Annotated in this window: 41 protein-coding genes (1 of these 41 cut by a window edge); 17 read left to right on the top strand and 24 right to left on the bottom strand. The window is 67.4% G+C overall.

What is annotated here, in order from left to right; genetic code table 11:
* Window positions 1–653: 653 nt before the first annotated feature.
* From EO174_RS01645 to ligA, 3 genes are all read right to left on the bottom strand, one after another.
* Window positions 654–1,340, bottom strand: a complete 687-nt coding sequence (locus EO174_RS01645; protein WP_104582813.1) for a DUF3011 domain-containing protein — start codon at window positions 1,338–1,340, stop codon at window positions 654–656.
* A 168-nt stretch (window positions 1,341–1,508) separates the two neighbouring features.
* On the bottom strand, window positions 1,509–2,471 hold the full coding sequence (gene epmA / locus EO174_RS01640; protein WP_126941800.1) for an EF-P lysine aminoacylase EpmA: 963 nt from the start codon (window positions 2,469–2,471) through the stop codon (window positions 1,509–1,511).
* The gene (ligA, locus tag EO174_RS01635; RefSeq protein WP_126941798.1) at window positions 2,468–4,969 is read right to left on the bottom strand and encodes an NAD-dependent DNA ligase LigA; all 2,502 of its coding nucleotides are present in this window, start codon (window positions 4,967–4,969) and stop codon (window positions 2,468–2,470) included. The genes epmA and ligA overlap by 4 nt, the downstream gene beginning before the upstream one ends.
* A 177-nt stretch (window positions 4,970–5,146) precedes the next feature.
* Between ligA and EO174_RS01630 the strand changes: the two genes are divergently transcribed.
* Entirely contained in the window at window positions 5,147–6,271 is a 1,125-nt protein-coding gene (locus tag EO174_RS01630) for a pyridoxal phosphate-dependent aminotransferase (RefSeq protein WP_126941796.1), read from the top strand.
* 181 nt (window positions 6,272–6,452) lie between these two features.
* Here EO174_RS01630 and zipA read toward each other — a convergent pair whose 3' ends face one another.
* The 6 genes from zipA to EO174_RS01595 all read right to left on the bottom strand — a co-directional run bounded on the left by zipA (window position 6,453) and on the right by EO174_RS01595 (window position 13,011).
* Window positions 6,453–7,184, bottom strand: coding sequence for a cell division protein ZipA (gene zipA, locus EO174_RS01625; protein WP_104648445.1), 732 nt, complete (start codon window positions 7,182–7,184; stop codon window positions 6,453–6,455).
* Between the two features lie 56 nt (window positions 7,185–7,240).
* Window positions 7,241–10,744, bottom strand: a complete 3,504-nt coding sequence (gene smc, locus EO174_RS01620; RefSeq protein ID WP_126941794.1) for a chromosome segregation protein SMC — start codon at window positions 10,742–10,744, stop codon at window positions 7,241–7,243.
* Between the two features lie 208 nt (window positions 10,745–10,952).
* Window positions 10,953–11,402: a 50S ribosomal protein L9 gene (gene rplI, locus EO174_RS01615; RefSeq protein WP_016904199.1), complete on the bottom strand. Its 450-nt coding sequence runs from the start codon at window positions 11,400–11,402 to the stop codon at window positions 10,953–10,955.
* Window positions 11,403–11,636: 234 nt separating this feature from the next.
* Entirely contained in the window at window positions 11,637–11,867 is a 231-nt protein-coding gene (rpsR, locus tag EO174_RS01610) for a 30S ribosomal protein S18 (protein ID WP_005991243.1), read from the bottom strand.
* 11 nt (window positions 11,868–11,878) lie between these two features.
* Window positions 11,879–12,313: a 30S ribosomal protein S6 gene (gene rpsF, locus EO174_RS01605; RefSeq protein ID WP_006451585.1), complete on the bottom strand. Its 435-nt coding sequence runs from the start codon at window positions 12,311–12,313 to the stop codon at window positions 11,879–11,881.
* A 359-nt stretch (window positions 12,314–12,672) separates the two neighbouring features.
* Window positions 12,673–13,011: an iron-sulfur cluster assembly accessory protein gene (locus EO174_RS01595; protein ID WP_126941792.1), complete on the bottom strand. Its 339-nt coding sequence runs from the start codon at window positions 13,009–13,011 to the stop codon at window positions 12,673–12,675.
* 218 nt (window positions 13,012–13,229) lie between these two features.
* Between EO174_RS01595 and asnS the strand changes: the two genes are divergently transcribed.
* The 12 genes from asnS (at window position 13,230) to EO174_RS01530 (ending at window position 25,636) form a co-directional block, all read left to right on the top strand.
* On the top strand, window positions 13,230–14,624 hold the full coding sequence (gene asnS / locus EO174_RS01590) for an asparagine--tRNA ligase (protein WP_126941790.1): 1,395 nt from the start codon (window positions 13,230–13,232) through the stop codon (window positions 14,622–14,624).
* 259 nt (window positions 14,625–14,883) lie between these two features.
* A complete protein-coding gene (locus tag EO174_RS01580; protein WP_104582804.1) occupies window positions 14,884–15,189 on the top strand; it encodes a hypothetical protein in 306 nt (101 codons plus the stop codon).
* Window positions 15,186–15,512: a hypothetical protein gene (locus EO174_RS01575; protein ID WP_104648442.1), complete on the top strand. Its 327-nt coding sequence runs from the start codon at window positions 15,186–15,188 to the stop codon at window positions 15,510–15,512. Before EO174_RS01580 ends, EO174_RS01575 begins: the two co-directional genes overlap by 4 nt.
* A 1-nt stretch (window position 15,513) precedes the next feature.
* The gene (locus EO174_RS01570) at window positions 15,514–16,152 is read left to right on the top strand and encodes an FMN-binding negative transcriptional regulator (protein ID WP_126941786.1); all 639 of its coding nucleotides are present in this window, start codon (window positions 15,514–15,516) and stop codon (window positions 16,150–16,152) included.
* A gap of 90 nt (window positions 16,153–16,242) precedes the next feature.
* The gene (gene can, locus EO174_RS01565) at window positions 16,243–16,905 is read left to right on the top strand and encodes a carbonate dehydratase (RefSeq protein ID WP_104648440.1); all 663 of its coding nucleotides are present in this window, start codon (window positions 16,243–16,245) and stop codon (window positions 16,903–16,905) included.
* Window positions 16,906–16,990: 85 nt separating this feature from the next.
* Entirely contained in the window at window positions 16,991–17,521 is a 531-nt protein-coding gene (locus tag EO174_RS01560) for a 3-hydroxyanthranilate 3,4-dioxygenase (protein WP_126941784.1), read from the top strand.
* 201 nt (window positions 17,522–17,722) lie between these two features.
* Window positions 17,723–19,864: an FUSC family protein gene (locus EO174_RS01555; protein ID WP_104648438.1), complete on the top strand. Its 2,142-nt coding sequence runs from the start codon at window positions 17,723–17,725 to the stop codon at window positions 19,862–19,864.
* Window positions 19,865–19,898: 34 nt separating this feature from the next.
* On the top strand, window positions 19,899–21,170 hold the full coding sequence (kynU, locus tag EO174_RS01550) for a kynureninase (RefSeq protein ID WP_126941782.1): 1,272 nt from the start codon (window positions 19,899–19,901) through the stop codon (window positions 21,168–21,170).
* 172 nt (window positions 21,171–21,342) lie between these two features.
* Window positions 21,343–22,710: an NAD(P)/FAD-dependent oxidoreductase gene (locus tag EO174_RS01545; RefSeq protein ID WP_126941780.1), complete on the top strand. Its 1,368-nt coding sequence runs from the start codon at window positions 21,343–21,345 to the stop codon at window positions 22,708–22,710.
* Between the two features lie 106 nt (window positions 22,711–22,816).
* Complete coding sequence (sbcB, locus tag EO174_RS01540; protein WP_126941778.1) at window positions 22,817–24,262, top strand: exodeoxyribonuclease I; 1,446 nt, start codon at window positions 22,817–22,819, stop codon at window positions 24,260–24,262.
* A complete protein-coding gene (locus EO174_RS01535) occupies window positions 24,259–24,945 on the top strand; it encodes a DUF2461 domain-containing protein (RefSeq protein WP_126941776.1) in 687 nt (228 codons plus the stop codon). Before sbcB ends, EO174_RS01535 begins: the two co-directional genes overlap by 4 nt.
* A 124-nt stretch (window positions 24,946–25,069) precedes the next feature.
* Window positions 25,070–25,636 (top strand): DUF2939 domain-containing protein, encoded by a 567-nt coding sequence (locus tag EO174_RS01530; RefSeq protein ID WP_126941774.1) that lies wholly within the window; start codon window positions 25,070–25,072, stop codon window positions 25,634–25,636.
* 63 nt (window positions 25,637–25,699) lie between these two features.
* On the opposite strand, the gene EO174_RS01525 is transcribed toward EO174_RS01530, so the two are convergent.
* The 9 genes from EO174_RS01525 to EO174_RS01485 all read right to left on the bottom strand — a co-directional run bounded on the left by EO174_RS01525 (window position 25,700) and on the right by EO174_RS01485 (window position 34,387).
* The gene (locus tag EO174_RS01525; protein WP_126941772.1) at window positions 25,700–26,443 is read right to left on the bottom strand and encodes a transferase; all 744 of its coding nucleotides are present in this window, start codon (window positions 26,441–26,443) and stop codon (window positions 25,700–25,702) included.
* A 4-nt stretch (window positions 26,444–26,447) separates the two neighbouring features.
* Window positions 26,448–27,413, bottom strand: a complete 966-nt coding sequence (locus EO174_RS01520) for a 5'-nucleotidase (RefSeq protein ID WP_104582793.1) — start codon at window positions 27,411–27,413, stop codon at window positions 26,448–26,450.
* A 175-nt stretch (window positions 27,414–27,588) separates the two neighbouring features.
* Window positions 27,589–28,365: an NAD kinase gene (locus EO174_RS01515; RefSeq protein WP_115676676.1), complete on the bottom strand. Its 777-nt coding sequence runs from the start codon at window positions 28,363–28,365 to the stop codon at window positions 27,589–27,591.
* A 197-nt stretch (window positions 28,366–28,562) separates the two neighbouring features.
* Window positions 28,563–30,698, bottom strand: coding sequence for a bifunctional 23S rRNA (guanine(2069)-N(7))-methyltransferase RlmK/23S rRNA (guanine(2445)-N(2))-methyltransferase RlmL (gene rlmKL / locus EO174_RS01510; protein ID WP_126941770.1), 2,136 nt, complete (start codon window positions 30,696–30,698; stop codon window positions 28,563–28,565).
* A complete protein-coding gene (locus EO174_RS01505; protein ID WP_104582790.1) occupies window positions 30,695–30,886 on the bottom strand; it encodes a hypothetical protein in 192 nt (63 codons plus the stop codon). Before EO174_RS01505 ends, rlmKL begins: the two co-directional genes overlap by 4 nt.
* Window positions 30,865–32,478, bottom strand: a complete 1,614-nt coding sequence (locus EO174_RS01500; protein ID WP_126941768.1) for an ABC-F family ATP-binding cassette domain-containing protein — start codon at window positions 32,476–32,478, stop codon at window positions 30,865–30,867. Before EO174_RS01500 ends, EO174_RS01505 begins: the two co-directional genes overlap by 22 nt.
* Window positions 32,479–32,830: 352 nt before the next feature.
* On the bottom strand, window positions 32,831–33,337 hold the full coding sequence (locus EO174_RS01495) for an N-acetyltransferase (protein WP_126941766.1): 507 nt from the start codon (window positions 33,335–33,337) through the stop codon (window positions 32,831–32,833).
* A 34-nt stretch (window positions 33,338–33,371) separates the two neighbouring features.
* The gene (locus EO174_RS01490; protein WP_104582788.1) at window positions 33,372–33,899 is read right to left on the bottom strand and encodes a YqiA/YcfP family alpha/beta fold hydrolase; all 528 of its coding nucleotides are present in this window, start codon (window positions 33,897–33,899) and stop codon (window positions 33,372–33,374) included.
* Window positions 33,896–34,387: an MOSC domain-containing protein gene (locus EO174_RS01485; RefSeq protein WP_126941764.1), complete on the bottom strand. Its 492-nt coding sequence runs from the start codon at window positions 34,385–34,387 to the stop codon at window positions 33,896–33,898. Before EO174_RS01485 ends, EO174_RS01490 begins: the two co-directional genes overlap by 4 nt.
* A gap of 23 nt (window positions 34,388–34,410) precedes the next feature.
* Between EO174_RS01485 and EO174_RS01480 the strand changes: the two genes are divergently transcribed.
* Window positions 34,411–34,986: an N-acetylmuramoyl-L-alanine amidase gene (locus tag EO174_RS01480; protein WP_104582786.1), complete on the top strand. Its 576-nt coding sequence runs from the start codon at window positions 34,411–34,413 to the stop codon at window positions 34,984–34,986.
* Between the two features lie 54 nt (window positions 34,987–35,040).
* Here EO174_RS01480 and EO174_RS01475 read toward each other — a convergent pair whose 3' ends face one another.
* The 4 genes from EO174_RS01475 to EO174_RS01460 all read right to left on the bottom strand — a co-directional run bounded on the left by EO174_RS01475 (window position 35,041) and on the right by EO174_RS01460 (window position 38,568).
* Window positions 35,041–35,994 carry a DUF1684 domain-containing protein gene (locus tag EO174_RS01475; protein ID WP_126941762.1) on the bottom strand — a complete coding sequence of 318 codons (954 nt, stop codon included), beginning with the start codon at window positions 35,992–35,994 and terminating at the stop codon, window positions 35,041–35,043.
* Window positions 35,995–36,082: 88 nt separating this feature from the next.
* Complete coding sequence (locus tag EO174_RS01470; protein ID WP_126941760.1) at window positions 36,083–36,955, bottom strand: sulfurtransferase; 873 nt, start codon at window positions 36,953–36,955, stop codon at window positions 36,083–36,085.
* On the bottom strand, window positions 36,952–37,749 hold the full coding sequence (locus tag EO174_RS01465; RefSeq protein WP_126941758.1) for a CoA pyrophosphatase: 798 nt from the start codon (window positions 37,747–37,749) through the stop codon (window positions 36,952–36,954). The genes EO174_RS01470 and EO174_RS01465 overlap by 4 nt, the downstream gene beginning before the upstream one ends.
* 120 nt (window positions 37,750–37,869) lie before the next feature.
* The gene (locus EO174_RS01460) at window positions 37,870–38,568 is read right to left on the bottom strand and encodes an FKBP-type peptidyl-prolyl cis-trans isomerase N-terminal domain-containing protein (protein WP_016902469.1); all 699 of its coding nucleotides are present in this window, start codon (window positions 38,566–38,568) and stop codon (window positions 37,870–37,872) included.
* A gap of 163 nt (window positions 38,569–38,731) precedes the next feature.
* Here EO174_RS01460 and EO174_RS01455 point away from each other — a divergent pair, with 163 nt between their 5' ends.
* From EO174_RS01455 to nth, 3 genes are read left to right on the top strand one after another with little or no spacing between them, the layout of a single operon-like run.
* On the top strand, window positions 38,732–39,514 hold the full coding sequence (locus EO174_RS01455) for an enoyl-CoA hydratase-related protein (protein WP_119129097.1): 783 nt from the start codon (window positions 38,732–38,734) through the stop codon (window positions 39,512–39,514).
* 10 nt (window positions 39,515–39,524) lie between these two features.
* Window positions 39,525–39,905: a hypothetical protein gene (locus tag EO174_RS01450; protein ID WP_104582781.1), complete on the top strand. Its 381-nt coding sequence runs from the start codon at window positions 39,525–39,527 to the stop codon at window positions 39,903–39,905.
* Entirely contained in the window at window positions 39,902–40,612 is a 711-nt protein-coding gene (nth, locus tag EO174_RS01445) for an endonuclease III (protein WP_119132251.1), read from the top strand. The genes EO174_RS01450 and nth overlap by 4 nt, the downstream gene beginning before the upstream one ends.
* 246 nt (window positions 40,613–40,858) lie before the next feature.
* Here nth and EO174_RS01440 read toward each other — a convergent pair whose 3' ends face one another.
* Entirely contained in the window at window positions 40,859–42,427 is a 1,569-nt protein-coding gene (locus tag EO174_RS01440) for a SulP family inorganic anion transporter (RefSeq protein WP_104582779.1), read from the bottom strand.
* A gap of 11 nt (window positions 42,428–42,438) precedes the next feature.
* On the bottom strand, window positions 42,439–42,690 hold the 3' portion of the coding sequence (locus EO174_RS01435) for a carbonic anhydrase (protein ID WP_016902474.1). The gene runs 429 nt beyond the window's last position; the window shows 252 of its 681 coding nt (coding positions 430–681); its start codon lies beyond the right edge, outside the window; it ends in the stop codon at window positions 42,439–42,441.

Below are 42,690 nucleotides of genomic sequence, written 5' to 3'. Positions count from 1 at the left end.
GTGGAACCGTTGCTCATGATCAAACGAGGCGCTTCCAGCACTGCTCTTCCCATGCACACCGACCATCTCGACTGGTCCTTGCCCGCTCACCGTCGCGGGACCCTTAGCGGCATGGATGCCGCGCCGGTGCCTACAAGGACGTACTTGCGGCGTGTCCCGCGAGGGTGGGCGGGCAAGGACCCTGCAGCAAACTGACAGCGTCGAGGGCGCGGTGCCCTCACCGCCTAAGGGACACGCCGTGAATCCATCCCTGGGGGGCTCGGTGGCGGCATTCATGCCGCCACACGGTCCCGCAACCGGCAAGGACACCGCGCCAGACAGGTGGTCGGCGCTCATCTGAAAAGCTGTCTGTCGTGCGGTCTGCATCAGACCTGGGGCCGATGCTTCATGATCAGACGAGGCGCATTCAGCACTGCTCTCCAATGCACACCGACCCTCTCGACCGGTCCTTTGCCCGCTCACCGTCGCGGGACCTTACGCGGCAGGGATGCCGCGTAAGAGCCTACAAGGACGTACTTGCGGCGTGTCCTGCGATGGTGGGCGGGCAAGAGTCCTGCGGCCAAGCCGCAGATCGTCCGCGCTACAGCCGGTAAATCCGCAACCCGCTCAATCCTCTCAAGACAACCGAGGGCTTGAGTTGTTGATCAATTCTCTCAGTCGACGATGAACTCGGCGCGGCAGCCATCGTTGACCCAGACGCCGTCGCGGCTCCAGCCCCAGGTCTGGCCTTCCACGCATTCCTTTTTGGAGAGCTGCCGGCCCACACGCACCCGGCGCTCCACCGAGACGCCGCAGGTGCGACGTGCGCCCTTTTTCGATTCGCAGGTCACCATGCGCGGCACTGCCACGAAGCCGGAACCGTCCTCGGCAGCGACTTCGAATTCGCCATCGCAGCCGCGCGAGACCCAGATTTCGTTACGGCGCGCGCCCCAGCTGCGGCCTTCCTTGCACGGCCAGACAGAGCGCTGGCGCAGCAAGCGCACTGGCGCACCACGCAGCACCACCGGGCAGACCACCTTGCCGCCGTTGGAATCGCAGCGCACCACGCGGCGCATCTGCGGGGCATGCGACGCGCGCGCGCTGGCAAACTCCGCACGGCAGCCCTGTTCGACCCACACGCCATCGCGTTCGACATCCCACTCGCTGCCGCGGATGCAACTGGTTTCGGACAGCTGGCGCACCAGTTGCACGCCATGTTCGGTATCCATCGCGCAATGCACGCGTGCCATGTCCTTGGACTCGCAGCGCACCACGCCGGAGACGCGATCGACCGCGCGCGCATCGGCGAGCATCAGCAGCGGCACGCACCACAAACCGCATAAGCTGATCAGCCACTTCATGCCGACAATCCTCACCCAAACACACTCTGCGCCGCGCCCCCCGTGGACGCCACGATGAGAGCATCATCGATGTGAAGATAGCAATACGGGGGACATGACAGCGGGATGGCAGCGGGGCGCACCGTGCGCGACGATGCCACGCAGTGGCCGGTGCGGGCCTTGCCGGGGTCAGGCGCGGGCGAACGCGAAGGCCAGCACATCGGCAATCTGCGTGGTGTCGCGCATGGCCATCAACAGCCGGTCCACGCCGACCGCCACCCCGGCGCAATCGGGCAGTTGCGACAGCACTGTCAGCAGCCGCTCATCCACCGGCAGCTGCGGCAATCCGCGCGCCGCACGCACCGCGTTGTCGCGCATGAAACGCGCACGCTGCTCGTGCGCATCGTTGAGCTCGTGGTACCCATTGGCCACCTCGTAAGCGCCCAGATACAGCTCGAAGCGTTCGGCCACCGGCGGGTCGTCGTGGCGGATGCGCGCCAATGCGCATTGGCTGGCCGGCCAGTCGTGCACCACGGTCAGCGTGTCGCTGGCAAAGCCCGGCTGGAGCCGATGGGTCATCAGCAGATCCAGCCAATCGTCGCGGGTCAGGCCCTCCGGATCGATCGCCACATCGTGCAGCGGTGCGCGCAGCGTTTCGATCGGGTCGCGCAACGGGTCGATGCCCAGTGCCTGCACGAACAGCGCGCGATAGCTCAGTACTTTCACCTGCGCCTGGCGCCCGACCAGCGCAAGCGCGCGGCGCACCAGCGCGATGGTTTCCTGCGCCAGCGCGCGATCGTCCCAGCCCACCCGGTACCACTCGAGCATGCTGAACTCGGGATTGTGGCGGCCGCCGGCCTCGCCATTACGAAACACCCGCCCCAGCTCGTAGCAATCGCCCACACCGGCGGCCAGCAGCCGCTTGAGCGGATATTCCGGCGAGGTGCGCAGCCAACGCACTGGCGCGCCGGCATCGACATGGCCGCTGAAGCGCGTGCTGAAACTGTCGATATTCGGCTCGGTGTTGCCTGCCTCCGACAGCACCGGCGTCTCCACTTCCAGCACGTCGCGCTCGGCGAAGAAATCGCGGATCAGCGCATTGAGCCGCGCGCGTAACCGCAACGCGGCCAGGTCGACCTGTGCTGCATTCATGGCTGCTGGCCGTGCTCGCCGAGGAAGGCCAGCAAGCGCGCCTCATCCCAGATCTCCACACCCAGCGACTGCGCCTTGTCGAGCTTGGACCCGGCCTCTTCGCCGGCCACCAGAAACGCGGTTTTCTTGGAGACGCTGCCGGCGACCTTGGCGCCCAGCGCCTCCAGCCGTTGCTTGGCCGCATCGCGGGTGAGCGCAGCCAGGGTGCCGGTGATCACCACGGTCTGGCCGTCGAGCGGGCCCGTTTGCAGCGCATCGGCTGCGGGCAGACGCGACAGCACCGTTTCCATCGCCTGTTGCGCGGCGCTGGCCAGGGCCGCATTTTCCGGCCGCTCCAGCCATTGCAGCAGCGACGCCACCACCGGCGCGGGAACGCCAGCCTGCAACAAGGCATCGGACCCGGCGCTGCGCAGCGCATCGAACGAGGCCACCGCGGCAGCCAGTTGCTGCGCACGCACCGGCGTCACCTTGGGGATATCCATGTCTTCCAGCACGCTGGCAAAGCTCAGCGCCTCGCGCAGCTTGGGCGATGGCGGATGCGCATCGCCGATGCGCACGCCACGCTGCAGCAGGTCGTCGATGGCCTGCTGATTGCCGGGCTGGTCGAGGAAGTGCCCGAGCGAACGCGCCACCTCGCCACCGATGTCCGGCACGCGCTTGAACAGCGGCCACGGCAGATGGCGGATCAGTTCCAGATCGCCGAACCACGCCGCCAAGGCCTTGGCGGTGCTTTCGCCGACATGCTCGATACCCAGCGCGAACAGGAAACGCTCCAACGTGGTATCGCGCGATTGCGCGATCGCCGCGATCAGGTTTTCCGCCCACTTGGTGGCGATCTTCTTGCGATTCCAGTCGAACGCCGGCAGGCCGGCGCGCAACAGGTCCGCCTGCCAGGTGTGCGGCACCTCGCGCTCACCGGCCAGGTCCACACCGATGCCGACCACGGTGGTTTCCAGCTGGCCATACGCACCGCTGGCCAGATGCTCGCGCGCCTCGCGCAGGAACGCATGCGGGCTCTCGGCGGTGCTGATCAGGCGCAGTTGCAGCAGCTGGTCCACGGTGAGCAGATACAGGTCGGCCACGCCCTGCACCACACCGCTATCGACCAGCACCTCGATGAATTTCTCGCCCAGGCCATCGACATCCATCGCGCGGCGCGAGACGAAATGCCGGAACGCTTCCTTGCGCTGCGCCGGGCAGGTCAGCTCGCCGGAGCAGCGCCACACCGCCTCGCCCTCCTCGCGCACGACCTCCGACCCGCACACCGGGCATTGCGTGGGCATCTGCCATGGCTGGGTGCCGGGTGGCCGTTGATCGGCGACCACGCCGGCCACCTCCGGAATCACATCGCCGGCACGCCGCACGATCACGGTATCGCCCACGCGCACATCCAGCCGCGCGATCTGGTCGGCGTTGTGCAAGGTGGCATTGGTGACGATCACCCCGGCCACGTGCACCGGCTTCAGCCGCGCCACCGGCGTGGCCGCACCGGTGCGGCCGATCTGGATCTCGATTGCCTCCACCGTGGTGGACTGCTCCTGCGCCGGGAACTTGTGTGCAATCGCCCAGCGTGGCGCGCGCGCGACAAAGCCCATCTCGCGCTGGCCGGCCAGATCGTCGAGCTTGTACACCACGCCATCGATGTCGAAGGGCAAGCCATCGCGCGCTTCACCGATGCGCTGGTAGTAGGCCAGCAGGCCCGCGCTGCCCTGCACCACCTCGACCAGGGCGCTGACCGGGAAACCCCACGTGCGCAACTGCGCCAGGATTGCCGAATGCGTCTGCGGCAACGCACCTTCGCTCACTTCGCCCACGCCGTAGGCAAAGAAACTCAGCGGGCGCTGCGCCGTGATGCGCGCGTCCAGCTGGCGCAGCGAACCGGCGGCGCCATTGCGCGGATTGGCCAGCACCTTGCCGCCGTGCAGGCGCATCTGCGCGTTGTAGGTTTCGAAGGCGGCGCGCGGCATGTACACCTCGCCGCGCACTTCCAGCACCTGCGGCCAGCCCGCGCCACGCAGGCGCAGCGGAATCGCCTTGACGGTGCGCAGATTGGCGCTGACATCCTCGCCGGTGGCGCCGTCGCCGCGCGTTGCGCCCTGCACGAACTCGCCGTTTTCGTAGCGCAGGCTGATCGCCAGGCCATCGAGCTTGGGCTCGGCCGAGAACAGCGGCTGCTTCACCTCCAGCCGCTCGCTGATGCGCCGCACGAACTCGGTCACTTCCTCGTCGCTGAAGGCATTGCCCAACGACAGCATCGGCAAGGCGTGCCGCACTTCGGCAAAGCGCGAGGCGGCCAGGTGGCCAACGCGCTGGGTCGGCGAATCGGCGCTGGCCAGCTCCGGATGCGCGGCCTCCAATGCCTCCAGTTCACGCATCAGGCGGTCGTAGTCGACGTCGGCCATCTGCGGCTCGTCGAGCACGTGATAGCGGTAGTTGGCGTCCTCGATACGATGACGCAGGGCGTCGATACGCTGCGCGGGGTCCGGGCTGACAGTCATGCGATCGCTGGGCTGGCTCTGGGCCGCCCATTCTAACGGGCCATGCCGGGGTGCAAGTGCGGCCCGGCAGCTGGCAAACCGTGCGACAGCGAGCCCTGCAGCGATTTTCCCGATAGGCAGACAGGCGCAAACCCGCTAGCGTGGCGCCCTCTTTGCCTGCTCGCCTGGAGCTTACCCGTGTCGTTGCCTGTCTCGCGCCGTTCGTTTCTCAGCCTCGCCAGCGTTGGCGTGGCAGTTTCCGCACTGGGGCTGCCCCCTGCGGCCGAGGCAGCCCGCAAACGCGCGGCTGCGCCGGCCAAGCCCGGCGTGGCGCCGGCAGCGGGCGCGGTGTTTCTCAACCTCAACGAGCATCCGCTTGGCCCCGCACCGGCCGCACTGGATGCCGCAACCCGCTTGCTGGCACGCGCGGGCCGCTATCAGGTCGAGATGGAGCAGGACCTGCGCAATCTGATGACCGGCGAGCTACAGCTGCCCGGCGACCATCTGGCGTTCTTTCCCGGGTCCAGGGACGCGCTGAATCGTGCCGGCAGCCTGTTCACCTCGGCGCGTGCCGGGCTGGTGGTGGCCGACCCGAGCTTCGATCCGATCGTCGACAGCGCGAATGCCCGCGGCGTGCCGGTACGCAAGGTGCCGTTACGGGCCGACGGCGCCCACGACGTCAAGGCAATGGCCAAGGCCGACCCGACTGCTGGCCTGATCTACCTGTGCAATCCCGGCAACGCCAGCGGCGCCATCACCCCGCGCGCCGATATCGAGTGGCTGCTGGCCAACAAGCCGGCCAGCGCCGTGCTGGTGGTCGACGAAGCGTATATCCACTACAGCAACGAGCCGTCTGTGGCCGACCTGGTGCGTCAGCGCCAGGACCTGATCGTGCTGCGCAGCTTCTCCAAGCTCTACGGCATGGCCGGCCTGCGCCTGGGCGCCGCGCTGGCGCCGCCGGGGCTGCAGACCAAGCTCGCCAGCCTGGGCAGCAACCCGCTCTCGGTCCCGGCAATGGCCGCCGGCATCGCCAGCCTGCGCGACCCGCAACTGGTGCAGACCCGTCGCGCGGAAAACGCCCGCGTGCGCGACGACACCATCGCCTGGCTCAAGACCAAGGGCTACACCTGCCTGCCCACGCAGGCCAACTGCTTCCTGCTCGACGTCAAGCGCGACGCCGGCGTGTTCGCCGATTCGATGCAGAAACAAGGCGTCATCGTCGGCCGCAGCTGGCCGATCTGGCCCAAGCGCGTGCGTGTGAGCGTCGGCACCGAGGCGGAGATGCTGCGGTTTCGCGAGGCCTTTGCCAAGGCGAAGCGCTGAGCGCACGGCGCTGGGTGGTCATCCCTTCTCCCCTCGGGAGAAGGTGCCCCGAAGGGGCGGATGAGGGTGCAAGCGAAGCCTTGTGCCGTCCAACTACCCCAGGGCTTCGCCCGGTGCCCTCACCCCAACTCCTCTCCCGCAGGAGAGTGGCTTTGATGCCCTCTCCTGCGGGAGAGGGAACTCACCAGCGCGGCGACTTGGTCAGCGGCGGGGCCTGGTGCTGGCGGTCGTAGGCGCGCAGCTCGTCGCGGATATGCGCCACCCGTTGACGGCCCAGCGCATTGCGGCTGTCGTCCAGCACCACGCCGTCGAGCAGTTCGGCCATGCGCTGCACGGTCGGCAGCATCTTTTCCCAGGCATCCAGCGCGGTCATCGGCGCCGGCAAGGTGAGGAAGAACGCAATCGCCGGGGTCTGCATCTCGCGGATGTTGGCCATGTCGAAACTGCCGGGCTTGAGGATGCTGGCCATGCTGAAGATCGGCCCGCGCTCCGGATGCCCTTCCACCAGGCGGTGGAACACATTCATGTGCCCGAATACCAGCCCGGTCTTCTCGGCAGCGACGACAATGTCTTCGCCGCGCAGGACCTGGCCGGCCTTGGCGGCCACGAACAGCGACACGATCTTGTCGAAATCCTGGTTCGGGCGCTTGCCGACATCGTTGCCGCCGGCCGCATCGGCATCGTCCAGGTTCAGTTCGCTTTGCTCGGCGCCTTCACTGCGCGCGAACGGGTCGCCCTCCACGCCGGGCTCGCCGGAAATGACCGGCTCGCGGCGCTCGCGCGGCTGCCCGTCGTCCTTGTCGACCCGGCGGCCTTGCGGCGATTTTTTCGGGCGACCAAACAGGAAGATGGCCGCGACCAGCAGCAGTCCAGCGATCAGGATCCCGATCCGGATCATGGCCATGTCGGACATTCAGCGTGCCTCCGCATAAGAGTGACAGGTGTCGATATTCCAACAAGCATGGCACGTCATGCCGCACCCGCCAAACGTGCGGCCTCTTCCAGGTCCACGCTGACCAGGCGGCTGACGCCCGGCTCGCGCATGGTCACGCCCGAGAGCTGACGCGCCGCCTCCATCGTTGCCTTGTTGTGACTGACGAACAGGAACTGCACCTTCTCGCTCATTTCCCGCACCATGTTGGCCAGGCGGCCGACATTGGCTTCGTCCAGCGGTGCGTCCACCTCGTCGAGCAGGCAGAACGGCGCCGGATTGAGCTGGAAGATCGCAAACACCAGCGCCACCGCGGTCATCGCCTTCTCGCCACCGGACAGCAGCGAAATGCTGGACACGCGCTTGCCCGGTGGGCGCGCCATGATGGTCACGCCGGTATCGAGCAGGTCTTCGCCGGTGAGCTCCAGATAGGCGTGCCCACCGCCGAACAGGCGCGGATACAGCGCCTGGACGCCGGAATTGACCCGATCGAAGGTGTCCTTGAAGCGGCCGCGGGTTTCGCGGTCGATCTTGCGGATCGCCTCTTCCAGCGTCTCCAGTGCAGTGTTGAGATCCAGGTTCTGTGCGTCCAGATATTCCGAACGCTGCGCAGCCTCGCCGTACTCCTGGATCGCGGCCAGGTTGACCGGCTCCAGCCGCCGCATGCGCCCGTCGATCTGGCCGACTGCCGCTTCCCACTCGGCCACGTTCGCTGCTTCCGGCAATCCATTGACCACGTCCTCGAGCACGAAGCCGGCTTTCACCACGGCGGCCTCCAATTGCTCTGCGCTGAGCACCAGCGCCTGCTGATCGAGCTTGCGCTGCGAGATGCGCTCGCGCTGGGCCAGCGCCTGTTCGTCGCGTTGCTGACGGGTCTGCTCGTAGCTGCGCAGTTCGCCATCGATGCTCTCCAGCATCGTGCGCGCCTCGCTCAGCACGCGCTCGGTACGCACACGCTCGCTCAAGGCGGCCTGATGCTCGTGTTCCAGCGTTTCCACCGGCGAGTCGCCGTCGCTGAGCTGGGCGACCAGATCCTCAAGGCGCGTATCGAGCTGGCCGCGCTGGCTGTCCATGCGCTCCAGCGTCTGGCTCAGCGAGGTGATCTGGGTGCGTTGCGATTCCAGCGTGAGCGCCAATGCGTGCATCGCATCGCGCACGCCACGTGCGGCATCGCGGGCCTGGTCGCGCGCATCGGTGAGCTGGCGGCGTTCGTTCTCCAGCGCCTCGCGGGTCCCTTGCAGATCGCCCATCAGGGTCACCGCGTCTTCGAGCTTGGCGCGTGCCTCGCGTGCCTGCTCGCGGCTGGTGTCCAGCGTTTCCAGCAGCTGCGACAATTCGTTTTCGATGCGTTCGATGCGCGTGCGCGCGGCATCGACCTTGCCCTGCTGACTCTGCAGCTGGCCGGCCAGTTCGGACACGCTGCGATGCGCCATGTACAACTGGCGCTGCGCATCTTCGCGCTGCTGTTCGGCCGCCAGCAGCTGCTCGCGGAAGCTGCCCAGCCGCTGTTCAAGCTCGGCTTCGCGCTCCTGCAGCGTTTCGATCTGCGCGCGCAGCTCCTGGATCTCGCGCTCGCGCAGCAAGGCGCCCTGCTTGGCGGCGCCGGAACGCGATACCCGTACCCAGCCCTCGCCCAGCCGCTCGCCGCTGCGGGTGATGACCGAATCGCCCTCGGGCAGGCTGCGCTGCAGCGTGCGTGCCGCGTCCAGATCCTCGGCCGCGTGCAGGCGCGCGAGCAGGCGACGGATCGCGATCGGCCCCTGCACCTTGGCCGCCAGCGAGGTCGGCGCAAATGTCGCGTTGTCGTCGGCACTGGACACCAGCGCGATGCGGCCATCACCCAATTCGCCCAGCGCATCGACCAGTTGTTCGGGCGCCTCCACCAGCACGCCTTCGATCAACTGCCCCAAGGCGCCTTCGACCGCGTTTTCCCAGCCGCTTTCGACCGTGATGCGCTCGCCCACACGCGCGGCAGAATCCAGCCCGCGCGAGGTCAGCCACGCCACCGCCGAACCCTGCTCCTGGCCGAGTGCGGCCTGCTGCAAGGTTTCCAGCGACGACAGCCGGCCACGCGCGGCCTGCGCCTGCTTGCGCACCTCGGCCAGCTCGCCCTGGCTGGCGCGCTGTTGTTCTTGCAGCCCGCCGAGCGCGTGCTTGCGCGCTTCGACCTGTTCGGTCAGCCCGTCCAGCGAGGTCTTCTGGGTTTCGTGGCGCAGCTCGATCTGCTCGAATGCCTCGGCCAGCGCGTCCAGATCCAGCCCGGCGCGCTCGTTGACCAGCGCTTCGCGGCGGCGCTCGGCCTCCAGCGACTGGCGATCGAGATAATCCACACGCGTGCGCTCCACCTCGCCGGCACGCGAGGCTTCGCCGGTGTCGCGGTTATGGGTTTCCCAACGCTGCTGCCAGTCGGCAAGGCGCGCCTCGGCCTCGCGTAGCGACTCCTGGCGGAATTCGTGGTCTTCGCGCAGCTGTTCCAGCTGCGGTTCGGCAGCGTCCACCGCCTCGCGCAACACCGCCAGCCTGGCCGAGTCGCCGCTGATGTGCTGGGTCAGTTCCTGCAGTTGGCTCTGCGCCTCGTCGCGCGCCTTGTGCAGGCGATGCGAGAGCTCGCGCTGGTGCTGGATCTGCTGCTCGATGCGCGCCAGCGCACCACCGACCTGATAGACATCGGCCTGCGCCTTGGCCACCGCTTCGGCGGCTTCCTCGCGACGCGCGCGCCCGGTTTCGATCCGCGCTTCGGCATCGCGCTGTTCGGCGATCAGCTGCTGCAGCCGGGTCTCTTCCTGGTTCAATTTCTCGCGCAGGCCCTGCAGCCGCCCATCCAGCCCGCGGTATTCCAGCGCCTTCCACTCGGCGTCCTTGATCCGGCGCTCTTCCTGCAAGGCCTGATACTGCTCGGCCTGGCGCGCCTGGCGCTGCAGATGCGCCAGCTGCTTGGTGATCTCTTCGCGCAGGTCGCCCAGGCGATCGAGATTCTCGCGGGTATGCCGGATGCGCGTTTCGGTTTCCTTGCGGCGCTCCTTGTACTTGGAAATGCCGGCGGCTTCTTCCAGGTACACGCGCAGGTCTTCCGGGCGCGCCTCGATGATCTGGCTGATCATGCCCTGCTCGATGATCGAGTAGCTGCGCGGGCCAAGACCGGTGCCCAGGAACAGGTCGGTGATGTCGCGGCGCCGGCACTTGGTGCCGTTGAGGTAGTAGGCGCTGTTGCCGTCGCGGCTGACAAGGCGCTTGACCGAGATCTCGTTGAACGAGGCGAACTCGCCGCTGATGGTGTGATCGGAATTGTCGAAGATCAGCTCCACCGTCGCCTGCGACACCGGCTTGCGCGCCGAGGAGCCGGAGAAGATCACGTCGGTCAGCGAGTCGCCGCGCAGGCGGCTGGCCGAACTTTCGCCCATCACCCAACGCACCGCGTCGATGATGTTGGACTTGCCGCAGCCATTGGGTCCGACGATGCCGGTCATGTTGGTGGGCAGGTGCAACGTGGTCGGGTCGACGAACGACTTGAAACCGGACAGTTTGATCGTGGACAGGCGCATGGGGCTGAAGGTTCCGGGCACCGCACGGGCGAGGCCGGCAGGCGCTTTTTCCTGTGAAGCCGACACCTAAGCCCTTGATCCACAAGATCTGCAGGCCGTGGAACCGGCAATGGAACACGAGTATAGCGGGCCTGCCATCGTTGGCGCGGCCGCACAAAGACGAAGGGCGCCCAACCAGGCGCCCTTCGGATACAGCGTGCAGCGCGGATCAGGCGTCGGATTCGACGATGACCTTGACCGAGGTTTCCACATCGGCGTGCAGGTGCAGCACGACGTCGTACTCGCCGACATTGCGGAATGCGCCTTCGCCCAGGATCACTTCGCTCTTTTCCAGCGGCAGGCCGGCGGCGGTGAACGCCTCGGCGATGTCGCGCGGACCGACCGAGCCGTACAGCTTGCCTTCGGTCGACGCATGCGCACCGATGGTGACGCTGGCGCCTTCGAACTTGCCGGCGCGGCTCTGGGCATCGGCCAGGATGGTGTTGGCCTTGGCTTCGTAATCGGCACGCTTGGCTTCAAACGCTTCGACGTTGGCAGCGGTGGCCGGCACGGCCTTGCCCTGCGGCACAAGGAAGTTGCGGCCGTAACCCGGCTTGACGCTGACCTTGTCGCCCAGGCCGCCGAGGTTGGTCACTTTCTGCAGAAGAATCAGATCCATGGTGGTGCTCCGTTATTCGTTAGCGCCGGCGCTTTGGCCGACGCAACGTTTGCTGTCCGAAAAGACGGGATTCGGGAATCGGGATTTGGGAATCGCAACAGCACGATCAACACCGCATCTCGAATGACCGGCCTCTATATTTTTAGTAACCCGCACATGGATGTGCGGGCTTTTGTGAGGGACTCACATACAACCGTGCGGGCTCTTGTGAGGGACTCACATCAACGACTCGGATTAAACGTCGTGATTGTCCGTGTACGGGATCAGCGCCAGGAAACGCGAGCGCTTGACGGCCGTGGCCAGCTGACGCTGGTACTTGGACTTGGTGCCGGTCACGCGGCTCGGCACGATCTTGCCGTTCTCGGTGAGGTACTGGCGCAGGGTGTTGAGATCCTTGTAATCGATCTCCTTGACGCCCTCGGCGGTGAACTTGCAGAACTTGCGACGACGGAAGAACTTGGACATGACAGCGCTCCTTAAGCGGCTTCGGCGTTGTCGCCGTCGGTATCGGTGGCGGCAGGTGCAGCATCGCCCTCATCGTCATCACGACGACGACGCTCGCTACGCTCGGGCTTGTCGCCCTTCTCGTCCTTGCTCTTCATGATCAGCGACTGCTCGGTGTCCGGGCCGTCGCGCTTGACGACCAGGTGACGCAGCACCGCATCGTTGAAGCGGAAGCTTTCCACCAGCTCGCTCAGCACGGCCTGGTCGACTTCGATGTTGAGCAGCACGTAGTGCGCCTTCACCAGGTTCTGGATCGGGTAGGCCAGCTGACGACGGCCCCAGTCTTCCAGACGGTGGATGGTGCCGTTACCGCCCTCGATCAGCGACTTGTAGCGCTCGATCATGGCCGGGACCTGCTCGCTCTGATCCGGGTGGACCAGGAACACGACTTCGTAATGACGACTCATGTTGTATTACCTTTCGGATGTGGCCACGTGGGCCGGACAGCTCCCCGGTGACCCGCGCGAGGCGGCCGGTGGAGCAAGGGTTCCCGCCCGGAACCGGGCAGGAAGCAGGAAAGTATGGCAGTTCAGGCGTTTGCACGCAACCGGCCGCCCAGCGAGGACATTCCAACGCCCCTCTCCAGCCGGGAGGGGGGGGGGTGAGGGCCCGGGGCGAAGTAGTCGCAGCGTCACTTTTAAAGGCGCGTGGCGACGCGTTTTTCATTCCGGGCACTGGCAGATGCTTGAGGCGCACCCTCATCCGCCCTTCGGGCACCTTCTCCCCAGGGGAGAAGGGACTCCAGTGCCGGTTGGCTCAGCCGGGCTCAGCGGTGCTCGGCGTCGGTCGTGAAGCTTTCCCCGCACCCGCACTCGGCGGTCGCATTGGGGTTGCTGAAGGTGAAGGTCTCGCTGAGGCCGTGCTTGCCGAAATCGATGCAGGTGCCATCGACCAGCGGCAGGCTGACCGGGTCGACGAAGATGCGCACCCCCTGCTGCTCGAACACCGCATCGTCGTCGCGCTTCTCGCGCGCCAGGTCGGTGACATGACCCCAACCCGAGCAACCGGTCTTGGTCACGCCAAAGCGCAGACCCAGCGTCCCCGGGGTCTGCTGCACGAAACGCTGCACGCGCTCCAGCGCGGCGGGGGTGAGGCTGATGGCCATGGGAGATGCTCCGAAAACGATGGTGAAACACTGGTGGCAAGTATAGCGAGGCTGCAATGACCGGGGCTGCACCCGCTGATACGACGTGTTCCCCAGATGGGGCCATGCCCCGCCGTCGACAAGCGCGACCACCGGCAAGCCGTTCAGATGCTCGCGCCAGCGCGCCCGCAGCCAGTAAACTCGCAGACCATTCAAAGTCGCTACGGCGAGGACAAGTCATGACGGTGGTCAGCGTTGAACATGCGCTTGCGGGAAAACTCCCGGAAGGCGGCGAAGTCACGGTACGGGGGTGGGTGCGCACGCTGCGCGGATCTGCCGGACTGGCCTTCATCAACGTGACCGATGGCTCGTGCTTTGCCCCGATCCAGGTGGTGGCCAACGACACCTTGCCCAACTTCGACGAGATCAAGCGCCTGACCAGCGGCTGCTCGCTGATCGCCAAGGGCGTGCTGGTGAAGTCGCAGGGCAAGGGCCAGTCGTTCGAGATCCAGGCCAGCGGCGTGGAGATCGTCGGCTGGGTCGAAGACCCGCTGACCTACCCGATCCAGCCCAAGCCGATGTCGCCGGAGTTCCTGCGTGAAGTGGCGCACCTGCGCCCGCGCACCAACCTGTTCGGTGCGGTCACCCGCATCCGCAACTGCCTGGCGCAGGCGGTGCACCGCTTCTTCCACCAGAACGGCTTCAACTGGATCAGCACCCCGATCATCACCACCTCCGACGCCGAAGGCGCCGGGCAGATGTTCCGCGTCTCCACGCTGGACATGGTGAACCTGCCGCGCGATGCCAGCGGTGCGGTGGATTTCAGCCGCGACTTCTTCGGCAAGGAAACCTTCCTGACCGTGTCCGGCCAGCTCAACGTGGAGGCGTACTGCCTGGCGCTGAGCAAGGTCTACACCTTCGGCCCGACCTTCCGCGCCGAGAACAGCCATACCACGCGCCATCTGGCCGAGTTCTGGATGATCGAGCCGGAAATCGCCTTCGCCGACCTGACCGAAGACGCGCGCCTGGCCGAACAGTTCCTCAAGTACCTGTTCCGCGCCGTCCTGGACGAACGTGGCGACGATCTGGCCTTCCTGGCCGAGCGCGTGGACAAGAACGCCATCAGCAAGCTGGAAGCCTTCATCAATGCGCCGTTCGAGCAGATCGACTACACCGAGGCGGTGAGGCTGCTGCAGAACTCGGGCAAGAAGTTCGACTTCCCGGTCGAATGGGGCCTGGACCTGCAGACCGAGCACGAGCGCTGGCTGACCGAAGAACATATCGGCCGCCCGGTGGTGGTGACCAACTACCCCGAGCACATCAAGGCCTTCTACATGCGCCTGAACGACGACGGCAAGACCGTCGCGGCGATGGACGTGCTGGCGCCGGGCATCGGCGAGATCATCGGAGGCAGCCAGCGCGAAGAGCGCCTGGACGTGCTGGATGCGCGCATGGCGCAGTTCGGCCTGGATCAGGAGCACTACGGCTGGTACCGCGATTTCCGTCGCTACGGCTCGGTGCCGCATGCCGGCTTCGGCTTGGGCTTCGAGCGCCTGGTGGTCTACGTGTGCGGGCTGAGCAATATCCGCGACGCCATCCCCTACCCGCGCGCACCGGGCAGCGCCGAGTTCTGACCGTGCGCCTGCTGGCTGCCGCCGCCCCGCACCTGCAATCGCCGGCCTTGGCGCCGGCCCTGCCAAGCCTCGGCATGGCAGGCGTGTGCGGCGTCCGGCCAGCCGAGCCGGCAGCCACGCTTCCGGTTCCAGGTGCGTGGCGGCAGGGTGACACGGCACGCCAGGCCCTCCTCCGGGCCAGGCGTCCGTTAGGGTGGAGCATCGCTGCGCCGGTGGCTGGCGCAGCACTTCTGCAACGCTTACTGAGGCCGGCGGGCACATGACCCTGTTCTTCGCACTGTGTTTTGTCGGCGTCGCCGTCGCCGGGCTCACCGCCTTGCTGATCTTCTGGCCACTGACGCTGGTGCACCTGCGCGACCGTCATCCCGAGGCGCTGGCCAGCTTCGGCGATCCGGCCTTCATCAGCCCTGCGGCACTGCGCTGGTTGCTGACACGGCGCTACCGCAGCCACCGCGACAATGCGCTGTCCGGTCTGGCCACACCCGCCTGGCTGTCGCTGCTGACCATCTTCTTCGGCCTGGGCATGGCGGCCCTGCTCGGCCTGCTTTCCAAGGTAATGCCATGAATACCCCGCAAGACACTGCACAGGACCACCACGATTCGTGGTGGCTGGCCACGATCGGCCGCACGCTGATCTGGGCGCGCCTGCGCGTCAAGCAGGCCGGTACCGCCGAAGTCCTGGACAGCGACGGCAAGATCCTGCCCTACGACAGCGAAGACAGCGCCCGTGCGGCCTTGTTCGATGCCGAATTCGTCGCGCTCGACGGCCTGGACGAGGAAGACGCGCTGATGCGTGGCTTCTCGCTCGACGAGGTGTCGCCGCCGCGCGGCGACGACGATGCCGACCTGCGCGAACGCATGGTGCTGACCCTGGGCGGTCGCGCCTGACATGTACGCCCCGCGCGCGTTCGCGCAGACCGATCTGGCACTGCTGGACTGGCTGATCGCGCGCGACCCGTTCGTCACCCTGATCAGCGGTGGCGAGGACGGGCAGCCGGCGATCTCGCATCTGCCGGTGCTGTACCGACGCCAGACGCAGGCAGTGGTCATCGAAGGCCACTGGGCGCGCCCCAATCCGCAGGCGCGCAGCCCCGGCGATGCGGTAATCGTGGTGCAGGGCCCGCACGCCTATGTGTCGCCGAGCTGGTATCCGGACAAGGAAGCGGCCGCACGCGTGCCGACCTGGAACTACGCGGTGGCGCATCTGCATGGACGCTGCGAGCAGGTGAGCGATGAGGCGGCGCTGGGCGACCTGATCGGCCGCATGAGCGCGCACTTCGAACAGCGCGCCGGCAGTGACTGGCTGTTCGAGATGGAACGCGACAGCCACCGCCGTCAGTTGCGCGGCCTGATCGGCTTCCGCTTCGTCCCCAGCCGCATCGAGCTGACCTTCAAGCTCAGCCAGAATCATCCGGCCGGTAATGTCGCTGCCGTGAGCGATGCATTGCAGCAACAGGCGTCCGCCGACTCCCGCGAGCTGGCATCGCTGATGCGCGATGCCCTGCAGGTACGCGATGGCGCAGCATGAGCAGTGCCGTACAGCATCGATTTGCGCATCACTGCCTTTCGCTCATCTGTCGATCACACACTGCCCTTCGTCCTCTGGAATACTGCCCCCATGAACGAGCTCAACCATTTGCTTGAAAACAACCGTGCCTGGTCCGAGCGCATCCGTCGCGAGGATCCGGAATTCTTCTCCAAGCTGTCCACCCAGCAGACGCCCGAGTATCTGTGGATCGGCTGCTCGGACTCGCGCGTGCCGGCCAACCAGATCATCGACATGGCGCCGGGCGAGGTGTTCGTCCATCGCAACATCGCCAACGTGGTCGTGCACACCGATCTGAACTGCCTGTCGGTGATCCAGTTCGCCGTCGACGTGCTCAAGGTCAAGCACATCCTGGTGGTCGGCCATTACGGCTGCGGCGGCGTGTTTGCCAGCCTGACCCAGAAGCGCATGGGCCTGGTCGACAACTGGATCCGCCACGTCACCGATGTGGCCGACAAGCACGAGGCCTGCCTGCACGATGCGGGCGACCTGCCGGTCCAGCACGCGCGCCTGTGCGAGCTCAACGTGCTCGAACAGGTGGTCAATGTCTGCCGTACCACCATCGTGCGCGATGCCTGGGAGCGCGGCCAGGCACTGCAGGTGCATGGCTGGGTCTACAGCCTGCGCGACGGACGTGCGCACGACCTGGGCATGTCGATCGACCGCCCCGAACTGCTGCAGGAACGCTACGACGCGGCGCTGGCACAGATCCAGGCCGATCACGCCGAACGCTGAGCCGCACCCGCACACCATCCCGCCGCGGCGCCCATCGGCGCCGTCGGTTGGCTATGCTGGACGTCTTCTTTGCCGAGGAACGTCGATGCTGGTCCCGCCGATCAACCTGCAAGCCTGGATCGAGCAACACCGCCACCTGCTCAAGCCGCCGGTGGGCAATAAATGCATCCAGCAGGACGGCTTCATCATCATGATCGTCGGCGGGCCGAATGCGCGCACCGACTATCACTACGACGAAGGCCCGGAGTGGTTCTTCCAGCTCGAAGGCGAGATGGTGCTGAAGGTGCAGGATGACGGTGTGGCACGCGACATCCCGATCCGCGCCGGCGAGATCTTCCTGCTGCCGCCCAAGGTGCCGCATTCGCCGCAGCGCGCGGCCGGCTCGATCGGCCTGGTGATCGAACGCGAGCGCCTGCCCGACGAGCAGGACGGCCTGCAGTGGTATTGCCCGCAGTGCAATCACAAGCTGTACGAGGCGATGTTTCCGCTGCAGGACATCGAAACCGATTTTCCGCCGGTGTTCGATCATTTCTACCGCTCGCTCGCGCTGCGCACCTGCACCCGGTGCGGACACCTGCATCCTGCGCCGGAGCGCTATGCCACTGTCCAGGCATGAGCGGGCGATGACGTATGGCACGGCTGGGCACGTCTTGCGCAGGTCTTCGGAGCGCGTTCGCTCGATGGCCGCGCGTGTGCGTCACGTCGGCAGCGTAATGCCGCGCAATTGCAACGACGGCGCAACTGCCCGCAACGTGCTGCGTTTCAACCGCGTGCACGCGCGGCGGCCACGCTGCGTGCCCGCGCTGAGCCGCATGCCATGCTGCGCACGCTGATCGACCTCAAACCGCGCGACGTGCCGCTGCGCGTCGCGCTGCGCAACACCGCCGCGGTGGTGCTGCCGCTGGCGGTCGGCGTGGCCACCGGGCATGTCGCCGCCGGCCTGGCCGTGTGTACCGGCGCGCTCAACACCATGTTCACCGACCAGCCCGGCCCGTATCGCGCGCGCCTGCAACGCATGCTGATGGCCGCGCTGGCTGCCGGTCTGGCCGCGTTGCTCGGCATCTGGGTCGGCCACAACACGCCGGCCCTGGTGATCGCCGGGCTGCTGCTCGGCCTTGGCGGCGGCTTGCTGGTGGCGCTCGGCCCGGTGGCGGCGCGTGTAGGGCTGACCAGCATGATCCTGCTGGTGGTCAGCGCCGACATGCGCTTGCCGGTGCAGCAGGCAGCGGGTGTGGCGGCGTTGATCTTTGCCGGCGGCCTGCTCCAGGTGGTGCTGGCGTTGGCCGCCTGGCCGCTGCAACGCTATCGCCCGGAGCGCTTCGCGCTGGCCGACCTGATGCGTCAACTGGCCGGCATCGCACGCCAGCGTCCGGAAGCCAGCGCCCCGCCGCCGGCCACCCAGGAAGTGCTCGATGCGATGGTGATGCTGCATGGCGAGCATCGCTCGCGCGCGATCGCCGTGCAGAGCTTCCGCATCATTGCCGAGCTGTGCGAGCGCGTGCGGCTGGAGCTGCTGTCATTGGCCGATGCCGACACCCGCCTGACCGAGTCGCAGGCGCGGCCGGCGATCGAGCGCGTGCTCGAACGCAGCGCCATCGTGCTGGAACAGCTCGCGCATGCAATGACGGTGGGCGAAGACCCGCTCGCCGCCAATGCCTCGATGACCGGCTTCGACGATCTGGTCGCCGCGCTGGCGCAGTTCCAGCACGACAACGCCGACACCCGCGAGCGCCGACTGGTGCGGGTGGCGGTAGCACGCGCGCAAGGCCTGGGCGGCCAGCTGCGCGCGCTGATCCGCAACGCGCATTGGGCCAGCAGCCGCGGCGAAATCCAGGCGCAGCTGGCCGAAGCGCGCCTGCCGGCGGCACTCAGGCCCGCCGCGACCTGGGCCACGCTGCGCGCGAACCTGGATCTGTCCTCGGTGGCCTTCCGGCATGCCTTGCGCTGCGGCGTGTGCCTGGCACTGGCGATCGCCTTCCAGCGCTGGCAGCAGATCCCGCACGGCTTCTGGATTCCGATGACCACCGCGATCGTGCTCAAGCCGGATTTCGGCGGCACCTTCAGCTTCGGTGCCCTGCGCGTGGCCGGCACCTTCGTCGGCCTGCTGGTGGCGACCTTGCTGGCGCATCTGGCGATGGATGGCGCGAGCGTCCGCCTGGCGTTGCTGGCACTGTTCTGCCTGGGCTTCCGTTTGCTGACGCAGGTGAACTACGGCATCGGCGTGGCGTTCCTGACCGGCATGCTGGTGCTGCTGCTGTCCTTCGAGGGCGTGGCACCGGGCGAGGCCATCGGTGCGCGCCTGCAGGCGACGGTGGCCGGCAGCGCCTGGGCGCTGATCGCCTACGCGCTGTGGCCCACGCGCGAGCGCCGGCACATCCGCGCATCGCTGGCGCAGCTGCTCAGCGCGTATCGCGATCATCTGCGCAATCTGTTACTCGGCAGGATGGAGGATCTGGGCGACACCCGCGCTGCCGCACGCGTGGCGCGCACCAATGCGCAGGCCTCGATCGAACGCCTGCGCGGCGAGCCGCGCAGCCGGCGCAATCTGCACGAGCTCAAACTCGCCGAGTCGTTGCTGGCCAACGGCAACCGGCTGATCCGCGCCACCTTGTCGCTGGAGGCGGTGCTGCGCGACGGCCATCCCCTGCCTGCGCTGGACGCGCTGCCGGCATTCGCGCAACAGGCCGACCAGGCGCTGTCCGAGCTGATCGCCTGCCTGCTCGACGGCGGCATTCCCGCCGCGGCCACCTTGCGCAGCGCCGAGCGCCAGCTGTCCGATGCATTGGCGGCCCTGCCCGACGGCTCGCCGGCCACCGCCGCACTGGCCGACACCATAGACCGCATCACCGACAGCATCGGCACGTTGACGCATCTGCTGCGCCCTGCCCGGCCAGCCGCGACCACCGCCGCGCCCGACGTACCGGCCGCGCATGACGGCGCACAGGGTGCCGGCGGGTAAACTGCGCCACTGACCTGCGTTGCGAGCCGTGATCATGACCGACCTGCTGTCCCGCGCCCATGCCGTTGCACTGGACGCCGCCGACCCGCTGCGCCAGCTGCGCGATGACTTCATCTTCCCGCAGCATGCCGGCCAGGATCAGACCTATTTCGTCGGCAACTCGCTGGGCCTGCAGCCACGCGCCGCACGCGCGATGGTGGCCGAGGTGCTCGACCAGTGGGGTGCGCTCGCGGTGGAGGGCCACTTCACCGGTCCCACCCAGTGGCTGACCTATCACCAGCTGGTGCGCGATGGTCTGGCCCGGGTGGTCGGCGCACTGCCCGGCGAAGTGGTGGCGATGAACACGCTCAGCGTCAACCTGCACCTGATGATGGCCAGCTTCTACCGCCCCACGCCCGAGCGCGGCGCGATCCTGATCGAAGCCGGCGCGTTTCCATCCGACCGCCATGCGGTGGAATCGCAACTGCGCCTGCATGGGCTGGATCCGGCCACGCAGCTGATCGAAGTGCAAGCCGACCAACCCAACGGCACGCTGTCGATGGCGGCCATTGCCGATGCCATCGCCCTGCATGGTCCGCGGCTGGCGCTGGTGCTGTGGCCCGGCATCCAGTACCGCACCGGCCAGGCCTTCGACCTGGGCGAAATCGTGCGGCTGGCACGCGCACAGGGCGCGGCGGTGGGTTTCGATCTGGCGCATGCGGTCGGCAATATCGCGATGACGCTGCACGACGACGGCGTGGATTTCGCGGTCTGGTGCCACTACAAATATCTCAATGCCGGCCCCGGCGCGGTGGGTGGCTGTTTCGTGCACGAACGCCATGCCAACAGCGACCTGCCGCGTATGGCCGGCTGGTGGGGACACGAGCAGCAGACCCGGTTCCGTATGGATCCGCAGTTCGTGCCCTCGCCTGGGGCCGAAGGCTGGCAGCTGAGCAATCCGCCGGTGCTGGCGCTGGCGCCGCTGCGTGCCTCGCTGGAATTGTTCGACCAGGCCGGCATGGCGGCGCTGTGCGCCAAGTCCGAACACCTCACCGGGCATCTGGAACAGCTGATCCACGCCCGTGTGCCGCAGGTGCTGCAGATCGTCACCCCGGCCGCGCCGGCGCAGCGTGGCTGCCAGCTGTCGTTGCGGGTGGCCGGCGGCCGCGCGCAGGGGCGTTCGCTGTTCGAGTCCCTGCAGTCGGTGGGCGTGCTCGGCGACTGGCGCGAACCGGACGTGATCCGCATCGCACCGGTGCCGCTGTACAACCGCTTCTGCGACCTGCACCAGTTGGTCGAGCACGTGGAAACCTGGGCCGCCGCCTGAGCACGTACGGCACAGACTGTGCCAGCGAACACGGCTGCGCGTGAGCCGGAATCGGCACCCGCGCACGTACACTCCGAACCCGCACCTGGCCGACGCAGCAGGTGCCGCTGCCAGCCACTCTCCTTCCTCCCTCTTGGCCGGCACTCGCGTCCGGCCGCTGCCGGATACCGCATTGAGCGCAGTCTCTCCCCGTTCCCTGACCCTGATCGGCGCTGGCCTGGCCGGTTGCCTGCTGGCCATCCTGTTGTCGCGTCGCGGCTGGCAGGTCACCGTCTACGAGCGCCGCGGCGACCCGCGCATCAAGGGCTACGAGTCCGGCCGCTCGATCAACCTGGCGCTGGCCGAACGCGGCCGCCATGCACTGCGCCAGGCCGGCGCCGACGACGCGGTGATGGCCAAGGCGGTGATGATGCGCGGGCGCATGGTGCACCCGCTGCACGCGCAGCCGCAGCTGCAGCGCTATGGGCGCGACGACAGCGAAGTGATCTGGTCGATCCACCGCGCCGCGTTGAATGTCGCGCTGCTGGATCTGGCCGAACAGTCCGGCGCATGCGTGCACTTCTACCGCCGCCTGCATACGGTGGACTTCGACGCCGGCTATGCGCGCTTCATCGACGATCGCGACGACCAGCCGCACGAAATCCATTTCCAGAGCCTGATCGGCAGCGATGGCGCCGGCTCGGCATTGCGCGCGGCGATGCAGCGCAAATCGCCGCTGGGCGAGCGCACCGAATTCCTCGATCACTCCTACAAGGAGCTGGAAATTCCGCCGTTGCCCGGCGGCGGGTTCCGCATCGAAGGCAACGCGCTGCACATCTGGCCGCGCGGGCGCTACATGTGCATCGCGCTGCCCAACGACGGCGGCACCTTCACCGTCACGCTGTTTCTGCCCAACGCCGGCGAGCCCAGCTTTGCCACCACCCGCAACGGCGACGAAGCGCTGGCCTTGTTCGCGCGTGATTTCCCCGATGCGCTGCCGCTGATCCCGCAGCTCAAGGAACATTGGGAAGAACATCCGCCCGGCCTGCTCGGCACCCTGACGCTGGACCGCTGGCATCTGGGCGGCCGCGCATTGCTGATCGGCGACGCCGCGCACGCGATGGTGCCGTTCCACGGCCAGGGCATGAATTGCGCGTTCGAAGATTGCGTGGCGCTGGCAGAGCAACTGGACGCGCACCACGATCTGGAAACTGCGTTTGCCGCGTTCCAGGCTGCACGCCGTGAGGATGCCGCGGCGATCCAGCAGATGGCGCTGGAAAACTATCTGGAGATGCGCGACCGCGTCGACGATCCCGACTTCCTGCTGCAGCGCGCGCTCGAACAGCAACTTCAGGCACGCTGGCCCACCCGTTTCGTGCCGCATTACACGATGGTGACCTTCCTGCGCACGCGCTACTCGATCGCCCTGGCGCGCAGCGAGATCCAGCGCGAGATCCTGGTCGAGGCCACGCGCGGGCACAGCGACCTGTCGCGCATCGACTGGGCGGCACTGGAAGCGGTCGTGCATGCGCGCCTGCAACCGCTGGAAGGCGCGCACTGATCAAGCTGCACAGGCCTGCGTCAGCGGGCCGGCGCGCGGATAAGAGATACTAGGCAGCACTGGCGGCGCCCTCCGCAGCGCGCCGCGGATCTGGATTTGATACGGCATGCCTGACAGCTTTCTCTTCTACGACCTGGAAACCTTCGGCCAGGATCCGCGCCGCACGCGCATCGCGCAGTTCGCCGCGGTGCGCACCGATGCGCAGCTGCGCGTGATCGAAGAACCGATCAGTTTCTACGTGCAGCCGGCCAACGACCTGCTGCCCTCCCCGTACGCGACCATGGTCACCGGCATCACCCCGCAGCACGCGCTGCGCGAAGGGGTGAGCGAGGCCGAAGCGTTCGCGCGCATCTCCGAGCAGATGAGCCGGCCGCAGACCTGCACACTGGGCTACAACTCGATCCGCTTCGACGACGAATTCGTGCGCTGCGGGCTGTTCCGCAATTTCTATGACCCGTACGAGCGCGAGTGGCGCGGTGGCAATTCGCGCTGGGATCTGCTGGACGTGCTGCGGCTGGTGCATGCGCTGCGCCCGGACGGCATCGTCTGGCCGCAGCGCGAAGACGGCGCCACCTCGTTCAAGCTCGAACACCTGGCCGATGCCAACGCGGTGCGCGAAGGCGATGCACATGAAGCGCTGTCGGACGTGTACGCCACCATCGGCATGGCACGCAGGTTCCAGCAGCATCAGCCCAAGTTGTGGGACTACGCGCTGCGTCTGCGCGACAAGCGCTTTGCGGCAACGCTGCTGGACGTGATCGGCATGCAGCCGGTGCTGCATGTCTCGCAGCGCTATCCCGCCTCGCGCATGTGCGCTGCCGCAGTGCTGCCATTGACGCGCCATCCACGCATCGACAGCCGCGTGATCGTGTTCGACCTGGAAGGCGACCCTGAAGTGCTGTTGCGCCTGAGCCCGGACGAGATCGCCGACCGGCTGTATATCCGCGCCGCCGACCTGCCCGAAGGCGAGCAGCGCATTGCGCTCAAGGAAGTGCACGTGAACAAGTCGCCGGCGCTGGTGGCCTGGCAGCATCTGCGCGCGGCGGATTTCCAGCGCCTGGGCATCGACCCCGACGCGGTGCTGGCCAAGGCTGCACGCCTGCGCGCGCTCGGCCCCGAACTGGCCGAAAAGGTGCGCCAGGTGTACGGCAACGAGCGCGCTGCGGCGCCGGCAGTCAACGATGCCGATGCCTCGCTGTATGACGGCTTCCTGGCCGAAGGCGACAAGCGCCTGCTGGCGCAGGTGCGCGCCAGTGCACCGGCCGAGCTGGGCGCGCTGGAATCGCGCTTTCGCGATCCGCGCCTGGTCGAGTTGCTGTTTCGCTACCGCGCGCGCAACTGGCCGCAGACCTTGTCGTTCGACGAGCAGGAACGCTGGAACGTCTACCGCCGCCAACGCCTGCTCGAGGACCGTGGCCTGGGCGAGGTCACGCTCGACCAGTTCCATGCGCAGATCGCGGATTTACGGCTTGCTCACCCCGACGATGCTACCAAGCAGTCCCTGCTCGACCAGCTCGCCGCCTGGGGTTTGGACCTCCAACGCACGCTATGACCACCTATTTTTCCGACGCCAGTTTCAAGTTCCTGCGCGCCCTGGCGCGCCACAACGACAAGGCCTGGTTCAACGATCACCGGCATCAGTACGAGGCGCATGTGCGCCAGCCGTTCCTGCAGCTCATCACCGACCTGCAGCCCGCGCTGGCACAGGTCAGCGAGCACTATCGCGCCGACCCCAAGACCCAGGGTGGCTCGCTGTTTCGTATCTACCGCGATGCGCGTTTTTCCAACGACAAATCGCCGTACAAGAACTGGCAAGGCGCGCGCCTGTTCCATGAGCGCCGCCGCCAGGTGCCGGCGCCGTCGTTCTATATCCATTTGCAGCCGGGCGAGAGCTTCGTGGGTGCGGGGCTGTGGCATCCGGAGCCGGACACCCAGCGCAAGCTGCGCCAGTTCATCTTCGACAATCCCGCCAACTGGAAAGCGGCCGCCTACGAGCCAAAACTACGCCGCAAGTTCGCGTTGGACGACAGCGAGAAACTGGTGCGTGCGCCGCGCGGCTTTCCCAACGATTTCGAGTTCATCGACGATCTCAAGCATCGCAACTGGGCGTACCTGCGTCCACTCGACGATGCCATCATGACCGGCCCGCGCCTGCGCCAGACCATCGAGGCGGACTTGGTGGTGCTGGCGCCGTTCGTCGATTACCTGTGCGCCGCGTTGGATCTGGAATTCTGATGCATCGCACGGCGCCGACGGCAATCGACGCTGCGCAGGCAATCGGCGGACCGCAGCGATTTCTCGCTGCGCGGCGCCATGCCTCGATGCGCCTGGTGCAGACAACAGCAATGGACTGCATGCCATGAAGAAGCGCTGGTTGCTGCTGCCTGTGCTGGCCGCGTTGCTGCTGGCCAGCTATGTGGTTGCGGGCCCGTATCTTGCCATTCGCGGCGTCAGCGAGGCAGTCGCCAGTCGCGACGCCGCACAGCTGGAACGTCATGTGGACTTCCCCAGCCTGCGGGTCAACCTCAAGGCGCAGCTGGACGATTACCTGATCCGCCAGGCCGGCAGCCGCATGCAATCCAGCCTGCTGGGCGGATTCGCCCTGCAGCTTGCCAGCGGCATCAGCGGCGCCGGCGTGGACACGCTGGTGACGCCGCTGGGCATCGGCGCGTTGCTGCAAGGCCATAGCGTGTGGAATCGCGTCACCGGCACCACCGTCAGCCCGGACACCTATGCGGCGCCGGCACCTGCGCGTCCGCTGCAAGGCGCGCAGCAGCGCTTCGAATCCACCCGCCGCTTCACTGCCACCACCCGCACCGCGACCGGAGCGCCGGTGGTGTTCGTGCTGACCCGGCGAGGCCTGCGCTGGCGATTGACCGATATCCGCTTGCCGCTGGCAGAGGCGGAACCTCCGCTACCCCCATGAGCGCGCGCTAGCGGTGTCGGGCTTGTCGCCAGTGCAGGCTGACGACGGGCGCCGGACAGCGGCTCAGGAAAACCGCCAGGCCCGCTCCATCCACGCCGCCTGCAGCCGCAACATCGACGGCCGCAGCTGCCGGCGTGCCGACCACGGCAGCGCCGCCAACGCCTGCTCCGCGGTGCACGGCGTGCGCTTGCCGTTCCAGGCGTACAGCAGCTGGTTGCGCGGGTCCGGCTCGGGCAACAGCAGCACCCGTCCCTCGAACACCTCGCGCAGCGCGGCCAGATGCCCTGCCAGCGGCACCTGGAACAGGTTCAGGGCCAGCACACCGCTCGGCGTCAGCGCAGCGCGACAATCGGCGTAGAACCCGGGCGTGCACAACGCAGGCGGAATGCCATCGGCATCGTAGGCATCCAGCAGCAGCAGGTCGTAGCGCCCGGCACGCGCGCCGATCCACTGCGCACCATCGCCGTGCGTGACCTCCAGCCGCGCATCGTCGCGTGGCACGGCGAACGCATCGCGCAAGGCCAGCACCTGCGCATCGGCGTCCACCGCTTCGATGCGCGTGCTGCGCAGATAGCGGTGACAGAACTTGGCCTGCGCGCCGCCCCCGAAGCCGATCAGGCCGACGCGCTCGGGGCGCGGCTGCAACCACAGCGCCGCCAGCATGCCGCGCGTGTACGGCAGCATCAGCCGGTACGGCGCCCAACGCGACATGCGCGTCTGGACGGTGTCGTCGGCAAAATACAGCTCCAGTTGCCGCCAGCTGGAGCGCAGCGCGGCGCGTCCAGACGGCCTCGGTGCCTTGCTCACTCGCTCACCTGCCCGGCGGATCGTTGGCCACGCCGTGCGGTACGTGACCGGCCGCCACATGCTGGTGTTGGCGCGCACTGTCGATGTTGTGCTGCGAATCGTCGAAAAAGATATCCGCGCCGAATGCCTCCAGGAACGGCCCCTTGTGGCGCCCGCCGAGGAACAGCGCCTCGTCCAGGCGCACGCCCCATTCGCGCAGGGTGCGGATCACCCGCTCGTGCGCCGGCGCCGAACGCGCGGTGACCAGCGCGGTGCGGATCGGCGAGGCCTCGCCGGGCGGGAATGCCGCCTGCAGCGCATGTAGCGCGGACAGGAAATTGCGGAACGGCCCGACCGACAACGGCTCGCGCGCACGTTCGCGCTCGTGGCGCCCGAACGCCTCCACGCCCTGCTCGCGCGAGATGCGTTCGCTCTCGTCGCCGAAGATCACCGCATCGCCGTCGAAGGCGATACGCAATTGGGTGGACAGGCGGCTTTCGTCGTTGTGCACGATCGCCGCGGCGGCCTCGGCGCGTTCGCCCGGCGCACGCGGCATGATGGTCGCCGCCGCGATGCCATGGGTGAGTGCGCGGCGTACCGATTCCGGATTGGCCGACAGGAACAGATCGGTGCCGAACGGCTTCACGTACGGCCAGGTCGGCTGGCCCGAGGTGAAGGTCGCCCGCACGATGCCCAGGTTGTAGTGCTGGATCGAATTGAAGATGCGCAGCCCGGTATCGGCGGAATTGCGCGACAGCAGGATCACCTCGACACGCGGGGTTTCCTCGGGCACATCGTGGTTGAGCGCCAGCAGCTTGCGCACCACCGGAAAGGCGACACCCGGCTCCAGGATGTCATCCTCGTGCTCGCGCTGGAACGCCGAATACGCCTCCACGCCATCGGCCTCGAACAGCGCATGGCCTTCTTCGAGATCGAACAGCGCGCGCGAGGTCACCGCGACGGTCAGGAGCCTGGGGGAGTTGTCAGCCATTTGGGTGCCGGGAATGGGGAATCGGGATTGGGGAATGGGTTGGAGCAACAACGAAGTTTCTGGGATTTGAGATCGTTACTTGCACTGCATCGTACCTTGGCCACGCGCAGGCTCGGCTGCACGCCACGCTGCTGCCGTTGCCAATCCCGAATCCCCAATGCCCAATCCCCGCCCCTCAGACCGCAAACTGTTCGCTGAAGATGCGCTCTTCCAGGTTGTGTTCGGGATCGAACAGCAGCGTCACCTGGCGTTGGGTGGATTCGCGGATGGTCACTTCGACCACATCGCGGATCTCGTGCGAGTCGGCAGTGACACTGACCGGGCGCTTGTACGGGTCCAGCACGCGGAAACGCACTTCGGTATCGGCCTTGAGGATGGCGCCGCGCCAGCGGCGCGGCCGATACGGGGCGATCGGCGTCAGCGCCAGCGTGTGCGAGCCCAGCGGCAGGATCGGCCCGTGCGCGGAATAGTTGTAGGCGGTGCTGCCGGCCGGTGTGGCGACCATGACCCCGTCGCCGATCAACTCGGCGATGCGGGTCTGGCCATTGAGATCCACGCTCAGGTGCGCGGCCTGGCGGGTCTGCCGCAGCAGCGAGACCTCGTTGTAGGCCAGCGACACCGTGCTGGCACCGGACTCGGTCTGCACCTGCATTTCCAGCGGGCGCAGATGCGCCGGTTCGGCCCGTTGCAGACGTGCGAGCAGGTCGTCCTCGTCGTCGCGGTACTGGTTCATCAAGAACCCGACCGAGCCCAGCTTCATGCCGAACACCGGCTTGCTGGCAGCCCCATGCCGGTGCAGGGTCTGCAGCATGAAGCCGTCCCCGCCCAGGGCGCAGACGATGTCGGCGGTGTCCAGCGCATGATCGCCATAGCGCTGCACAAGACGCGTGCGCGCGGTCACCGCCGGCTCGGCGTGACTGGCAACAAAGGCAATCCGTGGTGGTGCGGTCATCGTTGACTCCAAAGCATGCGAATCAGCATACCGCAGCGCTGTGGTCGGCTTGTTGGCTGCCCGCCCCGCCCTGGCCTGCACGGCTGCAGCTGCGCCACCACGCGCCGCTGGCATGGCGCACCGCAGCCAGCCGGGCGCCGGCGACAGCGGGCGCGCAATGCCTGCACTGCCCGGTCAGACGCGACCGGGCCGCGGCATCAGGCGGTCAATCGCCAGGCACGGTGGATGCGCGCATGCCGCTCGAAATCCGGGTCGATGGTGCGCGGGCTGATTTCCTCGCACTGCGCAAACTCGGCCACCAGTTCCTCGTCCAGCTTGAAGCGACGGAAGTTGTTGGAGAAGTACAGCACCCCACCCGGCGCCAGCCGCGCCATCGCCGCACGCAGCAGCCGCACGTGCTCGCGCTGGATGTCGAAGTCCTCGGCACGTGCGGAGTTGGAGAAGGTCGGCGGGTCGCAGAAGATCACGTCGAAATGCGCGCGCTCGGCTTCCAGCCAGGCCAGCGCGTCGGCCTGCACCAGCGTGTGCTTGCTGCCGGCCTGGCCGTTCAGGGCCAGGTTGTCGGCACACCACTGCAGATAGGTGCCGGACAGATCCACGCTGGTGGTCGCGCTTGCCCCGGCCACCGCCGCTTCCACGCTGGCCACGCCGGTGTAGCAGAACAGGTTGAGGAAACGCCGCCCCTTCGATTGCATGGCCATGGTGCCACGCAACGGGCGATGGTCCAGGAACAGGCCGGTATCCAGGTAGTCGAACAGATTCACCCGCAGCAAGGCGCCATGCTCGCGCACGTTGATGAATTCGTTGCGCTGCTCGAAGCGGCCGTACTTGCTGCCACCCTTGCCACGCTCGCGCGATTTGAGCGCCACGCGTTCGCCCGGCACCTCGAAGACCTCGCGTGCGGCGGCCAGCAGCTCGCCCAGACGGCGGCGCACGTCGGCTTCGGGAATCGTCGCCGGCGCGGCGTATTCCTGCACATGCAAAAACACGCGGCGATCGCCATCGGCCTGCTGGTACACGTCGATGGCGGCGGAATATTCCGGCAGATCGGCGTCGTAGGCGCGGAAGCATTCGATGCCTTCGCGTGCGCGCCACTTCTTGAACTTCTGCAGATTCTTGCGCAGGCGGTTGGCGACCATCTGCGCGCCTTCGCTGAGCGCGGTCGGCGCCGCCAGCGGGGTGCGTCGCGGCACCGCGATCGGGTCGCAGACGATCAACGCGCATTCGATCGCGCCATTGAACAGCTGGTATTTCTTGCCCGCGCGCAGGCCGGTGGCATACGCCAGCTCGGCGTTGCCGCACAGCAGGCTGGCCCGCCATTGCGGCACGGCGCGCTGCAAGGTGTCGCCCAGGCGGCGGTACAGCGCCGCGTCGGCAGCCAGGCGTTCGTCATAAGGCGGATTGCACACCACCACGCCGGTGGCCTGCGGCGGGGTCTGCAGATCGCCCACCTCGCGCACGCCGAACCAGATCGCCTCGGCCACACCGGCCACCTGCGCATTCTCCTTCGCGGCGCGGATCGCATGCGGGTCCATGTCGCTGCCGTGGATCACCTGCCTGAGTGCGGCGCGGCCGCGACTGTCGCGCTCGCGCGCTTCGCCCACCAGCTGCTGCCAGCCCTCGCGGTCGAAGCCGCGCCAGCGGCTGGGGATAGCGCTGCCATAGCGCTGCAGGCCGGGCGCCACGTCGGCGGCCATCAGCGCGCCTTCGATCAGCAAGGTGCCGCTGCCGCACATCGGATCCAGCAGGCCGCCGCCACCGGCGTAGGCGCGCGGCCAACCGGCGCGCAGCAACACCGCCGCGGCCAGATTCTCCTTGAGCGGTGCATCGTTCTGCGCCATGCGCCAACCGCGCCGATGCAGCGGGCCGCCGCCCAGATCCACCGAAATGGTGGCGCGGCCCTTGCGCAGCGACAGGTTCAAACGCAGATCCGGGCTGTCCACATCCACCGACGGGCGCTCCAGGCCCTGCCGGCGCATGGTGTCGACCACCGCGTCCTTGACGCGCTGCGCCGCGTAGCGGGCGTGCGTGATCGCGGTACCGGAGACATGCGCGTCCACCGACAGCGTGTGGCCGACGGACAGGTGCTCGTCCCACGGCAATTCGGCCACCCCGGCATACAGTGCGTCCTCGTCTGGGCAATCAAACTCGCTCAGCGGCCACAGCACCCGGCTGGCCAGCCGCGACCACAGCACGGCGCGCTGCGCATCGCGCAGCTCGCCCTCGACGTTGACGCCGGAGATGGTGGCGGTGGCCTGGCTGGCACCGAGCGACAGCAGCTCGTCGGCAAGCAGGTATTCCAGGCCCTTGGCACAGGATGCGAAGAATTTCACGTAGGCAGGTATCGATGGAGACGCTGGCCGTGAGGGCGAGCGCGGGAGCAGGACGCTGGGCCGGCGCCCTGGAGGGCAGAGCCGTGGCCGCCGCGGGCGGGGCGCAAATGGTCGGCCATCGGGGCCGGCTTTACCAGCCCGCCGGCCGGATCGCCCGCTGCGCGGTTCACCACGGCGCCAGCCGCCACTGCGCCTGCGCGGTATCCAGGCACTGCCGCAGGCCCAGCCGCTGCAGGAAGGCGGCATCGTGCGAGGCGACGATCAGCGCACCGGGGTAGCTGTGCAGCAGCGTCTCGATCGCCTCCACCGCGGCCAGATCCAGGTGGTTGGTCGGCTCGTCCAGCAACAGCAGTTGCGCCGGCTGCGCCCGGTACAGCGCGCAGGCCAGCGCCGCCTTGAGCCGCTGGCCGCCGCTGAGCTGGCCGGTGGGCAGGTCGGCACGCCTCTGGTCCAGCCCCAGCAGCGCCAGGCGCAGCCGCTGCGCATGCGCCGGCGCGCCCGGGTCTGCATCGTGCAGCTGCGCAGCGGCCGAGCGCGCCGGGTCCAGCAGCCCCAGGTCCTGATCCAGATACGCCACCGGCACATGCACCTGGCACTGCCCCGCGCTGGGCTGCAGGCGGCCGGCCAGCAGCTGCAGCAACGACGACTTGCCGCTGCCGTTGGGGCCGACCAGGCCGATCCGCGGCTGCCCATGCAACAGCAGATCCACCCGCCGCCCGCCCAGCCGCCCGTGCGCCAGTTCCACCTGTTGCAGCGTGGCCAAGCGCTGCGATGCGCCGGCGGGCGATGTCGGCGCCAGTAGCGCGATCGTGGGGTCGTCTTGCACCAGCGCCGCGGCCTGCACCACCGCCTCGCTCAGCCGCGCTTGGTCGGCCTGGCGTTGCTGTTGCAGCCGCCCCGCGCTGACCTCGCTGCGCTGCTTCTGCGCGCCAAGCAGGATCGCGGCCTGGTTGGCCTGCCCCGCAGCACGCGCGCCGCGTGCCTGGCGTTGCTGGTGACGTTGCTGCTGCTCGCGCAGCGCCTGTTCGCCGCGTGCGCGCGCCTGTTTGCGCTGGGCCAGCAACGCGCTGGCGGCCTGCTGTTCGATGGCGCGCTGCTGCGCATAGAACGTGTAATTGCCGCCGTAGCTGCGCAGCCCCTGCCCGGACAATTCAACAATGCGCTGCATCGCATCGAGCAGGCCGCGGTCGTGGCTGATCACCAGCACGCCGCCGTTCCATGCCAGCAACTGATCCATCAGCCGCTGCCGCTGCGGGCCATCCAGGTGATTGCTGGGTTCGTCCAGAATCAACAGGTCCGGCTGGCTCAGGAACGCACCGGCGAGTGCCACGCGCATCGCTTCGCCGCCACTGAGATGCGCGGCCGGTGCACGCGGATCGCGCCCACCCAGGCCTTGCCGTTCGAGTTCTGCAGCAAATTGCGCATGGGCGGCCCAGCGCTCGCCGACCAGTTCGAAATCGGCGGGCGCAACGCTGCCAGCAGCGATACGGTCCAGCGCCTCCAGCAGCGCCGCGACACCGGCCAGGTCGGCAATGCTCTGCCCCGGCGCCACGCGCACGCGCTGCGGCAGGTAGTGCACGCTGCCGTTGCGCACACAGCGCCCGGCACTGGGCAGCAACGTGCCGGCCAGCAGGCGCGCAAGCACGCTCTTGCCCACGCCATTGCGCCCCACCAGGCCGGTGGCGCGCTGGTCGATGTGGATTGTCAGATCGGAAAACAGCGGGCTGCCATCGGGCAACACATACGCAACGCCTTCCAGCGTCAGCGACGGACAGGTCATACGGATCTCCATTGCATGCCAGCACACGCACCGATCCAGCCGGACCGGCAGCGGGTAAGGCCGTCATCACGACGGCGGCATCAATGGCGCATTGGACCAATCCTCAGACAGTGGGCAACGCAGCAAAGTGTAGGTCAGCCTGCGATGCAAGCCAAATCCCGGGCACTGCGGCAGACTGGCCCTGTTCAAGCGCAGCAGCATCGGCAGGCGGCACCGTGCAGACATGCCCACGCTCCTGCAGGCCGGCTCATTGCCGGCTACCAGGGACCATCGAAGACAGCCATCGCGGGGATCGCTGCCGTGGCAAAATCGCCGGCAACGCGGGCCATCAGGTGTCCCGATGATGCAACGCTCAGCCCAGCCCGAACGCCGGGTGATAGGCCACATCGGCCAGCGGCAGCAGGCGGTCGCCAAACGCCAGCGCCTGCAGCCCGGATGCCGGGACGCCGGGCAAGGTCAGCCCCGGCTCCACCGCAAAACCCAGGCGCCTGAAAAACGCCGGCTCGCCCAATGCCAGGCAGCCGGCCGCGCCACGCTCGCGCAAGCTGGCCAATGCCGCCTGCACCAGGCGCGTGCCCAGCCCCTGGCGCTGATGTCCCGGGCCGATCGCCAGCGGCCCCAACGCGTACCAGCCGGGCGAATCGTCCGACAGCCACACCGGCGATACCGCCAGATGCCCGACCACATACCCGTCGTGGTCGGCCACCAGCGACAACGCCAGCGCGCCGTCGTTGCGCAACCCGGCGATCACGTGCTGCTCGTCATGGCGGCTATGTTCGTCGCGCATGAACGCGACCATCGTCAGCAGTTCGATTGCCGCCGCATCGCCGTCGCTCGCTTCGCGAATCAGTACGTTCATCGGACGCCCCAAAACCCGCACACCCTGGTCCGCATCACAGGCTCTGCAACAGTTCGGCGAAGGCCCGCGCCGATGCATCCACATGCGACGCCAGCCGGTGTTCGTCGTCGACCAATAGCAAGCGCGCATGCCGCGCCTGCGCCCAGGCGATCACCTCGCTGGCCGGAATCAGTTCATCGCGCCAGGCATGCACGATCGAAATCGGCACGCGCGCCGCATCCAGTGCCGGCAACGGCCCCATCCTGGTCGGCGGCACCATCAGGAACAGCCCGCGCGTGGGCACCTGCAACGACACCTGCGCGGCGATGTACGAGCCCAGGCTGGAACCGACCAGCACCAGCGGGCCCTTGTCGGCCGCCGCACGCGCAATCTCCAGCAGGCGCTGCAGCCGGCCTTGCACATCGCCCAGCGAACTCACCTCGCGGCGTGCGTCCAGATCGGTGTAGTCCGGGCGCTCGTGGGTCCAGCCCAACTGCGCGGCGACATCGGCTAGGGCGGTGACCTTCAGCGCATCCGGGCCGCTCTCGAAGCCGTGCGACAGGATGCAATGACCGCGGCTCATAGCGCCTGCACCGTATCGCCGAGGCGCAGCACGCCGCCACGCAGGACGCGCGCACACAGGCCGCCATGACCGCGCATGGCGTTGTAGCCGCCCGCACCCAGCGCGTCCTCCATGCGCGAGCACGGATCGCAGGGATCGGTGCCTTCCAGCTCGACATCACCGATGCGGAAACGCCGCCCTTTCAAGGCGATCAGCGGAATGCCGGACACCACCAGGTTGCGGCGCAAGGTGGCGGGCGCGATCACGGTGTGGCCGGCCAGTGCCGCGATCACCGGCAGATGTTCGGCCTGGATCAAGGTCACGCCGCGCTTGCCGCTGCCGCCCTTGTAGCGGTCGCCAACCAGGCCGACGCCGGTGGTGGCCTGTGCCGCGTCCACCGCGATCATCTCCACGTCGCGCGCGGGACGCACGCCGATCCAGGTCACCTGGCCGGTCTGCGGCAGGGTTGCCATCAATTTGCCCAAGGGGCTGTCGGGATTCAAAGCCATCGGGCAATGCTAGCATCCGCCTCATGTCCGATGCCGTCCTGCCGTCGCCACCGATCACCTACGCGCCGTTGTCCTACGAATCGCGGCTGGCGCGACGCGCGCTCACGCAGATCGACATGGTGGTCATCCATTGCACCGAGTTGCCCGACATGGCGATGGCACGCGAATACGGCGAACGCGTGCTCTACGACAGCGGCACCGGCAACAGCGGGCATTACTACATCGACCGCAACGGCAGCATCCAGCAATACGTCGCGCTGGAGCGCGTGGCCCATCACGTGCGCGGCCACAACCCGCATACGCTGGGCATCGAACTGGTCAACAGCGGCCGTTATCCGCACTGGCTGGACTCGCGCCATCAGTGCATGAGCGAGCCGTATCCTCAGGCGCAGATCACTGCGCTGATCACGCTGCTGCAGTGGCTGCAACAGCAGCTGCCATCGGTCCGCCGCATCGCCGGCCACCAGGCACTGGACACCACCCAGGAAGCGGCCAGCGACGATCCGTCGCGCAAGATCCAACGCAAGCTCGACCCCGGCCCGCTGTTTCCGTGGCCGCAGATCGAAGCGGCGGTCAGCTGGGCGCACACACCGCGCTAGCAGCGGCGCACACAGGGCCATCGGCACGGCGGGCCGCCTTCGCGTGTTCGGTGCTCAGCGCTCGGTCGCGCGGTAGGTCTTCTCGCCGGCATTCACTGCCAGGTCCAGGCGATTTTCCGGCGATGCGATCGGGCAGACCACGTGCGGCGTCAACGCACAGGGCGGATTCTCGGCCAGATTGAAGTCGAGCACGAGCCGGCCATCGTGTGGTGCCGCGGTGTAGAGATAGCGCGCGCCGCCATACGTTTCCTTGCCGCTGGTGCGGTCGGCGAACAGGAAGAACAGGCCTCGCCCGTCGTCGCTGACGATCGGCTGCAACCGGTAGTCCCGGCCATTGCGCGAAAACACCGCCTCGCCCGGCACCTTGACGGTGAGCGGGGTGCCGATCGAGGTCAGCAGCGTGGTCGTGCGCGGCGTGGGATACGCCTGCCAGCGCGCCTGGATGCGCCACTGCGGGTCGGTCGGAAAATATTCCAGCCCGGCGAAGTGGGTCAGCAACGGCGCTGCCGGGTCGCGGAAACGCCAGCCGAACAAGCTGCCGGTCTGCACCAGATAGAACTGCCGGCCCTCCACATCCAGGCGATCGCCACGCTGCCCTGCACGCTCCGGCCTCAGGCGCACGCGATCGATGCGCTGGCCGTTCAAGTGCACCGGTGCGGAGGCAGCGGCGTCGAAGTGCACACGGCCGTCGGCATCCAGCGTCAGCTGCCCCAGTTGCGCAGGCCCGGCCGGCAACACCAGGTCGCTGCGTGGATCGCTGCCCACCTGGTACCGGCCGGCACGCACGCGCCCGGAGCCGGTATAGCTCAGCCAGCCATCGGGCGCACGCAAGCGCTGCACGCGCTCGGCGCGTGCACGTTCGAGTTCGACCTGATACATCGCGTGGCGATCGCTCTGCCCACGACCGGCGATGCGCGCACCGTTGGCGTCGGCGGTCGACCCCGCCGAACAGGCAGCCAACGACACCATCGCGACGCACAACGCGCCGACCTGCAACTGCAACCGCATGAGTCACCCAGCACTGCGAGAAACTGCGCTCCGCGCAGCGAACCTGCGTCCCCACAGGTCACCGTTCCTGCCGCCATTGTGCCTGCAATCAGGGGCTGGTCGCGACCGGACGTGTCGAATCCTGCAGCCACCCACTCCAGGAGCCGGCGTAAACGCGCGCGCCCGACAATCCGGCCACTTCCAGTGCCAGCAGCAGATGGCATGCGGTCACCCCGGAGCCGCACATCACCACCGCCTGCTCGGGACGGTACGCGCCCAGCAGCGCCGACAACTCGGTGCGCAGTTCCTCTGCCGGCTTGAACCGCCCGTCGCGCAGGCTCACGCCCAAGGGGCGGCTCACCGCACCGGGCACATGCCCGGCCACCGGATCGACCGGCTCCACCTCGCCGCGAAAACGCTCGCCCGCACGTGCATCCAGCAACCAGCCCGGCGCCTGATCCAGCCGCGCCAGGATCTGCCCGGCCCCGACCACCGCATCGCTGTCGAAGCTGCCTGGATATGCCGCGCCATCGCGCTCTGCAGGCGGCTCGGTGCTTTCCGGCAAGCCGGCAGCGCGCCAGGCGGCCAACCCGCCATCGAGCACCGCCACGCGGCGATGTCCCATCAGCCGCAGCATCCACCATGCCCGCGCCGCGGCCATGCTGCCGTCGGCGGCATCGTAGATCACCACCTGGCTGTCCGGGTCGATGCCCCACGCGCCCAGCCGCCTGGCGAATGCCGCACTGTGCGGCAGCGGGTGCCGCCCCTGCGCAGGCAGCGACAGATCGGCCAGATCCTTCTCGAGATCGACGTAGTGCGCGCCTGGCAGATGCCCTTGCGCATAGGCCTTGCGCGCGGCATCCGGGTCCGGCGCAGTCGGTGGCGCAGCGCGCGCGTCCAGCAATCGCAACTGCGGATGCGGCAATGCCGCTGCCAGCGTGGCGCTGTCGACCAGCGTGGTCCAGTGGGGTTCCGCACTCATGCAGCCTGCTCCAGACGACGACGAAGATTGAGGAGGATGGCCGCGGTGGCACCCCAGATGCGGTGGCCCGGCCAGTCGTATTCCAGCACGCGGCGCGGCCGGCCGCGATACTCCAGCTCCACGCTGCGCAGGTTGTCCGGATCCATCAGGTAGGCCAGCGGCACCTCGAACACCTCGGCCACTTCGTCCGGCTGCGGCACCGCCACGAACGCCGGGTCGATCACTGCCACCACCGGCGTGACGCGAAAACCGCTCACGGTCAGAAACGGATCCAGATAGCCCAGCGCATGCACCTGGCCGGCGCCGAGCGCGATTTCCTCGCAACTCTCGCGCAGGGCCGCGGCGGCCGCATCCGCATCCGACGGCTCGATCCGTCCACCGGGAAAACTGACCTGCCCGGCATGGTGACGCAGGCTGTCGGTGCGCCGGGTCAGCAGCACCATGGTGCCCTGTGTGCGCGGCACCAGTCCGCACAGCACCGCGGCCTCGGCCGAGGCGCCGCCCTCGGTCAGGTCGATCAATTCGGCATGATTCCAGCCCGGCCCGTCGGGCGCGGTGTCCAGCGCATACAACGCGCGCCGCAACTGCGCACATTCGGGCAGCCGCGCGGCCAACGCGCGCGCCGGCAGAACCGTATGCAGATACTGCTGACGTTCGGTGTCGCTCATGCTCATCCAGCGTGCAATTTCATCCAGGCTGCGCAGGCAGCCGACACAGTGCGCCTGCGCGTCCAGCGAACATACACCGATACACGGGCTGGGCAGACCATTGCGGGTCGAATCCGTGTCGCTCATCGCTGGCTCCCGCCGCACCGCATCGTCACGCCGTTCGTCCATCCTCTCGCGCTTGGCCGCTGGATCCAAACGACAACGCCGGCCTGGTGGCCGGCGTTGTCACAGCAACATCCAATGCAATTACTTGACGCTGACCAGCTTGATCTCGAACTGCACAGCCACGTTCGGCGGGAACGGGGTGCGCGGATCGGCACCGTAGGCCTTCTCCGGCGGCAGGGTCACTTCCCACTTGGAGCCGGCCGGCATCTGCAGCAGCGTGTCGCGCATGGCCTGCATTTCGACTTCGCTGACCTTGATGGCCGGGATCTGCTGCGCCGGACGTGCCTTCTCGCGGTCGCCGAACGGGAACGGACCAGCCACTTCCAGCTGCACGGTGCTGGCCTGGGTCGGCTTGGCGCCCTTGCCGGCTTCGATCACGCGGTACTGCACGCCGCTGGGCAGCGTCTGCACGCCAGCGGTGCCCTTGTTCTTGGCCAGGAACTGGTCGCTCTTGGTCTTGTTGGCCGCAGCGGCCTTGTCGTACTCGGCCTTGGCCTGCTGGGCACGGCCCTGCTCACGCTTCTGGAACGCTTCGACGGCCGGCTTCAGCTGGTCGGCAGTGATGGCCGGCTGCTTCTTGGCATAGGCGTCCTGCAGACCCTTTACCACCGAGTTGATGTCGAGCTGCTCGCCGCGACCGGTGAGCTCGGCAAGATTGTTGCCGTAGTCATAGCCGAAGTAGTAGCTCAACTTGCCCTTCTCGGACGTCGTGTCCTGGGCCAGTGCATTGCCCGTCAGGGCCAGGGCCGCCACAGCGACCGCGATAGAACGCAACTTCATCAAACAATTCTCCAGGGTGGTGGCACAGGACGGGTCTGCCGCCTGAGATGACGCGCTAGGATAGCGGCCGCGATACCGAACCGCTACTTATCACGAAAGCTAGGACCAGCAAGGCTTTCGGAAGTTCCGTATTTACTAATTTTTTACGTTCGCAAGGATTTCCATGTCCAATCACGTCATTCTGATCGCCGACCACGCCAGTGTACGGACGATCACGGTCAATCGACCGGACAAACTGAACGCCTTGAACCAGGAAACGCTGCGGGCACTGGATCATGCCTTTGCCGAGGCAGCCAGCGCAGACCACATCCGCGTGGTGATCCTGACCGGCGCAGGCCCCAAGGCATTTGTCGCCGGCGCGGACATCGCCGAAATGCGCGAGCTGTCGGCGATGCAGGGCCGCGAGTTCTCGCTGCTGGGCCAGCAGGTGATGCGCCGGATCGAGCGCATGCCCAAGCCAGTGATCGCCATGGTCAACGGCTTTGCGCTGGGCGGCGGGCTGGAGCTGGCAATGGCCTGCCATTTGCGTATCGCCGCATCCACCGCACGCCTGGGGCAGCCGGAGATCAACCTCGGCCTGATCCCCGGTTTCGGCGGCACGCAACGGCTATTGCGTCTGACCGGGCGAGCGGCGGCGCTGGAGCTGTGCCTGCTCGGTCTGCCGATCGATGCGCCGCGTGCGCTGCAACTGGGCCTGGTCAACCGCGTGGTCGAGCCGGAAGCCCTGCAGGAAGACACCCTGGCCGTGGCACAGCGTCTGGCCGTCGCCGCACCGCTCGCGCTGCGCGGCATTCTGGATGCGGTGGTGTTCGGTGGCGAATGCGCCATCGAAGAAGGCCTGCAGCTGGAAACCGCGCAATTTGCGCTGCTGTTTTCCAGCGACGACATGCGCGAAGGCACCGGCGCGTTTCTCGAAAAACGCCCCGCGCACTTTCTCAATCGCTGATCGGCTTGCCATGACGTTCGACCCCAACCCGGCAGCACGTCCCCTGCCCCTCCAGCTGTTCGACTGCGTACACGCCGACGATCTCGATCGTGCGTTGGCACTGGGTTTGATGGAGTATCGGCCCGATCCGGGCGACGACCTGCTGGATCCGGCCTGCCCGCAGCTGCGCGCGGTGTTGCTTGCCGCACAACAGCGGCTGCGCGATGCCTGGGCCGCCCGCGACCGCTACCGCGCACGCGCCGCGCGCCTGCAACGTCGTGCTGCCGAACGCGATGCACGCCGAACGCCGGCACCGGCGCCCAGCCAACCCGCCGCAGCCGCATTACCGCCGCTGGCCGCAGCCATCCTGGCGCGCGCAAAGGCCAAGGCCGCTGGCGGCGCACCGCCATGAACGCGATCCGTCAGACCCCGCCGGCAAGGCGCGGCAACCTCATGCGCAAGCCTGAAATACAGGAGATGTTCGCGCGGTTGCGCGAGCTCAATCCGCACCCGACCACCGAGCTGGAATACACCACGCCATTCGAGTTGCTGATCGCGGTACTGCTGTCGGCACAGGCCACCGATGTCGGCGTCAACAAGGCCACCCGCAAGCTGTATCCGGTGGCCAATACCCCGCGTGACATTCTCGATCTCGGCGAAGAAGGCCTGAAGCGCTACATCGCCACCATCGGCCTGTTCAATGCCAAGGCCAAGAACGTCATCGCCACCTGCAGGATCCTGCTGGAGCAATACGGCGGCGAAGTACCGCACGATCGCGCCGCGCTGGAAGCCTTACCCGGTGTCGGCCGCAAGACCGCAAACGTCGTGCTCAACACCGCGTTCGGCGAGCCGACCATGGCGGTGGACACGCATATCTTCCGCGTCGCCAACCGCACCGGTCTTGCGCCGGGCAAGGACGTGCGCGCGGTCGAAGACACGCTGGTCAAGGTCATTCCTGCCGAGTTCCTGCACGACGCACATCACTGGCTCATCCTGCATGGCCGCTACGTCTGCAAGGCACGCAAGCCCGACTGCCCAGGCTGCGTGATCCACGACCTGTGCCGCTACCGCGACAAGACCCCCGCACCCGCCGAACGGCCAAAAACTCCCAAAAGCTGACGCAATCCGAATCAACATGGCTGACACGAACTAACAAAACCATCGCAACTGCAAGCGCTCAGTCGGGCACCAGGCCTGCCGTATCAGCACCTCAGCACCGCCAATCCTGGCTTTTCCGATTCCCCAATCCCGAATCCCGATTCCCGGCCATAAAAAATCGCGACCAGATGATGCGTCTTGCGGCGCCATGCATCACCCGGTCACGATAGAGTTCACCCGGCGCGAGCGCCGGGCGTTGCAGCAGGTTTACGCCGCCTTGGCTTGTTCGACGCGCTGTTCGACCAGCACGCTTTCCACCGCCGGCTGGCCTTCCACGCGTCGATCCAGCTCCTTCCAGTCCACCACCAGCTCGCAGCCGCGCGAGGCCGCATTCCGGCTCCAGTCGCGCAACAACTCGATGCAGGCATGGTCGACGTGATGCAGCTTGGCCACATCCAGATGCAGGGCGGTGTTCGGCGGCACGCTCTCCAGCGTGCGCGCCATCGCCGGCACCTTCAGGAACGTTGCCGAGCCCTGCAGGGTCAGATGCATCTCGTCCTTCTTGTGCTCGTGCTCACGCACGTCCACCTTCAGGCGCGATGAATGCAGTGCCAGACGGAACAACGACAGGCCGAAGCCGATCAGCACACCGGTCAGCAGGTCGGTCGCCACGATCGCGAAGGTGGTCGCCAGATAGATCGCCGCGGTGCCACGACCATAGGTCGCCAGCTCCTTGACCTGACCGATCTTGATCATCTTTACGCCCGTGTAGACCAGGATGCCGGCCAGACATGCCACCGGCGTCATCCGCAACAGCCACGGCAGCAGCATTGCGAAGACCAGCAACCAGCCGCCATGCAGCACCGTGGACATGCGCGTGGCCGCCCCGGCCTGCACATTGGCCGCGCTACGCACGATCACGCCGGTCATCGGCAATGCGCCCAGGAAGCCGCACAGCATATTGCCCACGCCCTGCGCCGCCAGCTCACGGTCGTACTGCGTGCGCGCGCCCTGATGCATGCGGTCCACCGCCGCCGCCGACAGCAAGGTCTCTGCGCTGGCGATGAAGGCAAAGGTCACCGCCGACACCAGCAACGTCGCATTGAACACGCCGAAGATGTCCGCGACGCTGGGGATGCTGATCGCCGAGAACAGATTGGTCGGCACGTCCACCTTGTTGACGTTCAGGCCCTGCAACTGCACCGTCGCCGTGACCACCACTACCGCGATCAACGCACCTGGCAAAAAGCGCAGACGCTGCGGACGCAGCTTGTCCCAGGCCAGGATGATGCCGATGGTGGCCAGGCCCACGAACAACGCGGTACGGCCGGTGCCTTCGGTGATTGCCTGCCACACCACGGCCGGCAATGCAGCGAAGTTTTCCAGACCGCGCGCCTTGGGAGCGGCGTCCATCAGCACATGCGCCTGCGAGGCCACGATCAGGATGCCGATGCCCGACAACATGCCGGCCACCACGGCCGGCGATGTCATCCGGAACCACACGCCTGCGCGGCACAGACCAGCGATCAGCTGAATCGCGCCCGCCACCAGGATCACCGGACCCAGTGCGGCAATGCCGTGCTCGCGGACCAGTTCGAACACCAACACAGCCAGGCCGGCGGCCGGTCCGCTCACCTGCAGAGGAGAGCCCGCCAGAAAGCCGACGACCAGTCCACCGATAATGCCGGTGATCAGGCCTGCGGCCGGCGGCATGCCGGAAGCGATCGCAATGCCCATGCACAACGGGAGTGCGACGAGGAAGACCACGACAGACGACAGCAAATCACGCCCGAACAGTCCCTGGCGGAAATATCCGCCGATACCTGATGTGTTCATGATGTGCTCCGTCAGGCGAGTTCGGCGCGCACGACTTGCTGCAGTCGCGGACGTGGGGTGGCTTCGGGGGTGTTGTCCGCCAACAACGGACGGAAGCCACCCTTCTCGGCATCGAAGGCGCGGATCTCGCCGTGGGCGATGTCATAGATCCAGCCGTGGATGCGCAAGGTACCGGCCGCCAGACGCGCGGCGACCACCGGCTGCGTGCGCAGATGGTCCAGCTGCGAGACCACGTTCTCCTCGGTCATGCAGCTCAGCGCTTC

The sequence above is a fragment of the Xanthomonas sp. BRIP62418 genome, assembly GCF_003993495.1.
In the GTDB taxonomy this organism is placed as follows: domain Bacteria; phylum Pseudomonadota; class Gammaproteobacteria; order Xanthomonadales; family Xanthomonadaceae; genus Xanthomonas; species Xanthomonas euroxanthea.
The sequence above is the reverse complement of the archived record's forward strand: the minus strand, read 5'-3'. Positions and strand labels throughout refer to the sequence as shown.

Coding starts and splice junctions, on each gene's coding strand:
- EO174_RS01645 (WP_104582813.1), bottom strand. CDS start 1,340: ATGAAGTGGCTGATCAGCTTATGCGGTTTGTGGTGCGTGCCGCTGCTG.
- epmA (WP_126941800.1), bottom strand. CDS start 2,471: ATGAATGCAGCACAGGTCGACCTGGCCGCGTTGCGGTTACGCGCGCGG.
- ligA (WP_126941798.1), bottom strand. CDS start 4,969: ATGACTGTCAGCCCGGACCCCGCGCAGCGTATCGACGCCCTGCGTCAT.
- zipA (WP_104648445.1), bottom strand. CDS start 7,184: ATGTCCGACATGGCCATGATCCGGATCGGGATCCTGATCGCTGGACTG.
- smc (WP_126941794.1), bottom strand. CDS start 10,744: ATGCGCCTGTCCACGATCAAACTGTCCGGTTTCAAGTCGTTCGTCGAC.
- rplI (WP_016904199.1), bottom strand. CDS start 11,402: ATGGATCTGATTCTTCTGCAGAAAGTGACCAACCTCGGCGGCCTGGGC.
- rpsR (WP_005991243.1), bottom strand. CDS start 11,867: ATGTCCAAGTTCTTCCGTCGTCGCAAGTTCTGCAAGTTCACCGCCGAG.
- rpsF (WP_006451585.1), bottom strand. CDS start 12,313: ATGAGTCGTCATTACGAAGTCGTGTTCCTGGTCCACCCGGATCAGAGC.
- EO174_RS01595 (WP_126941792.1), bottom strand. CDS start 13,011: ATGGCCATCAGCCTCACCCCCGCCGCGCTGGAGCGCGTGCAGCGTTTC.
- asnS (WP_126941790.1), top strand. CDS start 13,230: ATGACGGTGGTCAGCGTTGAACATGCGCTTGCGGGAAAACTCCCGGAA.
- EO174_RS01580 (WP_104582804.1), top strand. CDS start 14,884: ATGACCCTGTTCTTCGCACTGTGTTTTGTCGGCGTCGCCGTCGCCGGG.
- EO174_RS01575 (WP_104648442.1), top strand. CDS start 15,186: ATGAATACCCCGCAAGACACTGCACAGGACCACCACGATTCGTGGTGG.
- EO174_RS01570 (WP_126941786.1), top strand. CDS start 15,514: ATGTACGCCCCGCGCGCGTTCGCGCAGACCGATCTGGCACTGCTGGAC.
- can (WP_104648440.1), top strand. CDS start 16,243: ATGAACGAGCTCAACCATTTGCTTGAAAACAACCGTGCCTGGTCCGAG.
- EO174_RS01560 (WP_126941784.1), top strand. CDS start 16,991: ATGCTGGTCCCGCCGATCAACCTGCAAGCCTGGATCGAGCAACACCGC.
- EO174_RS01555 (WP_104648438.1), top strand. CDS start 17,723: ATGCTGCGCACGCTGATCGACCTCAAACCGCGCGACGTGCCGCTGCGC.
- kynU (WP_126941782.1), top strand. CDS start 19,899: ATGACCGACCTGCTGTCCCGCGCCCATGCCGTTGCACTGGACGCCGCC.
- sbcB (WP_126941778.1), top strand. CDS start 22,817: ATGCCTGACAGCTTTCTCTTCTACGACCTGGAAACCTTCGGCCAGGAT.
- EO174_RS01535 (WP_126941776.1), top strand. CDS start 24,259: ATGACCACCTATTTTTCCGACGCCAGTTTCAAGTTCCTGCGCGCCCTG.
- EO174_RS01530 (WP_126941774.1), top strand. CDS start 25,070: ATGAAGAAGCGCTGGTTGCTGCTGCCTGTGCTGGCCGCGTTGCTGCTG.
- EO174_RS01520 (WP_104582793.1), bottom strand. CDS start 27,413: ATGGCTGACAACTCCCCCAGGCTCCTGACCGTCGCGGTGACCTCGCGC.
- EO174_RS01515 (WP_115676676.1), bottom strand. CDS start 28,365: ATGACCGCACCACCACGGATTGCCTTTGTTGCCAGTCACGCCGAGCCG.
- EO174_RS01500 (WP_126941768.1), bottom strand. CDS start 32,478: ATGACCTGTCCGTCGCTGACGCTGGAAGGCGTTGCGTATGTGTTGCCC.
- EO174_RS01495 (WP_126941766.1), bottom strand. CDS start 33,337: ATGAACGTACTGATTCGCGAAGCGAGCGACGGCGATGCGGCGGCAATC.
- EO174_RS01490 (WP_104582788.1), bottom strand. CDS start 33,899: ATGAGCCGCGGTCATTGCATCCTGTCGCACGGCTTCGAGAGCGGCCCG.
- EO174_RS01485 (WP_126941764.1), bottom strand. CDS start 34,387: ATGGCTTTGAATCCCGACAGCCCCTTGGGCAAATTGATGGCAACCCTG.
- EO174_RS01480 (WP_104582786.1), top strand. CDS start 34,411: ATGTCCGATGCCGTCCTGCCGTCGCCACCGATCACCTACGCGCCGTTG.
- EO174_RS01475 (WP_126941762.1), bottom strand. CDS start 35,994: ATGCGGTTGCAGTTGCAGGTCGGCGCGTTGTGCGTCGCGATGGTGTCG.
- EO174_RS01470 (WP_126941760.1), bottom strand. CDS start 36,955: ATGAGTGCGGAACCCCACTGGACCACGCTGGTCGACAGCGCCACGCTG.
- EO174_RS01465 (WP_126941758.1), bottom strand. CDS start 37,749: ATGAGCGACACGGATTCGACCCGCAATGGTCTGCCCAGCCCGTGTATC.
- EO174_RS01460 (WP_016902469.1), bottom strand. CDS start 38,568: ATGAAGTTGCGTTCTATCGCGGTCGCTGTGGCGGCCCTGGCCCTGACG.
- EO174_RS01455 (WP_119129097.1), top strand. CDS start 38,732: ATGTCCAATCACGTCATTCTGATCGCCGACCACGCCAGTGTACGGACG.
- EO174_RS01450 (WP_104582781.1), top strand. CDS start 39,525: ATGACGTTCGACCCCAACCCGGCAGCACGTCCCCTGCCCCTCCAGCTG.
- nth (WP_119132251.1), top strand. CDS start 39,902: ATGAACGCGATCCGTCAGACCCCGCCGGCAAGGCGCGGCAACCTCATG.
- EO174_RS01440 (WP_104582779.1), bottom strand. CDS start 42,427: ATGAACACATCAGGTATCGGCGGATATTTCCGCCAGGGACTGTTCGGG.